We start from the raw sequence: 55,815 nt of genomic DNA, 5'->3' as shown, positions 1-55,815 counted from the left end.
TGGGACCGCACCCGCCGCCCGCTCCTGGAGGAGCCCCTGTGGCCCGACTGGCAGGTGCTGGCCGAGCGCGAGCCCTATCCGGCGGTGCCGCACAAGCGCCTGCTGCGCACCCGCCGGGCGGGCACGCTGGCCGAGGTCGGGGCCTGGGAGCTGCGCGACCCGCGGCTCACGGCCCTGCTGGAGGGGTACGCCCTCGCACAGGGCCTGGACCCCCGGACCACCCCGGCGAGCGCGGCCGTCCTGCCGTACATGGAGCACGCCTTCGGCACGTGGTACGTGGGCGGCGGGCTGCGCGAGCTGGCCCGGGCCGTGTACGAGCGGTGTGTGGCGCGGCGGGTCGAGTTCCACTTCGGCGCCGACGTCACCGCCGTGCGCGAGAAGGACGGCCGGGTCCGCGGGATCGAGCTGGCCGACGGGACGGCGGCCGAGGCCGACTTCGTGGTGGCCGGGGTCGCGCCCGGCGTCCTGGAGCGCCTGACGGCGGGTCACGGGGTACGGGCCGAGGGCGAAGTGCCGCCGCAGCCGGCCGCGTCCGGCCGGCTGACCGTCCTGCTCGCCCTGCGCGGCGCCCGACCCGAGGGCACGGCCCACCGCACGGTGGTGCACGCCCCGGACCGCGAGGCCGAGTTGGAGGCCCTGTTCGGCGCGGCGGCGCCGGACGCGGAGCCGACCGTGACGGTCCTGCGGCCCGGCGACCCGCGCTCCGCCCCGGAGGGCCACGAGGCGGTCGCGCTCACGACGGTGGTGCCCGCTCGGCTCGACGGGCCCTACGACGCTCTGGCCGAGCGCGTGATCGCCGCCGCCGAGCGCGCCGTGCCCGGGCTGCGCGAGCGGCTGCTGTGGCAGGAGGTGATCACGCCGGCGGGCATCGCGGAGGCGACCGGCGCGGAGGGCGGGGCGGTGCCCGTCCCGGCGCTGGCGGCTGCCGGAGGGCGGCTGCTGCACCCGTCCAACACCACGCGCGTGTCCGGTCTGTACGCCGTGGGCGGCTGGGCGCACCCGGGCGGCGGCCTGCCGCACGCAGGCATGTCGGGCGCCCTGGTCGCGGGACTGATCGTGGAGGGACCGGACTTCCGGGGCTCTCAGTGACCGGCCCGGCCCCCGGGACAGTGACCGGCACGGGCCCTCGGCCAGTGACCGGCAGGGCCCCCGGGACCGGGGGCTTCAGAAACGGTACTGCTCGTCGAAGCCGTTGCCGTGCGGCTGCTGCCCGCCGCCCTGGTAGGGGTAGGCCTGCTCGGGCGGCAGCTCCTGCCCGTACTCGTCGGTGTTGCGCTGCTGCGGCACCCACACCCCGCCGGGCGGGGTCTCGCCGCCGTAGGTCCCGGCGTACTGGTCCTGGCCGTACGCCTGCTGCTGGCCGTAGTACTGCTGGTCGCCGTAGCCGCTGTCGTACGGGGCCCCGCCGTAGGTCGACGAGCCGATGTACGGGTCCGAGTAGGCGGCGTACTGCTGCTGGCCGCCCGCCTCGTAGCCCTGCTGGGCATAGCCCGAGTAGTCGTAGGCGTAGGACTGGTCGCTGTTCTGGGCGGCGTACTGCTCGTGCGGCCCGCCGTCGGGCTGGGGGTAGCCGTTGTCGCCGTAGACGCCGTAGGAGCCGGTGTCCTCGGGCATGGGCTGCGGCTCGTAGACGGCGGTGGTCTCGGCGGCGGTCTGGCCGGGGCGCGCCGGTGTGAAGACGTCGTCGCGGTCGTAGTCGTCGTCGTGGCCGTAGGCGGACTCGCGGCGGCGGTCGCCGGTCTCGTCGCCGTAGCCGCCGTCGGCCGCCTCCAGGCCGGAGACCTCCAGGGTCGGCTCCTGGCGGCCGCGCTCGGCGCGGCCCCGGCGCTTGCTGCCGCCGAGCACCGGGGCGTTGACCGCCCAGCCGGCCGCGAAGCCGCTGCGGAAGGAGAGGGTGACGTAGGTCTGCCCGACCGCGAAGGCGGCCGCGCCCAGTCCGATCACGACGACCGACGGAATCAGGACACCGACCACGACGCCGAGGAAGCCGGCGAAGGCCAGCAGCCGCCAGCGCAGCCGCGCCTTGTACTGCAGCAGCACCTCGCCCAGCAGCCACAGCGCGACGATGCCGAACGCGATGTAGAGGACCGCCCAGCCCATGTACGCCCCTCTCCCAGTGGCCGCTACGCAGTGTGTCGTATACCGGTGCGAACGGTCTAGGCCTGCGATGGGTGGTGCAGGCCCAGGTTCTCGTAGATTTCCAGTGTCGCGGTGGAGTTGTTGAGCGTGATGAAGTGCAAGCCGGGCACGCCCTCGGCGAGCAGCCGCGCACAGAACTCCGTGGCGAATTCGATCCCAATGGAGCGTACAGCGGCCGGATCGTCTTGTGCTGTGAGGATCCGCTCTTTCAGGGCGGCCGGGAACGCGGCGTTGGTGAGCGACCCGATCCGCTCCAGCGACCGCACGCTGGCGATCGGCATGACCTCGGGGATGATCGGGGTGTCGCAGCCGGCCGCCGAGACGCGGTCGCGCAGCCGGAGGTAGTCCTCCGGGTGGAAGAACATCTGCGTGATGGCGTAGTCGGCGCCCGCGCGGCACTTGTCGACGAAGTGGCGGACGTCGGTGTCCCAGTCGGTGGAGCGCGGGTGCATCGCCGGGAAGGCGGCGACGCCCACGCAGAAGTCGCCGGACGCCTTGATCAGTTCGACGAGTTCGGCGGCGTAGGCCAGGCCGCGGGGGTGCGGCACCCACTCGCCCATCGGGTCGCCGGGCGGGTCGCCGCGCAGGGCGAGCATGTTGCGGATCCCGGCGTCGGCGTACTGCCCGATGATGTTGCGCAGGTCGGCCACCGAGTGGTCGACGGCGGTGAGGTGCGCGATCGGCGTGAGGGTGGTGTCGGAGGCGATCGCCTCGGTCGCCTTGACCGTGCCCGCGCGGGTGGAGCCGCCGGCGCCGTAGGTCACGGAGACGAAGTCGGGCGCCACGGCCTCGACCCGCCGCAGCGCGTTCCACAGCATCCGCTCGCCCTTCGGGGTCTTCGGGGCGTAGAACTCGAACGAGTACGTCGTCTTGCCGGTCGCGAGCATGTCGCGGACGGTGCGCGCGTGGTCCGACCTGATGGATGCGGTGCCGAGGGCCATACGGGCAGGTTAGTCAGGGGCGGTCGGTCCCCCAACCAGACGCAGACATTTGCCCCATTTGTCCACTTGTTGTCCACCCCTTGGACATTCCGTCCCGCGGGCGTCACCCGCGGGCCGCCGGCCGGGCTACCGCTCCCGCAGCCGCTTGGCGAACTCGGACGCCGCCGCGCCCGGGTCGTCGGCCTCGGTGATCGCCCGTACGACGACGACGCGCCGGGCGCCCGCCTCCAGGACCTGGTCGAGGGTGGTCAGGTCGATGCCGCCGATGGCGAACCAGGGGCGGTCGGTGCCGAGGGCGGCGGTGTACCGGACGAGGTCCAGGCCGGGGGCGTGGCGGCCGGGCTTGGTGGGGGTGGGCCAGCACGGGCCGGTGCAGAAGTAGTCCACGCCGTCCTGCGCGGCGGCCGCCGCGGCCTCGGACTCGGCGTGGGTGGAGCGGCCGATCAGCACGTCGTCGCCGAGGATCGCGCGGGCCGCGGGGACCGGGAGGTCGCCCTGGCCGAGGTGGAGCACGTCCGAGCCGGCGGCGTGGGCGACGTCCGCCCGGTCGTTGACCGCGAGCAGCTTGCCGTGCCGGGCGCAGGCGTCGGCGAAGACGGCCAGGTGCTCCAGCTCCTCGGCGGCCTCCATGCCCTTGTCGCGCAGCTGCACGATGTCGACGCCGCCCGCCAGCACGGCGTCCAGGAACTCCGGCAGGTCCCCCTGCCGCCTGCGCGCGTCGGTGCACAGGTAGACCCGGGCGTCGGCGAGCTGGGCGCGGGCGGTGGTGGCGGCGGTGCCGGGCATGGATGTCCCCCTGGAGGTCGGTGCCGCGGGTGCGCCCGCGGTACGTCGGTGCCGTACGGGTGCGTCTGCGGTGCGGGGAGGCCCTCGCCCGCCACGACGCCCCGGGCACCCTACGCCTGCCCCTCGGCCGGCGGGAGCGCCCCGGGGGCCACCCGGGCGTTCGGCCCGGGCCAGTGGTCAGGCCGGCCGGAACGGGCGCGGCCGGTCCCCGGGCCGTGACCCCACGGGCCACGGCCCCATACGGGCGGTTGTTCAGGCCCGGCCCCGCTCGCACGGTGCCGGGCGGTTGTCCGATCGCGGCCGGGTCAGACCGCGAGCGCCTGGGCGCGGCGCTTCACCTCCGTGCCGCGGTTCTCACGGAGTGCCTGCGCCGGGGTGCCGGGCAGGGACGGGTCGGGGGTGAAGAGCCACTCCAGCATCTCTTCGACCGTGAAGCCGTCGTCCCGCAGGAGCGTCAGGGTCCCGGACAGGCCCTTGACGACCTTGTCCCCGTCGATGAAGTCCGCGGGGACGTGCAGCGCGCGGTTCTCACCGCGGCGTACGGCGATGAGCTGGCCCTCCTTGACCAGCTGCCGCACGCGCGTCACCTCGACGCCGAACTGCTCGGCGATGTCGGGGAGGGTGAGCCAGGCAGGGACGAGAGCATCGATCTTTGCGTCAATCTCGGTCACGGAAACCAGCCTGCCATCCGCCACTGACAGTCGGAAGCCGGCCCGGTCCACCCGGGCGCACGCACCGGGCCCGGGCACCCGCCCGCACGACGCCTCGCGGCCCCCGCACCGGGCCGCCGCGGGCCCTACGCCACCGCCGCCTTCATCGGACGCGCCGGGTCCGCCAGCAGCACCGGGTTCATCACCGTGCCCGACTCGATCAGCCGGCGGCCCTGCGCCAGGTCCCGGGGCCGGCCCACCGCCAGCAGCGCGACCAGCCGCTCGCCGCGCAGCCAGCACACCGTCCAGGCCGGACCGGACGGGTCGCCGCGCCACAGGGTCGTGTCGGCGGCCGCGTGGTGCCCGGCGTACTGCACGAACCGGCCGAACTGCTCGGACCAGAAGTACGGGACCGGGTCGTAGACCGCCGGTGTCTCGCCCGTGGCCCGGCCGACGATGTTCGCGGCGACCGTGCGCGGCCCCTGCAGGGCGTTGTCCCAGTGGTGCACCAGCAGGCGCTCGCCGTAGCGCCCCGAGGGGAAGGAGGCGCAGTCGCCGACCGCGTACACGTCCGGCACGGACGTGCGCAGGTGCTCGTCGGCCACGACCTCGCCGTGGGCGCCGAGCTCGATCCCGGAGCCGGCGAGCCAGTCCGTCGCCGGGCGGGCGCCGATGCCGACCACGACCGCGCCCGCGGGCAGCCGCGAACCGTCGTCGAGCAGGACCGCGCCGGGCTCGACGCGCTCCACGCGCGCGTGGGTGCGCAGCACCGCCCCCGCGTCGCCGTACCAGCCGGCCATCGGGGCGGCGACCTCGGCGGGCAGTGCCCCGGCGAGCGGCCGCTCGGCGGCCTCCACGACGGTGACCGCGCAGCCGGCCTCGCGCGCGGCGGTGGCGAACTCCGCGCCGATCCAGCCCGCGCCGACGACCACGATGTCGTGCTGCCGGGCGAGGACCGGGCGCAGCCGCTCGGCGTCGTCCAGGGTGCGCAGCAGATGCACGCCGGGCACGCCCTCGGCGCCGGGCAGCCGGACGGGTTCGGCGCCGGTGGCCACGACCAGGACGTCGTAGGGCACGGGCCCGTCCTCGGTGTCCAGGGCGTGATCGCCGGGGCGCACGCCCAGTACCTCGCAGCCGAGCCGCAGTTCGATGCCGAGGGCCTCGAAGTCGACGTCGAAGGCGGAGCCCTCGGACTTGCCGAGCAGGACGGCCTTGGACAACGGCGGCCGGTCGTAGGGCTGGTGGGGCTCGGCGCCGATCAGCAGCACCGTGCCGGCGAAGCCCCGCTCGCGCAGCGCGACCGCGGTCTGCACCCCGGCCATGCCCGCGCCCGCCACGACCACGCGCCGCGGCGCGGACGACCCTGAGTCCTGCGTCTGCTCGCTCACCTGATCACCATAGTCAACTGACGTTTCGTCAGTCAGTGCCCATGCGCCGTGACCTGCTCCACAGCGCCCGTCCCCGCCGCCCGGGTCCGTCCCTGCGGGTACCCGCAAACGGCCCGTGTACGACGTCACCGTGGCCGGTTCCGTACGGAGGCTCTCTTACTGCGCCCGGCGGCGTCCCGCTAGGGTGGCCCACGCAGAGACTCGCGGGAGCCCGGACGCACCGGGCTGAGAGGGAGGCTGGCGGCCTCCGACCGTACGAACCTGATCCGGGTCATGCCGGCGAAGGGAGGGGCTGGACGCCCATGTCGCGTACGCGAACCTCAGACGTCCTCGTCATCGGGGGCGGGATTATCGGGCTGGTCACGGCCTGGCGGGCCGCGCAGCGCGGACTCGCCACGGCGGTGGCGGACCCCGAGCCCGGCGGCGGAGCCGCGCAGGTGGCGGCGGGGATGCTGGCCGCCGTCACGGAACTGCACTACGGCGAGCAGACCCTGCTCGGCCTGAACCTCGCCTCCGCCCGGCGCTACCCGGACTTCGCGGCCGAGCTCACCGAGGCCACCGGCCACGACCTCGGCTACCGCCGCTGCGGCACCCTCGCCGTGGCCCTGGACGCCGACGACCGGGCCCACCTGCGCGAGCTGCACGCCCTGCAGCAGCAGTCGGGGCTGGACTCCCAGTGGCTGTCGGGGCGCGAGTGCCGGCGCCTGGAGCCGATGCTCGCGCCCGGCGTGCGCGGGGGCCTGCGGGTGGACGGGGATCACCAGATCGACCCCCGGCGGCTGGCCGGGGCCCTGGTCGCCGCGTGCGAGCGGGCCGGCGTGGTCTTCCACCGGGTGTGGGCCGAGCGGCTCGCCGTCGCCGGGGACCGGGCCACCGGTGCCGTCACGGCCGACGGCACCGCGCTGGCCGCCGGGCAGGTCGTCCTGGCCGCGGGCAGCCTGAGCGGCCGTCTGGCGGGGGTGCCGCGGGACGTGCTGCCTCCCGTGCGGCCCGTGAAGGGGCAGGTCCTGCGGCTGACCATGCCGGGGCGGCACGGGCCGTTCCTGAGCCGGACCGTGCGCGCGGTGGTGCGCGGCAGCCACGTCTACCTGGTGCCGCGCGAGAACGGGGAGCTGGTCGTCGGGGCGACCAGCGAGGAGCTCGGCTGGGACACCACCGTGACCGCGGGCGGCGTGTACGAGCTGCTGCGCGATGCGCACGAGCTGGTCCCCGGCATCACCGAGCTGCCGCTCACCGAGACCCGCGCCGGACTGCGCCCCGGCTCCCCCGACAACGCGCCCCTGCTCGGCCCGACCGGCCTGGAGGGCCTGCTGCTGGCCACCGGGCACCACCGCAACGGCGTCCTGCTCACGCCGGTGACCGGCGACGCCCTGGCGCACGCCCTGACCACGGGTGAACTCCCCGAGGAGGCCCGTCCCTTCACCCCCAGGCGCTTCAGCACCGCCACCGCACTCACGGAGCAGCCCGCATGAACATCTCCGTCAACGGCGAGCCCCGGGACGTCCGGCCCGGCACGGCTCTCGACACCGTCGTGAAGTCCCTCACCGCGTCGCCCTCGGGAGTGGCCGCCGCCCTCAACGAAACCGTCGTCCCGCGCGCGCAGTGGCCCTCCACGCCCCTCTCCGAGGGAGACCGCGTGGAAGTCCTCACCGCCGTCCAAGGAGGCTGACCATGGCCGACGATCCGTTCGTCCTCGGGGACCTGTCCCTCACCTCCCGCCTGATCATGGGCACGGGCGGGGCGCCCAGTCTCGACGTGCTGGAGCGTTCGCTGGTGGCGTCCGGTACGGAGCTGACGACGGTCGCGATGCGCCGCGTGAACCCCTCGGTGCACGGCTCGGTGCTGTCCGTCCTCGACCGGCTCGGCATCCGGGTGCTGCCCAACACCGCGGGCTGCTTCACCGCCGGTGAGGCCGTCCTCACCGCCCGGCTCGCACGCGAGGCCCTCGGCACCGACCTGATCAAGCTGGAGGTCATCGCCGACGAGCGCACGCTGCTGCCCGACCCGATCGAGCTGCTGGAGGCGGCCGAGACGCTGGTCGACGACGGGTTCACGGTGCTGCCGTACACCAACGACGACCCCGTGCTGGCGCGCCGGCTGGAGGACGTGGGCTGCGCGGCGGTCATGCCGCTGGGCTCGCCCATCGGCTCCGGGCTCGGCATCCGCAACCCGCACAACTTCCAGCTGATCGTCGAGCACGCGCGCGTGCCGGTGATCCTGGACGCGGGGGCCGGGACGGCCTCGGACGCGGCGCTGGCGATGGAGCTGGGCTGCGCGGGTGTGATGCTCGCCTCGGCGGTGACCCGGGCGCAGGAGCCGGTGCTGATGGCCGACGCCATGCGGCATGCCGTGGAGGCGGGGCGGCTGGCGCACCGGGCGGGCCGGATCCCGCGGCGGCATTTCGCGCGGGCGTCGTCGCCCGGCGAGGGTCTGGCCGCGCTGGATCCGGAGCGTCCGGCCTTCCAGTAGGAGGGACGTCACAGGACGGCTGCAGTCCCGCCCCGAATCCGCCGGGGGGACGGGGCTGTCGGTCCCGGCTCGTAGACTCCCCTGCGTGGACACGACCCTTCAGGACCCCTTGGTCGGGCAGGTGCTCGACGGCCGGTACCGCGTCGACGCGCGGATCGCGGTCGGCGGGATGGCCACGGTCTACCGGGCCGTGGACACCCGCCTCGACCGGGTCCTCGCGCTCAAGGTGATGCACCCCTCCCTCGCCGTGGACGCCTCGTTCGTCGAGCGGTTCATCCGCGAGGCGAAGTCGGTCGCCCGGCTGGCCCACCCGAACGTGGTGCAGGTCTTCGACCAGGGCACCGACGGCTCGTACGTCTACCTGGCCATGGAGTACGTCGCGGGCTGCACGCTGCGTGACGTGCTGCGCGAGCGCGGGGCGCTGCAGCCGCGGGCCGCCCTGGACATCCTGGAGCCGGTGCTGGCCGCCCTGGGCGCCGCCCACCGCGCCGGGTTCGTGCACCGCGACATGAAGCCCGAGAACGTCCTGATCGGGGACGACGGCCGGGTCAAGGTCGCCGACTTCGGCCTGGTCCGCGCGGTGGACACGGTCACCAACACCACCGGCACGGTCCTGGGCACGGTCTCGTACCTGGCCCCCGAGCAGATAGAGAACGGCACGGCGGACCCCCGCGTCGACGTCTACGCGTGCGGCGTGATGCTCTACGAGATGCTGACCGGCGACAAGCCGCACGACGGGGACTCCCCCGCCGTGATCCTCTACAAGCACCTGCACGAGGACGTCCCGCCGCCCTCGGCCGCCGTCCCCGGCCTGGCCTACGAGCTGGACGAGATGGTGGCCGCGGCGACCGCCCGCACGCCGGAGATCCGCCCCTACGACGCCGTGGCCCTGCTCGCACAGGTCCGCGACGGGCGCGGCCGGCTGAGCGAGGAGCAGCTGGACGCGGTGCCGCCGCAGGCGCTCGCGGCCGGACACGACAACGCCGACGACCGCACGAGCGTGATCCCGCGCGCCCTGACCACACCACGCCCGCTGCCGGTGAACGAGGACGAGGCGCCCGAGGCGGAGCTTCACCGCACGAGCCGTCTCGCCTCCCCGCCGCCTGGGCCCCGGCGCCGCCCGGGACCCCGGCGCGGCCCGATGACGATCGTGGTCGCCGTCCTGCTGGCGCTCGGCCTCGGCACGGGCATCTGGTACATCAACTCGGGCCAGTTCACCGAGGTCCCCCCGCTGCTGGACAAGACCCAGGCGCAGGCCGAGGACCGGCTGGCCGACGCCGGCCTGGAGCTCGGCAAGGTCGAGCACGCCTACAGCGACACCGTCGAGCGCGGCCGGATCATCAGCAGCGACCCGGAGGCCGGGACGCGCATCCGGGGCAACGACGCGGTGGGCGTCACCGTCTCGGACGGCCCCGAGACCGTGCGGGTGCCCGCCCTGGCCGGCCGGAAGCTGGCCGAGGCGCGGTCCCTGCTGAAGCAGGACGGGCTGGAGCCGGGCATGGTCACGCGGGAGTTCAGCGAGGACGTGCCGCGCGGCTCGGTGGTCGCGGCGCGGCCGGCGGACGGCACGAAGGTGCGGGCGGGCACGGCCGTCGCGCTCGTCGTCAGCAAGGGCAGCCCGATCGACGTCCCCGACGTCACCGGTGAGGACGAGGCCGACGCCCGGGCCGAGCTGGAGGAAGCCGGCCTGAAGGTGCGGATCGCCGCCGAGCGGGTCAACTCCTCGGAGTTCGACAAGGGCCAGGTCGTCAAGCAGAGCCCCGACCCCGGAGGCCGGGCCGCCGAGGGCGACACGGTCACGCTGACGCTGTCCAAGGGCCCCGAGATGATCGAGGTGCCGGACGTGGTCGGCGACAGCGTCGACGAGGCCCGGCAGGCGCTGGAGGGCGCCGGGTTCGAGGTCGACGAGGACCGCGGTCTGCTCGGTCTGTTCGGCGACACCGTCAAGGGCCAGTCGGTCGAGGGCGGCGAGACGGCGCCCAAGGGCTCGACGATCACGATCGAGATCAGGTGACGGCCGGGCGCGCGGCCCGTGGACGGGGCACGGCCGGGGGCATGACACCCTGAACGGGTGAACCATCAGCTGTCCGGCCGCACCCGCAACCCCGTGGGCGGCCACGTCCCCGTGGCCGGCGGCCTCCACCGCATCGGCCTGTCCTACGCCCGTGACCTGCGGGCGGAGACCGTCCAGGTCTTCGTCGCCAACCCGCGCGGCTGGGCCACACCGGCCGGCAATCCGCAGCAGGACGAGGCGTTCCGCGCGGCGTGCGAGGCCGAGTCGGTCCCCGCGTACGTGCACGCCCCCTATCTGATCAATTTCGGCTCGCACACCGAGGCGACCGTGGAGCGGTCGGTGGAGTCGCTGCGGCACTCGCTGCGGCGGGGGCGGGAGATCGGGGCGCGGGGTGTGGTGGTGCACACGGGCAGCGCGACCGGGGGCCGGGACCGGTCCGTGGCGCTGAAGCAGGTGCGGGAGCATCTGCTGCCGCTGCTCGACGAGCTGACCCACGACGACGACCCGTATCTGCTGCTGGAGTCGACGGCCGGCCAGGGTGCCTCCCTGTGCTCACGGACGTGGGACTTCGGCCCGTACTTCGAGGCGCTGGACGCCCATCCGATGCTGGGCGTGTGCCTGGACACCTGCCACATCTTCGCGGCGGGGCACGACCTGACCGGCCCGAGCGGTATGCACCGGACGCTGGATCTGCTGGTGGACACGGTCGGTGAGGGCCGGCTGAAGCTGATCCACGCCAACGACTCCAAGGACGTGGTGGGCGCCCACAAGGACCGGCACGAGAACATCGGCGCCGGCCACATCGGCGAGGACCCGTTCCGGGCCCTGATGACGCACCCCGCGACCGAGGGCGTGCCGCTGATCATCGAGACGCCGGGCGGCAAGGAGGGGCACGCCGCGGACGTCGAGCGGCTGAAGAAGCTGCGCGACGCCTGACGCCCTCAGAGGTCGGGGCCGTCGCCCGGTTCCTCCTGGTAGGAGTAGCGCTGCTCGCGCCACGGGTCGCCGATGTTGTGGTAGCCGCGCTCCTCCCAGAAACCGCGCCGGTCGGCGGTCATGTACTCCACCCCGCGCACCCACTTGGGGCCCTTCCAGGCGTACAGGTGGGGCACGACCAGGCGGAGCGGGAAGCCGTGCTCGGCGGTGAGGAGTTCACCGTCCTTGTGCGTGGCGAACAGCACCCGCTCGTCGGCGAAGTCGGACAGCCGCAGGTTGGAGCTGAAGCCGTACTCGGCCCACACCATCACATGGGTGACGTCGTCCGCCGGCGGGGCGAGGTCGAGGATCGTGCGGGCGGGGATGCCGCCCCACTCGGCGCCCAGCATGCTGAACTTCGTGACGCAGTGCAGATCGGCCACGACGCTGGTGTGGGGCAGGGCCGTGAACTCCTCGTGGGTCCAGCAGTGCTTGGCGCCGTCGGCGGTGGCGCCGAAGACCCGGAACTCCCAGCGCTCGGGCCGGAACTTGGGGACGGGCCCGTAGTGCGTGACCGGCCAGCCGCGCTGCAGCCGCTGCCCCGGGGGCAGGCCCGGCTGCGTCTCTCCTGCCGCATCGCGCCCTTCTCCCGATGCGTGTCCCAGCGGCTGACCCATGACTCCATCCTGACAGACCTCGGCCGATGCCCCTGACCGGGGCCACCGCAAACCGGGCCATTTCCACTAAGCATGCCCTTACTTACTAAGTGAAGACTTACTGGACGATCTTCGCCGCCGGTGGAATCATGCGGCGCAACCTGCCAGTTCCCCCGCGTTGGAAGGAGCCTCTGCGATGCAGGGCGACCCCGAGGTCCTCGAATTCCTGAACGAGCAGTTGACCGGCGAGCTGACGGCGATCAACCAGTACTGGCTGCACTACCGGATCCAGGACAACAAAGGCTGGACCAAGCTCGCCAAGTACACGCGTGAAGAATCCATCGACGAGATGAAGCACGCGGACAAGATCACCGAGCGCATCCTCATGCTGGACGGGCTGCCCAACTACCAGCGGCTCTTCCATGTCCGGGTCGGCCAGACGGTCACCGAGATGTTCCAGGCCGACCGGCAGATCGAGGTCGAGGCCATCGACCGCCTCAAGCGTGGCGTCGAGGTGATGCGCAGCAAGGGCGACATCACGTCCGCGAACCTCTTCGAGGAGATCCTCGCCGACGAGGAGCACCACATCGACTACCTGGACACACAGCTGGAGCTGATCGACAAGCTCGGCGAGGCGCTGTACATCGCGCAGCAGATCGAGCAGCCGAGCTAGGCGGGGCCCGGCGTCAGGCGGCGTCTTCCAGATCGGCGAGCACCGGCTCGCCCCGGTCGGCCAGCTCCCGGCGAGGGCAGTTACCCCTGCCGAGGATCGCCTGGATCCGGCGCACACACGACCCGCAGTCCGTGCCCGCCTTGCAGGCGGAGGCTATCTGGCGGGGGGTGCAGGCGCCGCTGTCCGCGTGCTGCTTGACCTGCTGCTCGGTGATCCCGAAGCAACTGCAGACGTACACGCGGTTCACCTCCCGACGGGGTCGTTCTCTGATGCCGTCCCGTTGATCGGTGAGGCTAACCTAACCTTACCCGTCGGCTCGGAGGCGCAAAAGTCGAGAGGGGCGCGGATCCGGTGTGATCCGCGCCCCAGTCGATGCCCGGTAAGAGGCGGACCCGTTACTGGTCCCTGTACATCTCGGCGACGAGGAAGGCCAGGTCGAGCGACTGGCTGCGGTTGAGCCGCGGGTCGCAGGCGGTCTCGTAGCGCTGGTGCAGATCGTCGACGAAGATCTCGTCGCCGCCGCCCACGCACTCGGTGACGTCGTCGCCGGTGAGCTCCACGTGGATGCCGCCCGGGTGGGTGCCGAGCGCCTTGTGGACCTCGAAGAAGCCCTTGACCTCGTCGAGCACGTCGTCGAAGCGGCGGGTCTTGTGCCCGGAGGCCGCCTCGAAGGTGTTGCCGTGCATCGGGTCGGTCACCCAGGCCACGGTCGCGCCGGAGGCGGTGACCTTCTCGACCAGCTCGGGGAGCTTGTCGCGGACCTTGTCGGCGCCCATGCGGACGATGAACGTCAGCCGGCCGGGCTCGCGCTCCGGGTCGAGGCGCTCGATGTACTGCATCGCGTCCTCGGCCGTGGTCGTCGGACCCAGCTTGATGCCGATCGGGTTGCGGATCTGCGAGGCGAACTCGACGTGCGCGTGGTCCAGCTGCCGGGTGCGCTCGCCGATCCACACCATGTGCGCGGAGACGTCGTAGAGCCGGCCGGTGCGCGAGTCGACACGGGTGAGCGCCGTCTCGTAGTCGAGCAGCAGCGCCTCGTGCGAGGAGAAGAACTCGACGGTCTTGAACTCCTCCGGGTCGGCCCCGCAGGCGTGCATGAAGTTCAGCGCGTTGTCGATCTCGCGGGCCAGCTGCTCGTAGCGCTGCCCCGAGGGGGACGACTTCACGAAGTCCTGGTTCCAGGCGTGGACCTGGCGCAGGTCGGCGTAGCCGCCGGTGGTGAAGGCGCGCACCAGGTTCAGCGTGGAGGCGGAGGCGTGGTACATCCGCTTCAGCCGCTCGGGGTCCGGGACGCGGGCCTCTTCGGTGAAGTCGAAGCCGTTGACGGAGTCGCCGCGGTAGGTCGGCAGGGTCACGCCGTCGCGGGTCTCGGTCGGCTTGGAGCGCGGCTTGGAGTACTGGCCGGCGATCCGGCCGACCTTCACGACCGGCACGGACGCGGCGTACGTGAGCACGGCGCCCATCTGGAGCAGGGTCTTCAGCTTGTTGCGGATGTGGTCCGCGGACACCGCGTCGAAGGCCTCGGCGCAGTCGCCGCCCTGGAGGAGGAACGCCTCTCCCTTGGCGACGGCCGCCATCCGGGCGCGCAGCTGGTCGCACTCGCCCGCGAAGACGAGCGGCGGATACGACTCGAGGTCCGCGATCACTGCGCGCAGAGCCTCGGTGTCGGGGTACTCGGGCTGCTGCGCCGCGGGCAGGTCTCGCCAGGTGTTGCCAGCACTCGCGCTGGTCTTAGCGTTCACGGTCACGGCCTCAACACTACGGGGTCGGGTCGGGGGTCCAGACCCATGCCCATCCATTGAGACACCGTGTACACCCCTCGGACATGGGGTAGGGTGCCCGGCATGTTCGCGCATTCGACCCAGACCTGGTGGTGGACCGCTCATCCGGCGGCCCGCTGACTGCGCGTACTCACGACTTCGCGAAGGCCGCCCGAGGGGCGGCCTTCGGCGTTTCCGGGGTCCGTTCCTCTCCCTCTGAATCCCCGAGAAGGAGCACGGACCCATGAACCTGCTCGGCTTGCCGGACGACCCCCGTCCGTTCGCCCTGCTGCGCCGCCGTACCCCGGGCCACGACCACGAGCTGGTCGAGGTCCTGATCGGCCCGGTCGCCGCCCACGAGCGGCTGGCCGACCTGCCCGACGAGAGCCTCGCGCTGGTGCCCTTCCGGCAGATCCGCGAGCGCGGCTTCGACGTCCGCGACGACGGCACGCCCCTGCTGGCGCTCACGCCCGAGGAGTCGTACACCGTCCCGCTGGCCGAGGCCCTGGAACAGCTCCCGGCGCACGAGGTGCGCGTCGACGACGGGGGCTTCGACGTCCCCGACGAGGAGTACGCGCGGATCGTCGGGCGCGTGCTGGAGGAGGAGATCGGCGGGGGCGAGGGCGCGAACTTCGTGATCCGCCGGACGTACGAGGGCGAGATCCCCGGGTTCGGGCGGGCCGACGCCCTCGCGCTGTTCCGGCGGCTGCTGGAGGGCGAGCGGGGCGCGTACTGGACGTTCGTCGTGCACACCGGGGAGCGCACCCTGGTCGGGGCCAGTCCCGAGGTCCATGTGCGGATGTCCGGCGGCACGGTCGTGATGAACCCGATCAGCGGCACCTACCGCTACCCCGCCGGGGGGCCGACGCCGGAGCACCTGCTGGACTTCCTCGCCGACGGCAAGGAGATCGAGGAGCTGTCGATGGTCGTCGACGAGGAGCTCAAGATGATGTGCACCGTCGGCGACATGGGCGGGGTGGTCGTCGGGCCCCGGCTGAAGGAGATGGCCCACCTCGCGCACACCGAGTACGAGCTGCGCGGCAGGTCCTCGCTGGACGTGCGGGAGGTGCTGCGGGAGACCCTGTTCGCCGCGACGGTCACCGGCTCGCCGGTGCAGAACGCCTGCCGGGTCATCGAGCGGCACGAGACGGGCGGCCGGGGCTACTACGCCGGCGCGCTGGCCCTGGTCGGCCGGGACGCGGGCGGGGCGCAGACCCTCGACTCCCCCATCCTCATCCGCACCGCCGACATCTCCGCCGGCGGGCGGCTGCGGGTTCCGGTCGGCGCGACCCTGGTGCGCGGCTCGGACCCGGCGGGCGAGGTCGCGGAGACCCACGCCAAGGCGGCCGGTGTCCTGGCGGCCCTCGGCGTCCGGCCGCCGCGCCCGCGCGCGGAGCACGCGCGCGTACGGCTCGCCGACGATCCCCGCGTGCGGGCCGCCCTGGACGGGCGCCGGGCCTCGCTCGCCCCGTTCTGGCTGCGCATGCAGGAGCGGTCACCGGAACTCGCGGGGCACGCCCTGGTCGTCGATGGGGAGGACACCTTCACGGCGATGCTCGCGCACGTGCTGCGCTCCGGCGGCCTGGAGGTGAGCGTGCGGCGGTACGACGAGGAGGGGCTGCGGGAGGCGGTGCTCGGGCACGAGGGAACGGTGGTGCTGGGGCCCGGGCCGGGCGATCCGTCCGACCTGGCCGATCCGAAGATGCGGTTCCTGCGCTCCCTGACCGCCGAGGTGATCCGGGCGCGGCGGCAGGGGGTGCTGGGCGTCTGCCTCGGGCACGAGCTGATCGCCGCCGAGCTGGGGCTGGACATCGTGCGCAAGGAGGTGCCGTACCAGGGGGCGCAGACGGAGATCGACCTGTTCGGGCGGCGCGAGACCGTCGGGTTCTACAACAGCTACGTGGCCCGCTGCGACGACGAGGCGGCCGCCGCGCTGACGGCCCACGGGGTCGAGGTCTCCCGCGCCGCGAACGGTGAGGTGCACGCGCTGCGCGGGCCCGGGTTCGCCGGTGTGCAGTTCCACCCCGAGTCGGTGCTCACGCTGAACGGGGCGCGCGTGGTGCGGGACCTGGTGGGGCAGCTGCGGGGCACGGGCGCGCCCTCGGTCTGACCCGGTGCCGGCCGGGGCCGTGCGGTCCCGGCCGGCACAGCGGCCGGGTGGTCAGCCGAAGAAGACGCCGACCTCCTCGTACAGGGTGGGGTCCACCGTCTTCAGGCGGGCCGTGGCGTCCGCGAGGGGGACGCGGACGATGTCGGTGCCGCGCAGGGCGACCATGGTGCCGAAGGCGCCGTCGCGGACGCAGTCGATGGCGTGCAGGCCGAAGCGGGTGGCGAGCCAGCGGTCGAACGCGCTGGGGGTGCCGCCGCGCTGGACGTGTCCCAGGACGGTCGTACGGGCCTCCTTGCCCGTGCGCTTCTCGATCTCCTTGGCGAGCCACTCGCCGACGCCGGACAGCCTGACGTGCCCGAAGGAGTCCAGGGACTGGTCCTTGAGGACCATGTCGCCGTCCCGGGGCATCGCCCCCTCGGCGACGACGACGATCGGCGCGTACGACGCCCGGAACCGGGACGTCACCCAGTCGCACACCTGCTCGACGTCGAAGCGCTGCTCGGGGATGAGGATGACGTTGGCACCGCCGGCCAGGCCCGAGTGCAGCGCGATCCAGCCGGCGTGCCGGCCCATCACCTCGACGACCAGGACCCGCATATGGGACTCGGCGGTGGTGTGCAGCCGGTCGATGGCCTCGGTCGCGATGCCGACCGCGGTGTCGAAGCCGAAGGTGTAGTCGGTGGCGGACAGGTCGTTGTCGATGGTCTTCGGCACGCCCACGCAGGGCACGCCGTGTGCGTCGGACAGGCGGGCGGCCACGCCCAGGGTGTCCTCGCCGCCGATCACGATGAGCGCCCCGACCTCCAGCCGGGCGAGGTTCTCCCTGATCCGGCGGATGCCGTCCTCCTCCTTCAGCGGGTTGGTCCGGGAGGAGCCGAGGATCGTGCCGCCCCGGGGCAGGATGCCGCGCACCGCGGGGATGTCGAGCGGGACGGTGGCGTTCTCCAGGGGTCCTCGCCAGCCGTCCCGGAAGCCGGTGAAGTCGTAGCCGTACTCCTGCACGCCCTTGCGGACGACGGCCCGGATGACGGCGTTGAGGCCGGGGCAGTCGCCGCCTCCGGTCAGTACTCCGACGCGCATGGAACAGTCCCTTCGCCGCAGGTGCCTGACGAAGGGTCAGTGTGACGTGCCTCTCACTCGTCGTCGAGGCCGCGCTCGATCGCGTACCTGACCAGCTCCACGCGGTTGTGCAACTGGAGCTTGCCGAGGGTGTTCTGGACGTGGTTCTGCACCGTGCGGTGGGAGATGACCAGGCGCTCGGCGATCTGCTTGTAGCTCAGGCCCTTGGCGACCAGGCGCAGCACCTCGGTCTCGCGGTCGGTGAGCCGGGGCGCCTTCGGCTCGTCGGTGTCGGGGGCCGGGGCGGGCTCGGAGGCGAGGCGGCGGTACTCGCCGAGGACCAGTCCGGCGAGGCCGGGCGTGAACACGGGGTCGCCGACGGCCGTGCGGCGGACCGCGTCCTGCAGTTCCTCGGTGGAGGCCGACTTCAGCAGGTAGCCCGTGGCGCCGGACTTCACCGCCTCCAGCACGTCGGCGTGCTCGCCGCTCGCGGACAGCACCAGCACGCGCAGCGCCGGGTCCGCCGCCACGACCTCCTTGCAGACCTGGACGCCGGGCTTGCCTGGCAGGTTCAGGTCGAGCACCAGCACGTCCGGGGCGGCGGCCCTGGCGCGGCGCACGGCCTGCTCGCCGTCACCGGCGGTCGCGACCACCTCGAAGCCCGACTCGGCCAGGTCGCGGGCGACCGCGTCGCGCCACATGGGGTGGTCGTCGACCACCATGACCTTGACCGGGTCCCGGTCCCCACCGCTGTGCGTCATCGCCGCTCCGCCTTCCCCCGTGCGTCCGTCACGTCCTTCGGTACCTTCAGTTCGACCTCCGTGCCCTGGCCCGGCACCGAGATCAGTTCCGCGCTGCCGCCGAGGTCGCGCAGCCGGCCGCGGATCGACAGGGCGACGCCGAGCCGGCCCTCGCCCTCGGCCTGCGCCAGCCGCCCCTCCGGGATGCCGGGCCCGTCGTCCCGGACGGTGACGATCACCTCGTCCGGCTCGTCCTCGACCAGGATCCAGGCGCGCGCCCCCTCCCCGGCGTGCCTGCGGACGTTGTCCAGGGCGGCTCCGACCGCGGCGGCCACCTCCCGGGCGGCGGCGGGCGCCAGCGGCACGGGCGCGCCCGGCTCGGCCAGGCTGACGCCGGCTCGCGCGTACGGCGCCAGCAGGGCGCGCAGGTCGACGGGGCCGCCGGCCGGTTCCTCCGCGTCGGGGCCTTCCTCGACGGCGCGCACGAGGGCGCCCTCGGCGGCGTCCTCCGAGACCCGGGAGACGGGCACGAGACCGCCGGAGACCAGGGTGCGCAGGGCGACCTCCTGCTCGCCGGCCATCCGGCCCAGTTCGGCCGCCTCGCCGCCGATCACCGCCCCGCGCCGCTGCACCATGGCCAGCACCTGGAGGACGCTGTCGTGGATGTCCCGCGCCAGGCGCTCCCGCTCCCGCGTCGCGGCCTCGATCTCCAGGGCGCGGGCGAGGGTGCGCTCGGAGGCGCGGGCGACCTCGACGACGTAGCCGATGGCGATGGAGGCGATGCAGACCAGGATGACGTTGTGGACGGTGTCGCGGGCCGGGCTGCCGCGCTCGATCAGGTTGGCGACGGCCACGAGGCCGGAGGCGAGGGCCGCCCAGCGCCAGCCGCCCTTGATGGCGAAGGCCAGGACGGCCCCGGCCGTCCATATCGACGGCAGGGTCGGGCCGCCCGACTGGACCCGCTCGTGCGCGTCGGCGACGGGCGTGAGCAGGATGCCGGTGAGGGCGATGGTCAGGTCGGCGGCGAGGAACCCCTTGGTGCAGCGGGCGGCGTTCGCGACCCGGGGCAGCGTCGCCAGGGTCCACACGGCCAGTACGGCGAAGTAGGCGACGGCGAGCCAGGGGCGGGTGAACTCCTCGTAGGCGGTGGCGAAGAGGCCGACCGCGTACAGCATCGTCAGCACCCGGTAGCCGGTGAGCGCACGCCACAGCGGCTGCTCGACCGACATCCTCATCACGCGCTCGCGTCTGGCCATGTCCCCCACCCCCCGGCCTGCCCCCACTAGGGCTCGGTCCGCGGCTCCCCGGTCTGCCCGTCCTCGTCGGCCCCCGCCTGCCCGGCCCGTTCCTTCTCGGCCTTCTCCTTCTCGGCCTGTTCCTTCTCCGCCCGCGCGAGGGCGGCCCTGGCCGCCTTGTCGGCCTCCTTCTCCGCCTTCGCCGCCTCGGCGAGCTGCCGCTTCATGGCCGTCGCGTACATGTCGACGTACTCCTGGCCGGAGAGCTTCATGATCTCGTACATGACCTCGTCGGTCACCGCGCGCAGCACGAAGCGGTCGTGCTCCATGCCCTGGTAGCGGCTGAAGTCCAGCGGCTTGCCGATGCGGATGCCGGGCCGCATCAGCTTGGGCACGACCTTGCCGGGCGGCTGGATCTTCTCCGTGTCGATCATGGCGACCGGGATGACGGGCGCGCCGGTGGCGAGCGCCACGCGCGCGAGGCCGCCCGGCTTGCCCCGGTAGAGCCGGCCGTCGGGCGAGCGCGTGCCCTCCGGGTAGATCCCGAACAGCTCGCCGCGCTCCAGCACCTCTATGCCGCTCCTGATGGCCGCCTCACCCGCGCCGCGCGCACCGGAGCGGTCCACGGGCAGCTGCCCGACGCCCTTGAAGAAGGCGGCCGTCAGCCGGCCCTTCACGCCGGGCGTGGTGAAGTACTCGGCCTTCGCGATGAACGTGACCTTGCGGTCCAGGACCGCGGGCAGGAAGAACGAGTCGGAGAACGACAGGTGGTTGCTCGCCAGGATCGCGGCCCCCTCGGCGGGGACGTTCTCCAGGCCTTCCACCCAGGGCCTGAAGGCGACCTTGAGCGGTCCCCCAACAGCGACCTTCATCGCGCCGTACAACAACCGAGTGCCTCCTGTATGTGTAGGTCAGACCTTAACCCGGAGCGCCGTCAAAGGCGCCGACGGCCCTGGTCGGTGTCAGTGCGGTCGCGTACGGTGAAGGTCCCGCGAACGACGTGCGACCCCTTCCATGACGTTCCGTGACGATCCTTGATCGTGTCCGTCCCTTCTCACGACCTGGAGGCCGAAGGTGCCGGTCCTTGCCGGAGCCGAGCCGTTTCGCCACGAGGGCGGGGAGGTCGCCGTCCTCCTCTGCCACGGTTTCACCGGTTCACCGCAGTCGCTGCGCCCCTGGGCGGAGCACCTCGCCGAGCACGGCCTGACCGTCTCGCTGCCGCTGCTGCCCGGGCACGGCACCCGCTGGGAGGACCTGCGGATCACGGGCTGGCAGGACTGGTACGCGGAGGTGGACCGCGAGCTGCGCGCCCTGCGCGAGCGCCGCGCGAAGGTCTTCGTGGCCGGTCTGTCCATGGGCGGTGCCCTGGCCCTGCGCCTGGCCGCCCGGCACGGCGACGCCGTCAGCGGCGTGGTCGTCGTCAACCCGGCGAACAAGGTGCACGGCCTGGCCGCGCACGCCCTGCCGGTGGTCCGCCACCTCATCCCGGCGACGAAGGGCATCGCCAGCGACATCGCCAAGCCGGACAGCCGGGAGCTGGGCTACGACCGGGTGCCGCTGCACGCGGCGCACTCCCTGCGGCAGTTCTTCCGGATCGTCGACGGGGAGCTGCCCCAGGTCACCCAGCCGGTGCTGCTGTTGCGCAGCCCGCAGGACCACGTCGTGCCGCCCGCCGACTCGGCCCGGGTGCTCAGCCGCATCTCGTCCACGGACGTGACGGAGGTCATCCTGGAACAGAGCTACCACGTGGCCACGTTGGACCATGACGCGGACCGGATCCACGAGGAGAGCCTCGCGTTCATCGGCCGGCTCGCGCCCGGCCTCGTCAAGGAGCCCGGTCTCGGCAAGGAAGGGACGACCACAGGTGGCTGAGCACGACTCCGACCGCGAGGGCCGCGAGCCGGACGAGAAGGGCGTCCCGTTCGACGAGGAGGCCGCCTGGGCGGCGATCGTCGCCGGGTACGGCGAGGAGCCGCCGGACCCGCCGGGTGCCAAGCCGTTCAAGTCGGTCGAGGACCTCGCGCTGCTGGAGTCCCCGACCAACGACGACCGGGTCGCCCCGGGCGCCGAGGCCGGGACGGCCCCCGCCGAGGCCGGCAAGCCCGGGGAGCCGGACGGGCCGGAGCCCAAGCCGTCGGGCGACGGGGCGGACAAGCCGGCCGCGCCGCTGGGCGGTTCCGTCTCCTTCGCGCCCGGCGTCGGCCCGCGCGACTACACCGCGCCCGAGCCCGCCGAGGACGACTTCGACGCCGACGACGAGGGTCATTTCGTGCCGCCGGAGCCGCCGCCGCTGCCGAGCGCCGACCCGACGGCGAAGTTCGCCTGGCTCGGCGTGCTCGGCGGGCCGGTGCTGCTCCTGCTGGCCGTTCTGCTCGGCTGGGAGATGACCTGGTGGCTGACCACCCTGGGCATCGGCGGGTTCCTCGGCGGTTTCGCGACGCTGGTGCTGCGGATGCGGACGGACGACGAGGAGGACGACGACCCCGGGCGGGGAGCGGTCGTCTAGGACGCGGGCACGTGGAGGGCGGCCAGGACCGGGAGATGGTCCGTGGCCGCCCTCAGGTCTGTCCCGGTCACCCCGGGCAGGCCGGCCGGCACGCCGCAGCCCAGCACCCGGATGCCCTCGGTCGCGAAGATCGCGTCGATGCGCTGGTAGGGGTCGGCGGGGGTCCAGGTGTGCTCGCCGCCCCAGGGGGCCGCGGCCCGGCAGTCGGTCAGGGCGCCGGACAGGCGGCGGAAGGCGGGGCCCTCGGGGCGTTCGTTCAGGTCTCCGCCGGCGATCGCGTGCTCCACGCCCAGCCCGGCGAGCCGGTCCAGGAGCAGGCCGGCCTGGTCGTAGCGCTCGTCCTTCTGCAGGGACAGGTGACAGCTCAGGACGCCGAAGCGGGCGCCGGCGACGCGGACGACCGCGGTGGCGAAGCCGCGGCGGTGCAGGCCGGGGGTGTGGGGCAGGAGGACGTCCTCCGTGCGTTCGACGCTCACCCGGAGGGAGCTGAGGATCGCCGGGCCCGTGGTGGTGGCGCCGCCGGTGACGATCACCAGGCCGGAGTCGAGGGCCAGGCGGGCGAGTTTCTTGCGCCAGCGGAAGAAGCGGGGGGCTTCCTGGATGAGGACCAGGTCGGGCTCGCACGCCCTGATGACGCGGGCCAGGGCGGCGGTGTCGTCGCGCAGGGAGCGGATGTTGTAGCCGAGGACCCTGATGACTGCGGAACCGTCGGGTTCTGTACGCGAGTTGGGGAGCAGCGACATGTGATCAATTTACGCCCGAAAGGACGGGGCGCGGGGAGGGTGCGCGGGTGCCGGGTCGCATGTGGCTGATCGCGCAGTTCCCCGCGCCCCTCCGGGCGCTCGCCCTGACGCCGTCTACATGATCGGGTCGGGTTCCCTCGCCAGGTCGGCCGCGCCCACCAGGCCGGCCTTGTTGCCCAGTTCGGCGGCGCGGACCTCGGCCACCGGGCGCCAGTTGCCGCCCACCAGCCAGCGCTTGTAGGACTTGCGGATCGGGCCCAGGACCAGTTCGCCCTCGTCGGAGAGACCGCCGCCGACGATGAACGCGGAGGGGTCGAAGAGGGAGGCGAGGTCGGCGAGGCCCGCGCCGACCCAGCGGGCCAGCTCGCGGTAGGAGTCGACGGCCACGCGGTCGCCCTGCCGGGCGGCCATGGAGATGTGCTTGCCCTCGATGCCGTCGGGCGTGCCGTTGCCGAGGCCGAGCAGGATCTCGGCGTTCTCGGGGGTGGCGTTGGCGCGCTGCTTGGCGTACCTCACCAGCGCCCGGCCCGAGGCGTACTGCTCCCAGCAGCCCTGCGAGCCGCAGCCGCACAGCAGGCCGTCCGGCACCATCCGGATGTGGCCGAACTCGGCGGCCACGCCGAAGTGGCCGCGGCGCAGCTTGTTGCCGATGATGATGCCGCCGCCGAGGCCCGTGCCCAGCGTGATGCAGATGACGTTGCGGTGGCCCTTGCCCGCGCCGAACTTGTACTCGCCCCATGCGGCGGCGTTCGCGTCGTTCTCGACGACCACCGGGAGGCCCACGCGGGCCTCGACCTTCTCCTTGAGCGGCTCGTTGCGCCAGTGGATGTTGGGCGCGAAGTAGACCTCCGAGCGCTGCCGGTTGACGTAACCGGCGGCACCGATGCCCACGCCGACGATGTCGTGTCCGACACGTGCGCCGTCCACCGCCGAGGCGATGGCGTCCACGATGCCCTCGGGCGTACCCGGGGTCGGCACCTTGTGGGTCGAGAGGATGTTGCCTTCCTCATCGACCACGCCGGCCGCGATCTTCGTGCCGCCGATGTCGACGCCGATGGTGAGTCCCATGAATCCCTCAGTTTCGGTCGAGCCCCGCTACGGCCAACGGTACCCGAGGCCCTGCCGTCGGGTTCCGGTCGTCCGCTCGGTGGGCACCCGCCGGCGGCGGTGCGCCGGGGGCCGCTCGGCCGGGGACCGCGGGCTCAGTCCAGGTCGATGCGCTCGCCCGGGCCGGTGTCGTCGCCCGGGTCGCGGCGTTCGTCCAGGTCACGCGGGTCGCGCTGGTCGTCGCGGCCGGTCCAGCGGCGCTCCTGGGCCTGGACGGCGGAGCGGTAGGCGGCGAGCAGTTCGTTCCCGGCGGCCGCCAGGTGGTCGAAGACGTCCGGATTGCGCTCGATGACCGGTTCCACGGCTGCCTTGGCCTGGTCGACGACCTGCCGGACGACCTGCTGGGCGGCGGGTCCCGCGACCGCGCCGAACAGCGGGGACTGCATCCCGGCCAGCCGGTCCGCGACGGCGTCGACGAACTTCTTCAGTTCCTCGGCCGCGGAACCGGGGGGCGTGCCGTACTCGGTGCGGCGGCGGGCCTTCTCCGCTTCGAGGTCCTCGGCGCACGCGGTCGCCCAGGCGTCGGCGTCGGTCGCCCGCGTCTCGTCCACGGCTTCGTCGGGGGCGTCGCCGGACGGGGGGAGCTGTTCGCTCATGACGGACTCCTGCCTACGGTTCGTCCCTACGACGTTACCCGAACGGGCGTACCGGCCCGAGTCACCGGGCCCGCGGCCACAGCTTCGGGTCGGGTGCGAAGCGGATGCGCAGCTCGCCGTCGCGCAGGGCGGCCCCGTCGACGGTGCAGCGGCGCAGCGCCGAGGGCAGCGGGACGACCCGGCGGAACCGGCCCGCGGTGACGACGAGTTCGTCGCCGCGCCGCACGAGGTCGAGTTCGTCGCGTATGGCGCCGGGCAGCGGGAGGTGCCAGACGAGCACGCCGTCCTCGCCGAGCCGGTCGGTCACGGGCCAGTCGACGGCGGGGGCGTCCGTGTCGGGGCCGGGCACGGCCAGGGCGGTGAGGTCGTCGCCGCCGCGCGGGTCGCGGCCGAGGTGGGCGACGGTGCGGACGTCGTGGGTCTCGCGCCACTCGTCCAGGGTCTTGCGCTGCTGGGCGACCGGGCCGGCCAGCCAGGTGTCCGCCGAGGCCTCGGGCAGGACGCGGTTGGCGACCACGAGGTCGGTGCGCAGGCCGCGCAGGGCGAGGCCGAGGCCGGCGGTGCGCAGCGCGTCGGACCCGGCCGGGCCGGGCTCGGCGACCAGCCGTACGACCGTGTCGCGGTCGGCGACGACGGCCTCCACGGCGGCCAGCTCCACGTCCCAGCGGGCCGCCGTCTCGTACAGCCACTCCGCGGGCATGGGGACGCCGGCGAGCCGGCCGAGGACGGGGCGCAGGGCGCGGGCGGCCTGCCGCTCGGGCGGGAGCAGGCGGCGCAGGTAGCGGCGGAGTTCCTCGGGCAGGGCGAGCAGGGCGAGGGCCTGCGGGACCGGGGGCAGATCGACGACGAGCAGCTCGTGCCTCTCCGACAGCGCGGCGTCCCGCAGGGCGCGCAGCAGGGCGAGTTCCTCCGCGCCGGGCAGGGGGGTGAGTTCCTCCGGGTCGAGGCGGGAGGCGCCGAGGAGGTCCAGGGCGGAGGCGGCGCGGTCCTGGAGGGCGGTGAGGTCCCGGCGGAACTCCCGCGCGGGGTCCGGGCGCCAGGCCGTCAGGTGCGGGGCGGCCTCGACCGGGGTGGGGCCGGTCGGGAAACCGAGGGCGGCACCGAGGGTGTCCGTGCGGTCGGTGCCGAGCACGAGGGTGTCCGTGCCCCGCGCCGCGGCGGCCAGGGCGGTCGCGGCGGCGAGGGTGGTACGGCCGCTGCCGCCGGGGCCGGTGATCAGGAGGGTGCGCATGGGGGTGAACGGTACCGGCGTCGACCAGGTGCCCGGTGAGATGCCGCTGGACGGGGCCGTCGCGCAACCCGGCGGTACGGGGTGCCGCTGCGGCCCCAGCGGCACGACGACTGCCCGCGGTTCAGCCCACCCGGGGGCGGGGGGAACCGCACGGCCGGCCACGACGCGGCCGCACCCGGTGAAGCACAGGCACCGCGCGGACGCGGCCCCTACTTGCCCGACTCCACGCGCTTCTTCAGCCCCGCCAGCGCCCGGTCGATGATGACCTTCTCCGCCTTGCGCTTGATCATGCCGAGCATCGGGATCTTGACGTCGACGGTCAGCGCGTACGTGACCTCCGTACCGCCCGTCCCCGCCGGCTTGAGCAGGTACGTGCCGTCCAGGGAGCGCAGCATCTGGGACTTCACCAGCGTCCAGGAGACCTCGTTCGCACCGGTCCAGGTGTACGCGAGCACCTGGTCGTCCTTGATCGCACCGGCGTCCATGACCAGACGGACCTGCTCGGCCCGGCCCTGGGCGTCGGTCTTGAGGACCTCCGCCTCCTTCACCTCGCCGGTCCAGTCCGGGTAGCGCGCGAAGTCGGCGATGACCGCCATGACATCGGCCGGGGCCGCCTCGATGGTGATGCTCGAGCTGGTGTGTTCCGCCATCGCCGTGGCTCCTCCAGATGCGGGCCGGTAAGAGGGTCGTGCGCACGTGTGTGCAGCGTGAAGGCTACCGCGCACGGGACCCGCCGATCTCACCCGACCTGGGGCGTCCTCACCACTCCAGCGCCCACGGCGTCCCGGTCCCCGCGAAGTGCCCCACGTTCACGCACTCGGTTGCCCCGATCCGCATCCTGCGCACCAGCGGCTGGTGCACGTGCCCGAAGAGGGAGTAGCGGGGCCGGGTGCGGCGGATGGCGTCCAGCAGGGCCCGGCTGCCCCGCTCGAAGCGGCGCGCGACGGTGTCGTAGACGAGTTCGGGGACCTCGGGCGGGATGTGCGTGCACAGCACGTCGACCTCGCCGACCGCTTCGATCTTCGCGGCGTACTCCTCGTCGCTGATCTCGTACGGCGTCCGCATGGGAGTGCGCAGGCCGCCGCCCACGAAGCCGAAGACCCGGCCGCCGATCTCGACGCGCTGGCCGTCGAGGACGGTGGTGCCCGGGGCGGCGTACTCCTGCCACAGGGGCGGCATGTCGACGTTGCCGTAGGTGGCGTACGTCGGAGTGGGGAACGCGGCGAACAGCTCCGCGTACTGCTTGCGCACCGCGTTCTCGATCACCGCGGCCCGGTCCGCGCCGATGCCGGCCCACAGCCGGGCGCCGAACTCCCGGGCCTCCTCGAAGCGGCGCGCGGTGCGCAGCGCGACGATCCGGTCGGCGTTCTCGACCCCGAACAGGTCGGGGAAGATGCCGCGCGAGTGATCGGCGTAGTCGAGGAAGAGGACGAGATCGCCCAGGCAGATCAGGGCGTCGGCGCCCTCTCCGGCTCGGGCCAGGTCACGGGCGTTGCCGTGCACGTCGCTGACCACGTGCACGCGCGTCCTTCGGTCTCCGGCGGGTGTGGGTGCCATGACGATCAAGCGTAAGCGTGTGCGGCATACGTGAACAATGGCGGTCCTACCTGCGGTTACTGGCCACTGATTCAGCCGGTGGACTACTGTGCGCGAAGGAATACCCAACTGTGTGACGCAGCGAACATCTCGACGGGACCCCCTGTCGGAGAGCCATACCGGCGGGTAACGTCCGGGCAGTCCAGTCGTGCTCTGCATTTCAACAAGTGAATGCCCGAGCACCTGCCCGAGCCTTGGACCGCACCGTCGCAGCACACACCGTCGTGGCGCCGGCGCCCTATGAGGAGCAGCAGTCTTGCGCGAGTTCAGCCTTCCGGCTTTGTACGAGGTCCCCGCGGACGGGAACCTGACCGACATCGTCCGCAGAAACGCCGCGCAGCACCCGGACGTCGCCGTGATCGCCCGCAAGGTCGGGGGCTCCTGGCAGGACGTCTCGGCCACCGCCTTCCTCACCGAGGTGCACACGGCGGCGAAGGGCCTGATCGCCGCCGGCGTCCAACCCGGCGACCGGGTGGGTCTGATGTCCCGCACCCGCTACGAGTGGACGCTGCTCGACTTCGCGATCTGGAGCGCCGGCGCGGTGACGGTGCCGGTGTACGAGACCAGTTCGCCGGAGCAGGTGCGGTGGATCCTGGGCGACTCGGGGGCGACCGCCTGTGTCGTGGAGACCGGCGCCCACGCGGCCGCCGTCGAGTCGGTGCGCGACGGGCTGCCCGCGCTCAAGCACGTCTGGCAGATCGAGGGCGGCGGCCTGGACGAGCTGGCCCGCCTCGGCCAGGACGTCACGGACGAGACGGTCGAGGAGCGCGGCTCCGTCGCGAAGGCCGACGACCCGGCGACCATCGTCTACACCTCCGGCACCACCGGCCGTCCCAAAGGCTGTGTGCTGACCCACCGCAGCTTCTTCGCGGAGTGCGGCAACATCGTGGAGCGGCTGCGTCCGCTGTTCCGCACGGGCGAGTGCTCGGTGCTGCTCTTCCTGCCGCTCGCGCACGTCTTCGGACGGCTGGTGCAGATCGCGCCGATGATGGCGCCGATCAAGCTCGGCTGCGTCCCGGACATCAAGAACCTCACCGACGAGCTGGCCTCGTTCCGCCCCACGCTGATCCTCGGCGTGCCGCGCGTCTTCGAGAAGGTCTACAACTCGGCGCGCGCCAAGGCGCAGGCCGACGGCAAGGGCAAGATCTTCGACAAGGCCGCCGACACCGCGATCGCCTACAGCAAGGCGCTGGACACCCCCTCGGGCCCTTCCCTGGGCCTGCGGATCAAACACAAGGCGTTCGACAAGCTCGTGTACGGCAAGCTCCGCGCGGTCCTGGGCGGCCGGGGCGAGTACGCCATCTCCGGTGGCGCTCCGCTCGGCGAGCGGCTGGGGCACTTCTTCCGCGGCATCGGCTTCACGGTCCTGGAGGGCTACGGCCTGACCGAGTCCTGTGCCGCCACCGCGTTCAACCCCTGGGACCGGCAGAAGATCGGCACGGTCGGCCAGCCGCTGCCCGGCTCGGTGGTGCGGATCGCCGACGACGGCGAGGTGCTGCTGCACGGCGAGCACCTGTTCAAGGAGTACTGGAACAACCCGGGCGCGACCGCGGAGGCGCTGGCCGACGGCTGGTTCCACACCGGCGACATCGGCACCCTCGACGAGGACGGCTACCTCAGGATCACGGGCCGCAAGAAGGAGATCATCGTCACCGCGGGCGGCAAGAACGTCGCCCCGGCCGTGATCGAGGACCGCATCCGGGCGCACGCGCTGGTCGCCGAGTGCATGGTGGTCGGCGACGGACGGCCGTTCGTGGGCGCGCTGGTCACCATCGACGAGGAGTTCCTGGTCCGTTGGTGCGCGGACCACGGCAAGCCGGCGGGTTCCACCGCGGCGTCGCTGTGCGAGGACCCGGATCTGCTGGCCGCGGTCCAGGCGGCGGTCGACGACGGCAACGCCGCGGTGTCGAAGGCGGAATCGGTGCGGAAGTTCCGCATTCTGTCCTCCCAGTTCACGGAGGAGTCGGGCCACCTGACGCCCTCGCTGAAGCTGAAGCGGAACGTGGTGGCGAAGGACTACGCGCACGAGATCGAGGCGATCTACGCGAAGTGACCTCCCGGTCGCCCTAGGGCGCGGTGTCCTCGGTGAGGACCCGCGCCATCGTGCGTTCGGCGAGGGCCGTGATGGTCACGAAGGGGTTGACCCCGAGCGACCCGGGCACGAGCGAGCCGTCCGTGACGTACAGCCTGTCGTATCCCTTCACCCGGCCGTAGTCGTCGGTCGCCTTCCCCAGCACGCAGCCGCCCAGCGGGTGGTAGGTGAAGTCGTCGGCGAAGACCCTGCTGCCGGAGCCGAACAGGTCGTACCGGTAGATCGTCGCGTTGGCCGCGTTGATGCGGTCGAACAGCTTCTTGGCCATGGCGGCGGAGACCGCGCTGTGCGCAGCGGTCCAGCCGAGGCGCAGCGCGCCCGAGGCGGTGTCGTAGGAGAACGACGCCCGCTCGCGGTTGCGGGTGATCGCCAGGTAGAGGCTCACCCAGTGCTCCAGGCCGGTCGGCAGCGGGGCGATCTCCGCGAACACCGGGTTGGCCGCGTTGTCCCAGTCGTCGATGCCCATGACCGGCATGGTCGACTGGTCGGCACCGACCGTGTCCCACAGGTGGTTGGCCCGGCCGAGCATCACGTTGCCGTTGGGGCCCCAGCCGGCGCCGACATTCGCGGGCAGGTCGGGCAGGGCGCCCGTCTCCCGGGCGCGCAGCAGCAGTTCGGTGGTGCCGAGGCTGCCGCCGCCGAGGAAGAGGTACGTGCAGCCGTACTGCCTGGTCTCGACGACCCGGCCGGTGTCGTCGATCCGGTCGGCGGTCAGGATCCAGGTGCCGTCCGGTGCTCTGCCGACCGCGCGGACCTTCTCCAGGGTGTGCAGGGTGACGTGGCCGGTGCCCAGGGCGGCGGCGAGGTAGGTCTTGTCGAGGCTGCGCTTGCCGTGGTTGTTGCCGTAGATGACCTCGCCCGCGAGCGCCGACCTGGGGGCGGTGCCGGCCGCCTCGCGCTGCATGTGGCCGAAGTCGTAGACGCTCGGCACGAAGGTGGTGCGCAGGCCCGCCCGCTCGGCGTGCTTGCGGGAGACGCGGGTGAAGCGGTACCAGTCCGTGGACTCGAACCAGGCGGGGTCGACGGTGTTGACGCCGAGGGCGGCGCGGGCGCGCGGGAAGTACGTGCCGTACATCTCGCCGGCGTCGACGGTGGGGAACTGCTCGGTGAAGTACGCGCGGGGCGGGGTGACCGCCATGCTCCCGTTGACCAGGGAGCCGCCGCCGACGCCGCGGCCGACGTAGACCGCCATGTGGTCGAAGCGGACACGGTCCAGGACGCCCGGGTAGCGGCCGATGTCGCGGTTGACGACGTCCAGCCAGAGGAAGGTGCCGAGCGGGGCCTCGGTGCGGGTGCGGAACCACATGGAGCGCTGGTCCGGGGTGCGGGTGGAGCAGAAGACCTTGCCGTCGGGGCCCGGGGTGTTCCACAGGCGGCCCATCTCCAGCACGAGCGTGCGGATGCCGGCCCGGGCGAGGCGGAGGGCGGCGACCGCGCCGCCGTAGCCGGAGCCGACGACGATGGCGGGGGCGGTGTCGACGGCGTCGGGCTGGGCGGCTCGGGCGCTGTCGAGGCCGATGCGGGTGAAGCCGAGGGCGGCGGCCGTCTGGAGGGCTGCCATGCCGAGGATGTGACGTCTTGTCAGGTGACGGTTCGTCAGGTTTGCTGTCATGGGCGCAGCATCGGCGGTATTCGGGGTTCCGCCTAGTGGGGTGGTGCCGCGTGTTCGTGGTGGGCGGGTGCGGGTGCGTCGGTGGTTGATCGCGCAGTTCCCCGCGCCCCTGAGGCCGGATCCCCTACAGCAAGTCCTTGAGGCGCTGAGCGAGGAGGTCCCAGCGCCACTTCTCCTCCACCCACGCGCGACCCCACTCCCCCATCCTGCGGCGCAGTCCGGCGTCGCCGAGGAGGGTGGTGATGCGGTCGGCCGCCTCCTCCGGGGAGCCGCCGCGCACCACCCAGCCGGTCTCGCCGTCCAGGACCGCGTCCGGGGCGCCGCCCGAGTCGCCGGCGACGACCGGCAGGCCGGTCGCGGAGGCCTCCAGGTAGACGATGCCGAGGCCCTCGACGTCCAGGCCGCCGCGGCGCGTGCGGCACGGCATGGCGAAGACGTCGCCGGCGCCGTAGTGGGCGGGGAGCTCGGACCAGGGGACCGAGCCGGTGAAGCGGACCGAGGGGGCGACGCCGGTCTCGTGCGCGAGGCGCCGCAGGTCCTTCTCGTACGGGCCGCCGCCGACGATGAGCAGCACCGTGTCCGGCTCGGCCGCGAGGATCCTCGGCATGGCCCTGATCAGGGTGTCCTGGCCCTTGCGCCGGACGAGGCGGGAGACGCAGACCACGACCGGACGGTCCGTGAGCCCGAGGCGGGCCCGGATCTCCTCGCCGCCCGAGCCGGGGTGGAAGGTCTTCTCGTCGACGCCCGGCGGCAACTGCACCATGCGCGCGGCCGCCTCGGGCGTGAGGGCGCCGGCGATCCGCGAGCGCGTGTACTCGCCGAGGTAGGTGATCGTGTCCGTGGTGTCGCCGATGCGGCGCAGCAGCTGCCGGGCGGCCGGCAACTGCGCCCAGCCCGCCTCGTGGCCGTGCGTGGTGGCCACCAGCCGCTCGGCGCCCGCGGCCCGCAGGGCCGGTGCCATCAGGCCGAGCGGCGCCGCCGCCCCGAACCACACCGAGGTGCAGCCGTGCTCGCGGAGCAGCCCGACGGCCCGCCGGGTGGCGCCCGGCGTGGGCAGCAGCATGGTCGTACGGTCGCGCACGACGGTGAAGGGCTGCTCGGCGTCGAAGGCTCGGGTCGCCTCGATCCCCTCCCGGCTGCGCTTCCAGGTCGACGCGTAGACGACCAGGTCCCGCGGGTCCAGCCGCAGCGCCATGTTGTGCAGGAACGCCTGGATGCCGCCCGGCCGGGGCGGGAAGTCGTTCGTCACGATCAAGGTCTTGCGCACGCCGCCGACCCTATCGAACGGCCCCTCGCGGCCCTGCCCGGCGGCCCGTATGGCACGCTCACAGCTGACGGGCCCATCATGGCCCTCTCGACACGGCGCGCGAACGGGCAGGGATCACGTGATGACGACGGGCACGAGGCGGTCCCTGGCATGGCTGCCGGTGGTCTGGTGTCTCACGAGGCTGACGCTGCTGCTGTTCGTGCTGAAGGTGTACGTCTTCCCCGGCCCGGACGTCACCAGCGACGTGCAGGTGATCTACCAGGGCTGGTACGGCGTGCTGCGCAGCGGAACGTTCCCTCTGGAGGACGTCACCTGGCAGTACCCGCCGGCCGCGGCGCTGGCGATCCTCTCCCCCGGCCTGCTGCCCTTCCTGGACTACGCGACGGCGTTCTTCGTGCTGGTGTGCGTCACCGACCTGGTGGTGCTGGCCCTCCTGGCGTACGCGGGACGCCGCCCGGGCCGGTCGCTGCGCGGCGCCTGGGTGTGGGTGATCGGCGTACCGCTGCTGGGGCCGACGGTGTACGCCCGCTACGACGTGATGGTCACGGCGGTGGCGGTGGCGGCGCTGCTCGCGGGCGCCCGGCACCCCAGGGCGATGGGGGCCCTGGCGGCGTTCGGCGCGCTGCTGAAGGTGTGGCCCGCGATGCTGCTGCTGGCCGCCCGGTGCCGCAGCGCCTGGCTGTCGGCCCTGGTGACCGGCGTGGCGGTGACGGGTTTCTTCGCCCTGGCCATGCCGGGCGCGTTCGCCTTCCTGACCTTCCAGCGCGACCGGGGCACCGAGGTGGAGTCGCTGGGCGCGCTGGTCTTCCACGTGGCCCGGCAGTTCGGCTGGGAGGGCGAGGTCAGGCTGAACTACGGCTCGATCGAGTTCCTCGGGCCGTACGTGAAGGAGGTCAGCACGGGCGCGCTGTTCCTGACGGGGGCGGCGTTCGGCTGGCTGGTGCTGTGGCGGCTGCTGGCCCGGCGCTTCGAGGAGCACACGCTCGCCGACGCGGCGTTCGTGGCGGTGCTCATGTTCACCACGACCAGCCGTGTGATCAGCCCCCAGTACATGGTCTGGCTCGTCGGGCTCGCGGCGGTGTGCCTGTACTTCCCGGGCAGCCGGATGCGGGTGCCGGTCGCCCTGGTGCTGGTGGCGTGCTTCGTGACGGTGCTGGAGTTCCCGCTGTACTTCGCCAGTGTGGTGGCCAGCGACGGCCTCGGCGTGACCCTGCTGTTCCTGCGCAACGGCCTGCTGGTGGCCGCCGCGCTGATCGCGGCCCGGGCGCTGTGGCGGGCGACGGTCCCGCACACGCTCCCCGCTCCCCGACCCGCCCGCCCCACCGTCCCCGGCGAGACGCCCGTCTCCTCCTGAGCCGGGGCCGGCCGGGGAACCTCACGCCCTGGCCGGCCCGCCCCCGGAGACGGCGCCCTCAGCCCAGCTGCGTGCGCAGATAGCCCCGCCACTGCTCGGTGAAGGCCTCCGGTGTGGTCCCGAGGACCTCGCGCATCGCGGCCTCCACCGCCCCGGCGCGCTTGTCGTGCTCCCCCACGGCCCGGTAGAACGCGCGCAGCCGTGACTCGCCCCAGCGGTCGGCGATCAGCCGGCACGCCGTCCAGCCGCTCTCGTAGGCCCGGGCCAGCCGGCCCGCGTCGCCGGTGAAGCCGAAGTCCTCGTCGTCCGGGAGCGCCGCCGGGAGCCGGCCCTGGTCCACGGCGCGGGCCAGTTCGGGAGCGGCCTCGGCGGGCGTGCGGCCGACGGAGCGGTAGCCGACCCAGTCGGCGAAGCCCTCGGACAGCCACAGCGGCGTGGCGGCGGTGGTCCGGGCCCGGGTGGCGACATGGGTGGTCTCATGAGTGACCACGACCTGCTCCCCGAGGCTGCCGAGGAGGGCGAACGCGTCCGGGTTGACGATGATCCGGTCCGCCGGCGCCCGGGCCGGGGCCCCGGTCTCGCCGGTCGTGACGGCCGCGATGCCGCGGTACGAGGAGGCGGGCGAACCGAGCAGTCCCGCCATTCCCTCCAGCGACTTCGGGACGAACACGACGACGCGCCCGCTCCACCGCGCGCCCCACGCGTCCGACACGGCCGGCACCGCCCGGTCCGCGAGTTCGGCGAAGCCGCGCAGGGACCGGTCGGACTGCCCGACGCCGAGGACGAGGCTGTGCGTGCCCCGCATGATCCGCACCGTGCCCTGGTCCCACAGCTGCTGTGCGGACTTCTTCGCGGGCCGGTCCTCGACGACGGACCACCGGCCGCCGGCGTCCCGGCTCAGCCGCAGGGTGCGCCCGGCGGTGACCGGCGCCCGGTCGTACCCCGCCACGCTGTAGCGCAGTTCGGCGTCGGCGGTGGCCGTGTCGCCGCTGCGGCGCAGCGCGGTCACGCGGTAGGACCAGCCGGCCACCGGCACGGCCCGCAGCCGGCCGAAGTCGGCCCCGGCGCCGGTCCGTTCGAAGGCCCGCGCGTCCCGGTCGACGACCGCGGCGGCCCGCCGGTCCAGCAGCCGCTGGACGTCCGCCGTGGCGTGGTCGGTCGCGGACGGCCCGCCGCACCCCACGAGGGCGACGAGCAGCAGCACCAGCGCCACCACCCCGGAGCCACACCGTCGACCAGCCACGTTCCCGAGAATACGGGCGTCGGGCCGCGTCGGTCAGACCCTGGTGACCGACGACACGGGCATCATCCCGACCGGGTCGTAGCGCACGGGCGCGCCGGGGTAGGGGGCGTGGATGACCTGCCCGTTGCCCATGTACATCCCGACATGGCTGGCGTCGGACCGGTAGACGACCAGGTCGCCCGGGCGGGCCTCGGACAGCGGGACCTGCCGGCCGGCGAACCGCTGGGCCTGCGAGGTGCGCGGCAGGGCCACCCCGGCCTGGGCGTACGACCACTGCATGAGGCCGGAACAGTCGAAGCCGGTGGGCCCGTTGGCGCCCCACACGTAGGGCTTGCCGAGGGCGCTGCGGGCGGCGGCGACGGCGGCGGCCCCGCGTCCCGAGGCGGCGGTGGCGCCGCCGAGGTCGGGCAGGTCGCCGCGGCCGGAGCGGGAGGCCCGGTCGTAGGCGGCGCGTTCGCCGTCGGGCAGGGAGTCGAGCAGCCGCCGCGCCGAGGCGAGCTTGCGCTCGACGGTCTTCTTGTGGGCGGCGACGGCCTTGCGGCTCCGCTCCAGTTCGCGGAGCTTGTCCCCGGTCTCCTCGCGGTCCTGGGCGAGTTCGCGCATGGCGTCCTGGAGATCCTTGAGTTCGCCGGCCTGGTGGGCGGTGATGCGGTCGAGCCGGGACGCCTTGTCGAGGTAGTCGTCCGGGTCGTCGGAGAAGAGCAGGGCCGCGGCCGGGTCGATGCCGCCCGAGCGGTACTGGGCGCCGGCGAGTGAACCGAGCGACTCACGCAGGGAGTTGATGCGCTGCTGCTGCCGGGCGATCCGGTCCCGGGCGGTGCCGACCTCCTCGCGCAGGGCGTCGGCGCGCTCGTCGGCCGCGTTGTAGGCCTCGGTCGCCTTCTCGGCCTGCTCGTAGAGCCGGTCCACCTCGGCCCGGGTGTCGTCGTACGGTGCGGCCGCGGCCGGTACCGCGCCCAGGGCGGCGGCCGCGACGGACAGCAGGCCGGCCGCGACGGTGGCGCCCCGGTCGGACCCGGACGGTGCAAGGCGGCGATGGGACCCCACGGGAAGCCGCTCTCCTTCCGCTGACGGACTTGGAACGCGGCAGACAGTAGCCCCGTGACCGGGGGCCGCCAACGACCATCCGTGGGTACGCAGCCGGACGCCCCGCCGCTGACGCAGGTCAACGGCGGGGCGCGGGCTCACTCGGGGCCGTGGTGATTCGCCCGGATGGCGGACACGGCGTCCCGGCCGGAAAGACGCCGGGGGGTCTGGATCAGACCCGGACGCCGAACATGAAGGGGCCGCCGATGGTGTTCATCGACTCGTAGCGGACCACCGTGCCGGTGCGCGGGGCGTGGATGATCTGCCCGTTGCCGGCGTAGAGGCCGACGTGGTGCAGGTCGTTGAAGAAGAAGACCAGGTCGCCGACCTTGAGCTGGCTGACCGAGTAGATCTTGGTGCCGGCGCCGGTCTGGGCCTCGGAGGTGCGCGGGATCTGCACGCCGGCCGCGGCGTAGGCGCGGGAGGTGAGGCCGGAGCAGTCGTAGGAGCTCATGCCGGTGGCGCCGTAGACGTAGGGCTTGCCGAGCTGGCTCTGGGCGAAGGCGAAGGCGGCGGCGGCACGGCCGGAGCCGGGCGGGACGTTGCCGGTGAGGGCGTCGCGCTCGGCGGTCCGGCTGGCGCGGTTCTGCTCCTCGGCGAGCTTGGCCTTCTCGGCGGCGGAGAGGCTGTTGAGCAGCTTCTGCGCGGCGGCGAGCTTGCCCTGGACCTCCTTCTTCTTCTTGCCCAGTTCGGCGCGGGTGGAGGCGAGGTCCTTGAGCTTCTCGGAGGCCTCGGCGCGCTCCTGGGCGAGTTCGCGCTGCTTCTCCTGGACCTTCTTCAGCGCCTCGACCTGCTGGCCGCTCAACTGGTCGAGCGTGGAGGCCTTGTCGAGGTAGTCGTCCGGGTCCGAGGAGAGGAAGAGCTGGACCGAGGGGTCGATGCTGCCGGTGCGGTACTGCGAGGCGGCGGCGAGGCCGAGGCTGTCGCGCAGCTCGTTGAGCTCCTCCTGGCCGCGGGCGACGTTGTCCTGGATCGTGGAGATCTCCTTCTGGAGCTTCTCCTGCTTCTCCTTGGCACCGTTGTACTTCTCGGTGGCCTGCTCGGCCTCCTCGTAGAGCTTGTCGACCTTGGTCTTGACCTCGTCCTTGCTCGGCTTCTCGCTGGGGGCGGCGTTGGCGGCCTGCGAGCTGAAGGCGACGGCAGCGGCGGCGGCGGTGGTCAGCACGGTCACACGTGCGCGGCTCGGCTGCTTGGGACGACGGTGGGACGCCACGGGTGAAAAAGCTCCTTCTCGGCCCCTCCGCCGTCTCTCCCGATGAGTGATCACCCGAGCGGAGGTCTGGGGCCTGACCCTAGTGACCCTCCTGTGATCAGTTCAAATCCTCAGATGAAAAATCGCGTCACGGAAGGCCAACTTTTCCCCTGGACTCACAGGCGGTGAGACCCACTTGACTCACCGTGGCCCACAGGTCACGCCAATTCGGGCATCAGGCCCGGAGGTTACGCATGGGGGCGTACGGCCCCTAGGCCCGCGAAAGGCGCTTGAGGAGCATCGCCGAGGCGACGGGCCGGGCGCCGGCGCGGGCCACGCCGTCGGCGACCTCGCGGTCCGTGGAGGCCACGATGACCGGGCGGCCGGGCGGTTCCGCCCGCACCAGCTGGCGGATGAGCTCGTCGGCGGTGACGCCGGGCTTCGAGAACAGCACGCGGACGCCGCGCGGCGGTGCGAGCAGCACCGGCGCGGCCAGTTCGGCGCCGTCGAAGACGCAGGTCACCTCGGCCCCGCTCTGCGCGGCGAGTTGGGAGAGCTGCCCGAGCAGCCTGAGGCGCTGCTTCTCCAGCGGCATCTGCGGATAGCCGGTCTTGGTGACGTTGTAGCCGTCGACGACCAGATGGGCCTGCGGCAGCGCGAGCAGCTGGTCGAGGACCTGCGGGTCGTGCTCCGACAGGGCGCGCGCGGCGATGTCCTTCGGGGTCATCCGGCCCGGCTCGACGGCGTCGACGGTCTCGGCGGGCCGCACCGACACCGGCGGCAGGGCCAGTTCGCGGCGCAGCCCCTGGGTGGCGTCCAGCAGGGTGTCCAGCAGCAGCCGGACGCGCATGTCCTCGACGCTGCGGCCCTCGCGGGCGGCGCGCCGGGCGGCTTCCAGGGCGGCCTCGGTCTCGCCCAGCCGGGCCTTGAGCCGCCGGGTCTCGCTCTCGGCGGCGGAGACCTGGGCGTGCGCGTCGGCGCGGACGGCCTCGATCTCGCCGTGGACCTTGCGCAGGGCGGCCTCGCCGCGCTTGACGTCGCTGAGGGCGGCGCGCAGCTTGCGGTGCAGCGACTCGGTCTCCTTCTTGGCCGCGTCCAGTTCCGTGCGCAGCCGCTCGGTCTCGGTGCGGGTGTGCTCACGGGCCCGGTCGAGCTCGGCGCGCAGCCGCTCCAGCTCCGCGCGGCTCTCCTCGCCGGCGCGCTCGGCGTCGGCCCGCTGGGCCTCCTCGCCGGCGGCGGCCACCAGCTTCACCCAGCCGGGCGGGCGGAGTACGTAGGCCGCGGCCGCCACGTCGAGCGGGTCCGCGGCCGGGGGCGGGGATCCTGAGTCGAGGGCGCCGGTCAGTTCCGGCTGGGTCTCTCTGAGCTTCTCCCCGATGCGCTGCCGGAACAGCGGATCGGTCTCCAGCGCCGCGGCCATGGCGTTGCCGGCGAACTTGGCGCGGCGGTTCGGGGCGAAGCGGGCGTACTGCCGCAGCTGCGCGGGCAGCTCGCCGACCGTCAGGGACCCGAAGCCGTCCGAGACGATCTGCACGACCCTGCGGCGCACGCCGTCGGGCAGCGGACGGTCGAGCACCTCGGCGGCGCCGTCGCCCGGCCCCCCGCCCGTGGTCTCCACCATCCGTCACACCCCAATGCTGTGCGGGGCCTGCTCCTGTCAGGAGCCGGCGCCCGGCCTGTCCACGAGTTCCACCTGGTCCACCGCGTTGCACCAGCGGCAGCGCACCGACTCGATGGTCTCACTGAGCACCTCGCGCTCCTCGACCTTGGGCTCTCCGGCCAGGTCCAGGTGGACGTACTCGACGACCTTGGACGAGCGGGTCACGTCGAACCTCGTGAGGTTGCCGCAGAGGGTGCAGCGCCACCGCGTCGAGGCGGTCGGCAGGGGAACCGTCATCGTGACCTGTTCTCTTTCCTTCTAGTGTCCGTGACGCGACCGGCATCCCCGGTGCGTGTGGTCCGTAACCCTACGGCCTGGCGGGTGCTCGCCGCCCGCGTGTCCACGGCGGCGAGGCGGTCTGTGCGGTTGCGTCCGGTTACGTCATGATCTGTATTCATGATCAGCAAGTGGAGTGCGTCGATCGTCCGGGGCGGCAGAGCGGTCAGGGGGTCGTCGGCGCCGGTGACGTACGCGCTGATCGCCCTGTGCTGCGCGGTCTTCCTGGCCGGACCCGCCTCGGGCCTGAACCCGGCGTACGGCCAGGGGGACGAACTGCTCGCCGCGCAGCGGGCCTACTTCCGGCGCTGGGGTGTGATCCCCGCAGAACTGTTCGACGGGTCCGGGGGCTCGCCCCTCACCCCCGCGACGGCCCTGTTCGTCCACGGCAGCTGGGTGCATCTGCTCGGCAACATGCTCTTCCTCTACGTCTTCGGCGCGATGGCCGAGGAACGGATGGGCCGCGTGCAGTTCACCCTGTTCTACGTCGGCTGCGGCTACCTGGCCCTGCTGGGCTATGCCGTCGCCAACGCGGACTCCGAGCAGTCCCTGGTCGGTGCCTCGGGAGCGATCTCGGCGGTCCTCGGCGCGTTCCTGTACCTGTTCCCCCGGGCCCGGGTGACCAGTCTCCTGCCGTTCCTGTTCTTCCTGCCGGTGCGCTTCCCTGCGTGGATCGTGCTGCCGTTCTGGGCGGCCCTGCAGTGGCTGGCGGCGGGCCGGGCCACGGCTGGGCCGGGCGTGGCCTACCTGGCCCACCTCATCGGCTTCGGCCTGGGCTTCGGCTACGCCTCGGTCCGCTACGGCCGCCCGACCGCCCCGACTAGAGTGAAGACCGCCCCTGCTCCGGCCCCCGAGGGAGAGAACCAGCCGTGATCACCGCGATCGTCCTCATCAAGACCAGCGTGGACCGGATCCCCGAGATCGCCGAGTCGATCGCGGCGCTGGACAGCGTCAGCGAGGTCTTCTCCGTCACCGGCACCTACGACCTGATCGCGATGGTCCGGGTCAAGGAGCACGAGGACCTGGCCGAGGTCATCCCCGGCCGGATCAGCAAGATCCCCGGGGTGGAGGGCACGGACACGCACGTGGCGTTCCGTACGTACTCGCAGCACGACCTGGAGGCCGCCTTCGCCCTGGGGCTGGACAGCTGAGACCCGTTCCCGGGCGGGGTCGATGAAGAGTTCTTCATCCGGGCTTCATCCCGCGCCCCGGCTCGCCCGCGCAGGATCGGGCGCATGGCTTTCTCCCGTCGTATGGCGGCCCTGTCCGCCGTCGTGCTGATCCCGCTGGGCGTCGCCGCGACCAGCTACGCCCTCGCGGACCGCCCCGAGGCGCCCCGGGTGCCGTCCCAGCAGGTGGAGCTGGACCGCGGCACACCCACGCCCACCTCCACGCTCCGGCCCTCCGCCCGGCCCGGGCCCGGCGAGTCCGCCCCCGGCGACGAGGTGGTCTCGCGGCCCCCGGTGACCGACAGCTCAGCGAGTGACGATGACGACGACGACCGCCAGGGCACCTCGGACGACGGACCGGGCGACGACGACGGCTCCGACGGCTGACGGCGGCCGCCGGCGGATCTCCGCCCGGGTCCGGATCCTGCTGTGGCTGCTGCTGGTGATGGCGGTCGCGCTCGCCTCGGTGGCCATGACCACCCGCTCCTACCTGCTGCGGGACGTGGACAACCGGGTCAACCGGCTGCTCACCCAGGAGACCGGCGAGTTCGCCAACTTCGAGGAGCGCGGCGGCGACCCGCAGACGGGCCGGCCGTTCACGGACGCCGACCGGCTGCTGACGGTCTTCCTGGAACGGCAGTACCCGGACGCGGACGAGGAGCTGATCGGCCTGGTCGGCCGGGCCGGCGGCGGCCCGAGGCAGATCCGCCAGCCGCACGACCTGCCGGTCGCCCTGCCCCTGCACCGGGACCCCGAGGCCCGGCGCCGCATCTTCGGCTCCCCCGAGTCCTCCGGTGTGCTGCGGCGGCCGGCGGGCGAGATCCGCTGGGCCAAGGTCACCGTGGCCCAGCCGGGCCGGGAGCCGGACGCCGCGTTCGTCGTCGCCTTCCACCCGGAGCGGGAGCGGGCGCGGGTGAACACCGTCTTCCGGACGCTGCTGGTCATCTCCGGGGTCGCCCTGCTGCTGACCACCGGCATCGCCTGGGCGGTCGCCGGGCGGATCCTCCGGCCGGTGCGGGTGGTGCGCACGGCCGCCGCGCAGCTCACCGAGCAGGACCTCACGCGGCGCATCCCGGTGCACGGCCACGACGACATAGCGGCCCTGGCCGAGACGTTCAACGGCATGCTCGACCGGCTGGAGCGGGCCTTCGCCGCGCAGCGCGAGTTCGTCGACGACGCCGGGCACGAGCTGCGCACGCCCATCACCATCGTGCGGGGCCACCTGGAGGTCATGGGCGACGACCCGGCCGAGCGCGAGGAGACGGTCCGGCTGGTCACGGACGAGCTGGACCGGATGAGCCGCATCGTCGAGGACCTGCTGCTGCTCGCCAAGGCCGAACGGCCCGACTTCGTCACGCCCGAGCCGGTCCAGGTCGCCGAACTGACCGCCGACGTCTACGTCAAGGCCCGCACGCTGGGCGAGCGCGACTGGCGGCTCGACGAGGTCGCCGACCTGGAGGCCGAGCTGGACCCTCAGCGGATCACCCAGGCCATGGTGCAGCTCGCGCAGAACGCCGTGCAGCACACCACCGCCGGCCAGACCATCCGCATCGGCTCCCGCGCCGACGGCCCGCACCTGGAGCTGTACGTCGCCGACTCCGGGCCCGGGGTGCAGCCCCAGGACACCGAGGTGATCTTCGAGCGCTTCCGGCGCGGCACGGCCCGCCGCGGTGCCCGGGGCTCCGGGGCCGGGCTCGGGCTGTCCATCGTCAAGGCGATCGCCGAGGGCCACCGGGGGCGGGTGCGGCTGCGCCGGACGCCCGGCGGCGGCGCCACCTTCGCCCTCGTGCTGCACGCACCCCGCACCGTGGAAGGGGACCCCACGTGAACCGCATCCTCATCGTCGAGGACGAGGAGCGCATCGCCTCCTTCGTGGAGAAGGGACTGCGCTCCAACGGCTTCACCACGACCGTCGTCAGCGACGGCGACGCGGGCTACGAGTACGCCGTGACCGGCGGATTCGACCTCGTCGTCCTGGACATCGGACTGCCGGGCCGGGACGGCTTCACGGTGCTGCGCGAGCTGCGCGAGGCCCGGGTGTCGGTGCCGGTGATCGTGCTGACCGCGCGGGACTCCGTGCGGGACACGGTGGCCGGTCTGGAGGGCGGCGCGGACGACTGGATGACCAAGCCGTTCCGGTTCGAGGAGCTGCTGGCACGGGTGCGGCTGCGGCTGCGGACGGCGGCGCGGGCACCGGAGGTGACCGTGCTCAGGTCGGGCTCCCTGAGCCTGGACCTGCGCACGCGGCGGGCCCGGTCCGGGGAGCGGACGGTCGATCTGACGGCGCGTGAGTTCGTGCTGCTGGAACTGTTCCTGCGGCATCCCGGGCAGGTGCTGTCGCGCGAGCAGATCCTGTCGCACGTGTGGGGGTACGACTTCGATCCGGGGTCCAACATCGTGGACGTCTACGTGCGGACGCTGCGGAAGAAGCTGGGGGCGGAGCGGGTGGAGACGGTGCGGGGGATGGGGTACCGGCTGCCGTAGTACCGGCCGGGGCACCCCGCCTGAAAGTTCCTTCATGTGGAACTCATCGACGGCTCACCGCCCCGGAACATCCTCGATGACGTGCCGCTGAACCTCCGCACCACCACCGCCCTGTGCGTCGCCCTGTCCCTGTGCGCGCTGCTCGCCATGCCCACGAACTTCCCGGGGCTCGGCGCCGACGCGCGGCTCACGTTCGTCGTGTTCGTCCTCGCGACCTGCGCCTGGATCGGGACGCCGATCGACGACACCTACATCGCCCTGGGCGCCGGACTCGCGCTCACCGTGACCGGCGTGATCAGCAGCGACACCCTGTTCGGGACGCTCGGTGACGCCACGGTCTGGCTGCTGATCTGCGCATTCGTGCTGGCGGCCGCGGTGAGCCGGACCGGGCTCGCCGGGCGGGCCGCGGTGTTCCTGGTCGGCGGGGCGCGCGGCGTGCGGCAGCTGGTGCATCTGACCACCGCCGCCCTGGTCGTCACGGCGTTCGCGGTGCCCGCCACCTCGGGCCGGGCCGCGCTCGCGCTGCCGGTGTTCCTGGCCCTGGCGAAGGTCCTCGCCGACCGGAAACGACTGGTCGTGATGCTGGCGCTGCTGTTCCCGACCGTGATCCTTCTGTCGGCGGTGGCGACCCTGATCGGCGCGGGTGCGCATCTGATCACCGTGTCGGTGCTGTGGGAGACGACCGGGCAGCACATCGGCTTCACCCAGTGGCTGCTGCTTGGCCTGCCACTGGCCGTGGTCTCCTCGCATCTGGCCGCCGAGGTGGTCCTGCTGACGACGACCCGGCGCGCGGACCGCCGGGGCCCGGTCCGTATCACCCCCGAGCAGATCCAGGAGCACAGCGAGCAGCCGGTCACCGGCCCGTGGAGCCAGGCCGAGAAGCGCTGCGCCCTGCTGCTGGCCACCGTGGTCCTGCTGTGGTGCAGTGAGCCGCTGCACCGGGTGCCCCCGGCCCTGGTCGCGCTGACCGGTGCCGTCATCGCCTCCTCGCCGGCCCTGGGCACCGTGCGCCTGAAGGACGCGCTGAAGACCGTGCCCTGGTCGCTGCTGCTGTTCATGGCGGCGACGATGGCGATGGGCGTCGCGCTCGCCGACTCCGGCGCGGCCGGGTGGCTGGTCTCGGGGCTGCCGACGGGCGCGACCCCGGTGGTGTTCCTGGCGGTGGTGATCGCCGTGAGCACGGCGGCCCACCTGGTCCTGCAGTCCCGCTCGGCCCGCTCCTCGGTCCTGGTGCCGCTGGTCGTGGCCGCCGCCGTCGCCGTCGGTGTGAACCCGGTCGCCGCCGCCCTCGCCTCCACCGCCGCCGCGGGCTTCTGCCACACGCTGCCCGCCTCGGCCAAGCCGGTCACGGTCTTCGCACAGCTCCCCGGCACCCCCACCTACACCCCGCGCGACCTGCTGCGCCTGTCCGCCGTCCTGGCCCCGCTGACCGCGGTGCTCGTCCTGTCGTTCGCCGTCGCGGTGTGGCCGCTGCTCGGCGTGTCCGTCACCCGTTGAGGAGCCTTACGTGCTGAACCGTGTCGTCGTAGCCCCCAGTGGCTTCAAGGAGTCCCTGTCGGCCGAGGCCGCCGCGAACGCCATCGCGGCCGGGGTGCGCCGCGTGCTGCCCGGCGCCGAACTCGACCTGGTCCCGCTGGTGGACGGCGGCGAGGGCACGGCCCTGGCCCTGGCCGCCGCGACCGGGGGCAGGATCGTCACCGTGCCGGCGACCGGCCCGGTCGGACAGACCGTGGCCGCGCACTTCGCCCTGCTGGGCTCCGGGGACACGGCCGTGGTGGAGATGGCGGCGGTCGCGGGCCTCTCCCTGGTTCCCCGGGACCTGCGCGACCCGGGCGCCACGACCACGTACGGCGTCGGCGAACTGGTCCGCGCCGCCCTGGACTCGGGCGTCCGGCGGATCCTCGTCGGCTGCGGGGACTCGGGCACCTGTGACGGCGGCGCGGGCGCGCTGCAGGCCCTCGGGGCCCGGCTGCTGGACGAGCGGGGCCGCGAACTCCCCCGTGGCGGCCGGGAGCTGACCCGGCTGCACCGCATCGACCCGACCGGCCTGGATCCCCGGCTGGCGGACGTGGAACTCCTCGTCGCCTGCAACCCGTTCAACGTGCTGTGCGGCGAGCGCGGCGTGGCCCGGGTCTTCGGGCCGCAGAAGGGGGCCACGCCCGCGCAGGTGGAGGAGCTGTCGGCGGCCCTGGAGAACTGGGCGTCCGTCCTCACCCGGGACGCCGCCGTGCCGGACACCGAGCTGCGCGGCGGCCCGGGGACGGGCGCCTCCGGCGGGCTGGGAGCCGGGCTGGCCGCCCTGGGCGCCCGGCTCCTGCCCCGCTTCGACGTGCTGCTGGACCATCTCGACCTGGACGCCCGGCTGGCCCGCGCCGATCTGGTCGTCACCGCGGAGGGCGCCCTGGACCACCAGACGCCGCGCGGCAAGGTCCCGGCCGAGGTGGCCCGCCGGGCGAAGCTGTACGGCCGCCCGGTGCTGGCCCTGGCCGGCACGCTCGGCGAGGGCGCGCACCGGGTGCCGGGCGTGGACGCCTGCCACGGCATCCTGCCCGCCCCGATGGAGCTGGCGGAGGCGCTGCTGCGGGCGAGCGAGCTGCTCACCGACGCCACCGAACGGGCCCTGCGGATGATCGTCCTGGGCGCCCGGCTGCCGTCGGCCGCCGGCCGGGCCGTTCAGGCGGAGGTGTCGGGCACGCAGCGCCCGTCCTCCGTGCGGTAGTTCCACTTCGCCCCGTCCGTGACCAGCTCGCGCACGGCCCGCACGAACCGCTCCACGTGCTCGTCGGGCGTGCCGGCGCCGAAGCTGACCCGGATGGCGTTGAGCGACTTCTCCCCCGGCGCGGCCTCGGGCGCCCCGCACTCGCCCTGCGTCTGCGGGTCGCTGCCGAGCAGCGTGCGCACCAGCGGGTGGGCGCAGAACAGCCCGTCGCGTACGCCGATGCCGTACTCGGCGGAGAGGGCGGCGGCGAAGTGGGAGCTGTTCCAGCCGTCGACGACGAAGGAGAGCACACCGACGCGCGGGGCGTCGTCGCCGAACAGGGACAGGACCCGGACCTGGGGCACCTCGGCGAGCCCCGCGCGGACCTTCTCGATCAGGTACCGCTCGCGGGCGACCAGGGTGTCGAAACCGGCCTCGGTGAGGGCCTTGCAGGCGGAGGCGATGGAGTAGGCGCCGATGACGTTCGGGGAGCCGGCCTCGTGGCGGGCGGCGCTCTCGTGCCACTCCACGTCCACGCCCCCGTCGGTGCGCCGCGTGACCTTCCGGGAGGCGCCGCCGCCGGCGAGGTACGGCTGGGCCTCGCACAGCCAGTCGGCCCGCCCCGCCAGGACGCCGGAGCCGAAGGGCGCGTACAGCTTGTGCCCGGAGAAGGCGACCCAGTCGACGCCGAGCTCCGCGACGGACACCGGGTGGTGGGGCGCCAGCTGGGCGGCGTCCAGCACGATCCGGGCGCCGTGGGCGTGCGCGGCGGCCGCCAGCTCCCGTACGGGCCACAACTCGCCGGTGACGTTGGAGGCTCCGGTGACGCAGACCAGGGCCGGCCCGTGGGGGTCCCGGTCGGCGAGCGCGCGCTCCAGGGTCTCGACGGCCTCGCGGTGACTCCTCGGGGCGTCGAGGTACGTGACACGGGCGTCGCGCCAGGGCAGCAGGGAGGCGTGGTGCTCGGTCTCGAACACGAACACCCGGCAGTCCTCCGGCAGGGCGGCGGCGAGCAGGTTGAGGGAGTCGGTGGTGGAGCGGGTGAAGACCACCTGGTCGTCGGCGCGGCAGCCGAGGAACTCCGCGACGGTCCGGCGGGCGTTCTCGAACAGGTCGGTCGACAGCTGGGACAGGTACCCGGCGCCGCGGTGCACGCTGCCGTAGTAGGGCGCGTAGGCGGCGACGTCGTCCCAGACCCGCTGCAGGGCCGGGGCGCTGGCGGCGTAGTCGAGCGCGGCGTAGGTGACCTCGCCGCCGGTCACCAGCGGCACGGTGACGTCCCGGCCCAGAACGGGCAGCGGGGCACAAACGGACTGGTCTGCGGCAACGGTGGAGACGGACATGGGGGAACTCCCGTGAGATCAGGTGTGTCCGCCCGCGAGCCGGTGGACGGCCGGCGGGGGTGAAGGAAGAAGGGATGCGGAGGCGGGGCTCTGCGGCCCTATCGCATTCGCTGACTCACGGAGAACTCCTCGACGACCAGGACCCCTGGTATCGCGAGGGGTCCGCGCTTGCCGCAGACCTCGCTGCCTGCGGCCTGGTCTTCACCCGGGGCACCCCGCCACGGACGGAGGGTTGCCGGACAGTCGGCCGGGGCCTCATGACTGTCACTCATGACCTGGTTCAGGAACGTACGCGAAAAGATCGGCGTCCCGCAACCCGGGTCCGGATCGCGGGACGCCGCACGTCGTGCCCGGCCTACGCGTTGCTGGCGGCCACCCACCGCTCCAGGGTCCGCTTGGCGGCCCCGGAGTCGATCGCCTCCGCCGCCTTGGCCATGCCGGCGGCGATCTGCTCGGCCAGCGTGCCCGTGCCCGGCTCCAGCGCCACCAGCGCCGCGGCCGCGTTCAGCAGCACCGCGTCGCGCACCGGGCCCCGCTCGCCGTCCAGCAGGCGGCGGGCGACCTCGGCGTTGTAGGACGCGTCCGCACCGCGCAGGGCCTCCACGGGGACCAGTTCGATCCCCACCTCGCGCGGGTCGAAGGTCTCCTCGGTCACCTTGCCGTCGCGCACGATCCAGACTCGGGAGGTGGCCGTGGTGGTCAGCTCGTCGAGGCCGTCGTCGCCGCGGAAGACCAGGGAGGAGTGGCCGCGTTCGGCGAAGACGCCGGCGACGATCGGCGCCATGCGCGGGTCCGCCACGCCGACCGCCTGGGCCCGGACCTTCGCGGGGTTGGTCAGCGGGCCGAGGACGTTGAAGATGGTCCGGATGCCCAACTGCCCGCGGGCCGCGCCCGCGTACCGCATCGACGGGTGGAACTTCGCCGCGAAGCAGAAGGTGATCCCGGCCTCCTCGGCCACCCCGGCCACCCGGTGCGTCGGCAGCTCCAGATTGACGCCGAGCTTCTCCAGGACGTCCGAGGCGCCGGACGCCGAGGAGGCGGCGCGGTTGCCGTGCTTGACGACCTTCGCGCCCGTGCCGGCGATGACGATCGCCGACATCGTGGAGATGTTGACGGTCTTGGCGCCGTCGCCGCCCGTCCCGACGATGTCGACCGCGGGGCCCGGCACCTCGATGACGTTGGCGTGCGCGTACATCGCCCGGACGAACCCGGCGATCTCCTCGACGGTCTCGCCCTTGGCGCGCAGTGCCACGACGAACCCGGCGATCTGCGCGTCCGTCGCCTCGCCGCGCATGATCAGGTCCATCGCCCACGCGGTGTCGTCGGCGGTCAGGTCCCGGCCCTGAAGCAGGCCGTTCAACAGCAGGGGCCAGGAGCGGCCCGCCGCGGTGTCGCCTCCAGCGGGGGTCACAGCGCTCATAAGCCGCTCCAGGGTCAGGCGTCCCGCACTACGGGACGAGAGTCTCAACGAGGTCCACCCTATCCAGCCCCACGGCACCACGAAGGGCCCCGTCCGAACACCGGACGGGGCCCTTTGCGTGGCGTGGCGAAGCAGTGATCAGTGGTGGCCGTGGCCGCTCGTGATCTCCCGGTACTCCTCGACGGTGGGCTTCGGGATCTGGGCGCCCTCGCCGTAGTAGGCGTCGCTGAGCTTGGCGCGCAGCTTCTCGGAGCCCTTCACCTTGCGCTCGACACCGTTCTCGTCGACCGTCGGGCCGAGCTCGACCGGCTGGTACTGCTCGTGCGCCGTGAGCGTGTACATCTGCTCCTGGCTGAGCGGCTCGTGCACCTCGATGAACTCACCGTGCGGCAGGCGCTTGATGATGCCCGACTCGCGGCCGTGCAGCACCTTGTCCTTGTCCCGGCGCTGCAGGCCGAGGCAGATGCGCTTGGTGATGATGAACGCGATGACCGGTCCGGCGAAGAACCCGATCCGGACGAACCAGGTGACCGCGTTGATCGACAGGTGGAAGTGCGTGGCGACGATGTCGTTGCCACCGCCGATCAGCATGATGATGTAGCCGGTCACCCAGGCGACACCGAAGGCGGTGCGCGTCGGGGCGTTGCGCGGGCGGTCCAGGATGTGGTGCTCGCGCTTGTCCCCGGTCACCCAGGACTCGATGAACGGGTACAGGGCGATGATCGCGAGGAACAGGCCGAAGAGGACCAGCGGGATGAACACGCCCAGGACGAGCGTGTGACCCCAGAAGTTGATCTCCCAGCCCGGCATGGCGCGGACCAGACCCTCGGCGAAGCCCATGTACCAGTCGGGCTGGGCGCCGGTCGACACCTGGTCGGGCCGGTAGGGGCCCAGGACCCAGATCGGGTTGACGGTCGCGATGCCGGCGATGGCCGCGATGACACCGAAGACCAGGAAGAAGAAGCCTCCGGCCTTGGCCATGTAGACCGGCAGCAGCGGCATGCCGACGACGTTCTTGTTGGTCCGGCCGGGACCCGCGAACTGCGTGTGCTTGTGGTAGAAGACCAGGATCAGGTGGCCGACCACGAGCCCGAGCATGATGCCGGGCAGCAGCAGGATGTGGATCGAGTAGAACCGGGCGACGAAGTCGGTGCCCGGGAACTCCCCGCCGAACAGGAACATCGAGATGTACGTGCCGACGATCGGCACGGACAGGATCGCGCCCTGCGTGAAGCGGACACCGGTGCCGGAGAGCAGGTCGTCCGGGAGCGAGTAGCCGGTGAAACCGGTGAACATGCCCAGGACGAACAGCAGGAAGCCGAACAGCCAGTTGATCTCGCGCGGCTTGCGGAACGCGCCGGTGAAGAAGACGCGCATCATGTGCACGAACATGCCGGCGAGGAAGATGATCGCCGCCCAGTGGTGGATCTGCCGGATGAGCAGACCGCCGCGGACGTCGAAGCTGATGTCCAGCGTGGAGGCGAACGCCTCCGACATCAGCTGCCCCTGGAGCGGGACGTAACTGCCGTGGTACTCCACCTCGTTCATCGACGGGTGGAAGAACAGCGTCAGGTACACACCCGTCAGGATGATGATGATGAAGCTGTAGAGGCAGATCTCACCCAGCATGAAGGACCAGTGGTCCGGGAAGATCTTGCGCATGTTGGCCTTGGCCAGGGAGTAGATCCCCAGGCGGCCGTCGGCCCAGTCGGCGACCCGCTCGCCGGCGGGCGCCTTGCGGCGGTCGTCCTTGTTACTCATCCGCGCTCCCAGAAGGCAGGACCGACGGGCTCTTCGAAGTCGCCGAGCGCCTCGAGGTAGCCCTCGTCGTTCACGCCGATGCGCAGCTGCGGCAGGGCGTGACCGGCGGGACCGAAGATCACTCGGGCACCGTCGGACAGGTCGAAGGTGGACTGGTGGCAGGGGCAGAGCACGTGGTGCGTCTGCTGCTCGTACAGGGAGATCGGGCAACCGACGTGGGTGCAGATCTTCGAGTACGCGACGATGCCCTCGTGCGACCACTCGAGCTCGCGCTTGTCCTTGATGTCCTCCGGCTGGATCCGGACGATCATCAGGGCGGCCTTGGCGATCTCGTTCTGGAAGTCGTGGTCGTGCTCCTCCAGGCCCTCGGGCTTGGCGAAGGTCAGCGAACCGACGGCGACGTCCGAGGGGCGCAGCGGCTGGTTCGTGTTCATGTTCACGAGCAGCTTGCCCTTGGACCACAGCGTGTGGCGGAGCTTGGTGCCGGGCAGCGGGCCGAGGTCGCGCAGCAGCACGACGCCGGAGAGCGGCACCAGCGTGAGCGCGCCGAGCATGGTGTTGCGGATCAGCTTGCGGCGGCCGAGCGCGGACTCCTTGGCGCCCTGCTTGAAGTCCGCGAAGACCTTCTCGCGTACCTCGGGCTCCGCCTCGATCGGGTGCCGCTCGTCGGCGATCTCCACGTCCGACATCAGGGTGCGCGCCCAGTGGACGGCGCCGGCGCCGATGCAGAACAGCGCGATGCCGAGCGTGATGCCCAGCGCGAAGTTCAGGGCGCTGATGTGGCCGAGCGGGAAGATGAAGACCGACTTGTCGACCGGGATCGCCACGAACGCGGCGATGAAGGCGATGGTGGCCAGCATCGACACCGTGAACATCAGGGCGACCGAGCGCTCGGACCGCTTGGCGGCCCGCTCGTCGACGTCCTGGATCCGGTGCTCGTGGGGCGGCAGGCCCGGGTCGGCGAACGGGTGCTTCTCGTCCGCGACGCTGACCACACCGTGCTCGTCATGTCCTGCGGACTGCACGGCAGGCAGGTTCTCTTCTGGAATGTCTTGGCTACTCATGACTTCTTGGCCTTTGCGGTCCGGGCGGCGACCCACACGGCGACGGCGATCAGTCCGCCGAGACCGAAGATCCAGCCGAAGAGGCCCTCGCTGACCGGTCCGAGACCGCCCAGTTCGAGGCCGCCGGGGCTCTCGGTCTGCTCGCTGTTGACCGCGTCGAGGTACGCGATGATGTCCTTCTTGTTCTTCTCCGACAGCGTGGTGTCGGGGAAGGACGGCATGTTCTGCGGGCCGGTCTGCATGGCCTCGTAGATGTGCTTCGGCTCGACGCCCTCGAGAGTGGGTGCGTACTTGCCGTGCGTCAGGGCGCCACCCTTGCCCGTGAAGTTGTGGCACTGCGCGCAGTTGGTCCGGAAGAGCTCACCGCCCTTGGCGATGTCGGCACCCTCGGGGCTGTACTGGTCCTCCGTCGGGACGGCCGGGCCGGCACCGAGGGAGGCGATGTACGCCGCGAGCTGGTCGATCTCGGCCTGGGTGTAGATGTTCTTCTTCTTCGGGACCTGCGGGCCCTGGGAGGTGGCGGCCGGCATACGGCCCGTGCCCACCTGGAAGTCGACGGACGCGGCGCCCACACCCACCAGGCTCGGGCCGTCGGAGGTGCCCTGACCGCCGGTGCCGTGGCAACTGGCGCAGCCGACCGAGTAGAGCTTCTTGCCCTCCTCGATGGTGAGGGACTGGGCGGATTCGTCGGCCTGCGCCTTGCTCGCGGGTGCGAACGCGGCGTACAGCCCCCCGGTGCATGCCAGCGCGAGGAGTAGGACGACGAGCGCCGCCATCGGGTGGCGTCGTCGTGCGGAGAGCTTTTTCACGGATTACCCCGGTGTCAGGATCTTCTGCGTCGATGCTTCTGGGATGCGCGCCTCGTCGGGCGCGGCGGATGCGGGCCCTGCTACTTGATCATGTAGATCGTGGCGAAGAGGCCGATCCAGACGACATCGACGAAGTGCCAGTAGTAGGACACGACGATCGCGGCGGTCGCCTGCTCGTGGGTGAACCTCCGGGCCGCGTAGGTCCGGCCCAGGACCAGCAGGAAGGCGATGAGACCGCCCGTCACGTGCAGGCCGTGGAAGCCGGTGGTCAGGTAGAAGACCGAGCCGTACGGGTCGGACGAGAGAGACAGGCCCTCGTGCTTGACCAGCTCGGTGTACTCGAAGACCTGACCGCCGATGAAGATCGCACCCATGATGAAGGTGACGATGAACCACGCCCGGAGCTTCTTCACGTCACCGCGCTCGGCGGCGAAGACGCCGAGCTGGCAGGTGAGCGAGGAGAGCACCAGGATCGTGGTGTTCGTCGCCGAGAACGGGAAGTTCAGGGCATCGGCCTTCTCCTGCCAGAAGTCAGGACCGGTCACCGATCGCAGGGTGAAGTACATCGCGAAGAGGGCCGCGAAGAACATCAGCTCGGAACTCAACCAGATGATGGTTCCGACGCTGGTGAGGTTCGGCCGGTTGACCGACGGGTGCGCGTGCCCGGTTTCTACTGTCGTTGCTGTCGCCACGACCGACATTATGTCGGTCGCTTATCCCGCCCTCACTCCGGGGGGTGCCGTTCGGAGTGTCTAAGCCGGTCGTACCGGTGTTGACGTGGTGTTCAAGGGAGTAGCATCCGGCCCAACGGGCCTGTCCTTACGACGCTGACGTCACGGAGGAACAATGCAGCCGACCGCCACGGTGCTGGTCTACAGCGACGACTCCAACACCCGCGAGCAGGTGCGGCTCGCGACCGGCCGACGGCCGGCTCCGGACGTCCCTGTGGTGGAGTTCGTCGAGTGCGCGACCCCGGCGGCGGTGATCAAGGAGCTGGACCGGGGCGGGATCGACGTCTGCGTGCTGGACGGGGAGGCCGTGCCCATGGGGGGCATGGGGGTCTGCCGGCAGATCAAGGACGAGATCTTCGACTGTCCTCCCGTGCTGTTGCTGATCGGGCGGCCGCAGGACGCCTGGCTGGCCACGTGGAGCCGTGCGGAGGCGGCGGTGACGCTGCCGGTGGAACCGGTGGAGTTCGCCTCCGCCCTGGCCTCGCTGCTGCGGGAGAAGGCGGCTCTGAACGCCTAGGGGCCCGTCTCCGGGACGCGTCCCCGGGGCGGCTAGACGCTCTGCGGGCGCAGCCGGGCCCTGTCCGCCGGGGTGGGGCCCTCCGGGGTGCCGCCGAAGAGGGCGCTGCCGGTGCGCCATCTCGACCAGTCGAGGTTCCAGTCGCCGTAGCCGTTGCCGAAGGGGGCCATCGAGTCGCCGGCGGAGTTGACGACCTTGACGATGTCGCCCTCGCGGATGTTCTCGTAGAACCAGGCCGCGTTCTCGGTGCTCATGCCGGTGCAGCCGTGGCTGACGTTGGCTGAGCCCTGGGAGCCCACGGACCAGGGGGCGGCGTGGACGTACTCGCCGCTGTTGGTGACGCGGACCGAGTGGTGGACGATCAGGTCGTAGAAGTCCGAGGCGCCGATGCTGGCGCTGGTCATGCGGACGGTGCCCTCCTTGGCCAGGACGACCTTGACGCCGTTGCGGGTGTCGTAGCCGGGCATGCCCGTGGTGACCGGTATCTGGCGGACGACCTCGTCGTTCTTGTAGACGGTCATCTGATGGGCCGCGGCGTCCGTGACGGCGACGACCTTGTCGGCCGTGGTGATGGTCAGCGGCTTGGCCTTGCCGCCCCACATGCGGTCGCCGATCTTGATGCCCTCCAGGTTGCTGCGGACCTGGACGGTGGCCTGGGCGGGCCAGTAGTCCTTCGGGCGGTAGTGCAGCTTCTTGTCGTCCACCCAGTGCCAGGCGCCGTCCGTGGCGGGGGTGGAGGAGACCTTGAGCGCGCGTTCGACGGTGGCGCGCTGCGTCTTGTCCTTGACAGGCTGGCTGAGCTCGGCCGTGATGGGCTGGCCGACGCCGTAGGTGCCCTGCTTGGGGCCGAAGGTGACGTCCAGGCGCTTCTTGGCGGCCGGCTTGCCGGTGTCGAAGGTGAGGACCTTGCGGCCGGGCGCGCCGTCCTCGTCCTCGGTGCTCACCCGGACCGTGTAGCTGGCGTTGGCGGCGAGCGGCGAGGTGCTGTGCCAGCGGCCCCCGTCGGCGGCGAGTTCGCCCGCCACGTGGCGTCCTGAGGCGTCGTAGGCGGTGACGTCGGTGATGCGTCCGTCGGAGTCCTCGGCGACGACTTCCAGGGGCTTGTCCGGGTCGGCCTTCTTGCGGCCGTCGGGGGTGTTGAAGGAGATCTGGTCCGCCGCGTCGTAGGGCCGGGCGGAGAGCGGGTTGCCGTCGGAGCCGCAGGCGGTGACGCCCGCGCAGAGGGATATGACCAGCAGTGCGCAGCTGACGGCGGGGCGGGAGGTCGCTGTGTGGCTCATGGCCTCACGCTAGGAAGCCACGTCAACTGCGGCACGCCGACTGACTCGTACGAGTGACATGTATTGCGTCGAAAGCAGGAGCCCGCGCACAGGGGTCCGGACACGGACAGGGGCCCGGACGCTCCTCATGGAGTGTCCGGGCCCCTGCGGCGCTCGGCGTGGGCTACTGGGTGCGGTTCTCACCGCGGTAGTACTCGAAGACCCAGCCCCAGATGCCGATCAGGATGATCGGCAGCGAGAAGTACATCAGCCACCAGCCGATGGCGACGGCCAGGAAGGCCAGGGCGCCACCGATGGCCAGGGAGAGCGGCTGCCAGCTGTGCGGGCTGAAGAACCCGACCTCGCCGGCGTCGTCGGCGACGTCCGCCTCCTTGTTGTCCTGCGCGCCGACGTCCACCCGCTTGGCCGTGAAGCCGAGGTAGAAGCCGATCATGATGCACAGGCCGAAGGCCAGGAACAGGGCCGTGGTGCCGGCCGGCTCCTTCGACCACATGCCGTAGACGATGGCCATGACGAGCACGAACGCGCTCAGCCACATGAACATCTTGCCCTGGATCTTCACTTGCCGGCCTCCTTGCCGCCAGCCAGAGCCTTGTCGCCGTGACCCACGTTCTCGAGCTGGTCGAGGGCGGCGATCTCCGGGTGGTGCAGGTCGAACGCCGGGGATTCACTGCGGATCCGCGGCATGGTGATGAAGTTGTGCCGCGGCGGCGGGCAGGAGGTGGCCCACTCCAGGGAGCGGCCGTAGCCCCACGGGTCGTCGACGCCGACCGGCTTGCCGTACTTGGCCGTCTTCCACACGTTGTAGAAGAACGGCAGGATCGACATGCCGAGCAGGAACGAGCTGATCGTCGAGATCGTGTTCAGCGCGGTGAAGCCGTCGGCCGCCAGGTAGTCGGCGTAACGGCGCGGCATGCCCTCGGCGCCCAGCCAGTGCTGGACCAGGAACGTGCCGTGGAAGCCGATGAACAGCGTCCAGAAGGTGATCTTGCCCAGGCGCTCGTCCAGCATCTTGCCGGTCCACTTCGGCCACCAGAAGTGGAAGCCGGAGAACATCGCGAACACCACGGTGCCGAAGACGACGTAGTGGAAGTGGGCCACCACGAAGTACGAGTCGGAGACGTGGAAGTCCATCGGCGGCGAGGCCAGGATGACACCGGTCAGACCACCGAAGGTGAAGGTGATCAGGAAGCCGGTGGCCCAGAGCATCGGGGTCTCGAAGGACAGCGAGCCCTTCCACATCGTGCCGATCCAGTTGAAGAACTTCACACCGGTCGGGACGGCGATGAGGAACGTCATGAAGGAGAAGAACGGCAGCAGCACACCGCCGGTGACGTACATGTGGTGCGCCCACACCGTCACGGACAGGCCCGCGATCGCGATGGTCGCGCCGATCAGACCCGTGTAGCCGAACATCGGCTTGCGGGAGAAGACCGGGATGAC

At 72.4% G+C, this 55,815-nt stretch carries 55 protein-coding genes and 2 riboswitches (1 of these 57 only partly in view); of the genes, 21 read left to right on the top strand and 34 right to left on the bottom strand.

All coding sequences use genetic code 11. From position 1 onward, the window contains the following. On the top strand, nt 1-1,089 hold the 3' portion of the coding sequence (locus CHR28_RS06390; protein ID WP_094052492.1) for a phytoene desaturase family protein. 402 nt of this gene lie to the left of the window's left edge; 1,089 of the gene's 1,491 nt are visible here — the last part of the coding sequence; the start codon falls outside the window, past its left edge; the stop codon is at nt 1,087-1,089. Between the two features lie 75 nt (nt 1,090-1,164). Here the strand turns inward: CHR28_RS06390 and CHR28_RS06385 are convergent, their stop codons facing one another. The 5 genes from CHR28_RS06385 to CHR28_RS06365 all read right to left on the bottom strand — a co-directional run bounded on the left by CHR28_RS06385 (nt 1,165) and on the right by CHR28_RS06365 (nt 5,904). Next, entirely contained in the window at nt 1,165-2,100 is a 936-nt protein-coding gene (locus tag CHR28_RS06385) for an SCO2102 family sporulation regulator (protein WP_094052491.1), read from the bottom strand. 56 nt (nt 2,101-2,156) lie between these two features. Continuing rightward, nucleotides 2,157-3,080, bottom strand: coding sequence for a methylenetetrahydrofolate reductase [NAD(P)H] (gene metF, locus CHR28_RS06380; RefSeq protein WP_094052490.1), 924 nt, complete (start codon nt 3,078-3,080; stop codon nt 2,157-2,159). 126 nt (nt 3,081-3,206) lie between these two features. Then, nucleotides 3,207-3,866, bottom strand: coding sequence for a thiamine phosphate synthase (thiE, locus tag CHR28_RS06375; protein WP_094052489.1), 660 nt, complete (start codon nt 3,864-3,866; stop codon nt 3,207-3,209). A 305-nt stretch (nt 3,867-4,171) separates the two neighbouring features. Continuing rightward, entirely contained in the window at nt 4,172-4,537 is a 366-nt protein-coding gene (locus CHR28_RS06370) for an Rv2175c family DNA-binding protein (protein ID WP_094052488.1), read from the bottom strand. Between the two features lie 125 nt (nt 4,538-4,662). Then, nucleotides 4,663-5,904 (bottom strand): NAD(P)/FAD-dependent oxidoreductase, encoded by a 1,242-nt coding sequence (locus tag CHR28_RS06365; protein ID WP_179272328.1) that lies wholly within the window; start codon nt 5,902-5,904, stop codon nt 4,663-4,665. A gap of 193 nt (nt 5,905-6,097) precedes the next feature. After that, nucleotides 6,098-6,209, top strand: a riboswitch (TPP riboswitch). Here CHR28_RS06365 and thiO point away from each other — a divergent pair. From thiO to CHR28_RS06340, 5 genes are all read left to right on the top strand, one after another. Further along, nucleotides 6,207-7,376, top strand: coding sequence for a glycine oxidase ThiO (gene thiO / locus CHR28_RS06360; protein ID WP_094052486.1), 1,170 nt, complete (start codon nt 6,207-6,209; stop codon nt 7,374-7,376). Its footprint overlaps the riboswitch before it by 3 nt. Then, nucleotides 7,373-7,573 carry a sulfur carrier protein ThiS gene (gene thiS / locus CHR28_RS06355; RefSeq protein ID WP_094052485.1) on the top strand — a complete coding sequence of 67 codons (201 nt, stop codon included), beginning with the start codon at nt 7,373-7,375 and terminating at the stop codon, nt 7,571-7,573. Before thiO ends, thiS begins: the two co-directional genes overlap by 4 nt. Before the next feature lie 2 nt (nt 7,574-7,575). Further along, on the top strand, nt 7,576-8,373 hold the full coding sequence (locus tag CHR28_RS06350; RefSeq protein WP_094052484.1) for a thiazole synthase: 798 nt from the start codon (nt 7,576-7,578) through the stop codon (nt 8,371-8,373). Nucleotides 8,374-8,458: 85 nt separating this feature from the next. Continuing rightward, a complete protein-coding gene (gene pknB, locus CHR28_RS06345; protein WP_179272327.1) occupies nt 8,459-10,387 on the top strand; it encodes a Stk1 family PASTA domain-containing Ser/Thr kinase in 1,929 nt (642 codons plus the stop codon). 57 nt (nt 10,388-10,444) lie between these two features. Continuing rightward, the gene (locus tag CHR28_RS06340) at nt 10,445-11,323 is read left to right on the top strand and encodes a deoxyribonuclease IV (protein ID WP_094052483.1); all 879 of its coding nucleotides are present in this window, start codon (nt 10,445-10,447) and stop codon (nt 11,321-11,323) included. A 5-nt stretch (nt 11,324-11,328) separates the two neighbouring features. Here CHR28_RS06340 and CHR28_RS06335 read toward each other — a convergent pair whose 3' ends face one another. Next, nucleotides 11,329-11,979, bottom strand: a complete 651-nt coding sequence (locus tag CHR28_RS06335) for a sulfite oxidase-like oxidoreductase (RefSeq protein WP_094052482.1) — start codon at nt 11,977-11,979, stop codon at nt 11,329-11,331. A 175-nt stretch (nt 11,980-12,154) separates the two neighbouring features. Between CHR28_RS06335 and bfr the strand changes: the two genes are divergently transcribed. Continuing rightward, complete coding sequence (gene bfr / locus CHR28_RS06330) at nt 12,155-12,631, top strand: bacterioferritin (protein WP_094052481.1); 477 nt, start codon at nt 12,155-12,157, stop codon at nt 12,629-12,631. A 13-nt stretch (nt 12,632-12,644) separates the two neighbouring features. On the opposite strand, the gene CHR28_RS06325 is transcribed toward bfr, so the two are convergent. Continuing rightward, a complete protein-coding gene (locus CHR28_RS06325; RefSeq protein WP_094052480.1) occupies nt 12,645-12,878 on the bottom strand; it encodes a (2Fe-2S)-binding protein in 234 nt (77 codons plus the stop codon). Nucleotides 12,879-13,026: 148 nt separating this feature from the next. Beyond that, the gene (locus tag CHR28_RS06320) at nt 13,027-14,379 is read right to left on the bottom strand and encodes a class II 3-deoxy-7-phosphoheptulonate synthase (RefSeq protein WP_094052479.1); all 1,353 of its coding nucleotides are present in this window, start codon (nt 14,377-14,379) and stop codon (nt 13,027-13,029) included. A 96-nt stretch (nt 14,380-14,475) separates the two neighbouring features. Here CHR28_RS06320 and CHR28_RS38910 point away from each other — a divergent pair, with 96 nt between their 5' ends. Next, nucleotides 14,476-14,532, top strand: a complete 57-nt coding sequence (locus tag CHR28_RS38910) for a trp operon leader peptide (RefSeq protein WP_078625594.1) — start codon at nt 14,476-14,478, stop codon at nt 14,530-14,532. 103 nt (nt 14,533-14,635) lie between these two features. Further along, nucleotides 14,636-16,501 carry an anthranilate synthase family protein gene (locus CHR28_RS06310; protein WP_094052477.1) on the top strand — a complete coding sequence of 622 codons (1,866 nt, stop codon included), beginning with the start codon at nt 14,636-14,638 and terminating at the stop codon, nt 16,499-16,501. Nucleotides 16,502-16,552: 51 nt separating this feature from the next. Here the strand turns inward: CHR28_RS06310 and CHR28_RS06305 are convergent, their stop codons facing one another. Genes CHR28_RS06305 through CHR28_RS06290 form a run of 4 tightly spaced genes read right to left on the bottom strand, consistent with a single transcriptional unit; the run spans nt 16,553 to nt 20,407 of the window. Beyond that, nucleotides 16,553-17,581: a 6-phosphofructokinase gene (locus CHR28_RS06305; protein WP_094052476.1), complete on the bottom strand. Its 1,029-nt coding sequence runs from the start codon at nt 17,579-17,581 to the stop codon at nt 16,553-16,555. Nucleotides 17,582-17,634: 53 nt separating this feature from the next. Further along, nucleotides 17,635-18,321: a response regulator gene (locus CHR28_RS06300; protein ID WP_094052475.1), complete on the bottom strand. Its 687-nt coding sequence runs from the start codon at nt 18,319-18,321 to the stop codon at nt 17,635-17,637. Next, a complete protein-coding gene (gene macS / locus CHR28_RS06295; protein ID WP_094052474.1) occupies nt 18,318-19,556 on the bottom strand; it encodes a MacS family sensor histidine kinase in 1,239 nt (412 codons plus the stop codon). Before macS ends, CHR28_RS06300 begins: the two co-directional genes overlap by 4 nt. Before the next feature lie 26 nt (nt 19,557-19,582). Continuing rightward, entirely contained in the window at nt 19,583-20,407 is an 825-nt protein-coding gene (locus CHR28_RS06290; protein WP_094052473.1) for a lysophospholipid acyltransferase family protein, read from the bottom strand. A gap of 202 nt (nt 20,408-20,609) precedes the next feature. Between CHR28_RS06290 and CHR28_RS06285 the strand changes: the two genes are divergently transcribed. Continuing rightward, on the top strand, nt 20,610-21,407 hold the full coding sequence (locus CHR28_RS06285; RefSeq protein ID WP_094052472.1) for an alpha/beta hydrolase: 798 nt from the start codon (nt 20,610-20,612) through the stop codon (nt 21,405-21,407). Continuing rightward, entirely contained in the window at nt 21,400-22,041 is a 642-nt protein-coding gene (locus tag CHR28_RS06280) for a hypothetical protein (RefSeq protein WP_094052471.1), read from the top strand. Before CHR28_RS06285 ends, CHR28_RS06280 begins: the two co-directional genes overlap by 8 nt. Here the strand turns inward: CHR28_RS06280 and CHR28_RS06275 are convergent. The 6 genes from CHR28_RS06275 to CHR28_RS06250 form a co-directional block, all read right to left on the bottom strand. Further along, nucleotides 22,038-22,784, bottom strand: a complete 747-nt coding sequence (locus CHR28_RS06275) for an endonuclease/exonuclease/phosphatase family protein (protein ID WP_094052470.1) — start codon at nt 22,782-22,784, stop codon at nt 22,038-22,040. The two genes, CHR28_RS06280 and CHR28_RS06275, sit on opposite strands and share 4 nt — an antisense overlap. A gap of 114 nt (nt 22,785-22,898) precedes the next feature. Beyond that, nucleotides 22,899-23,852, bottom strand: coding sequence for an ROK family glucokinase (locus CHR28_RS06270; protein WP_094052469.1), 954 nt, complete (start codon nt 23,850-23,852; stop codon nt 22,899-22,901). A 134-nt stretch (nt 23,853-23,986) separates the two neighbouring features. Then, nucleotides 23,987-24,487 (bottom strand): DUF5304 domain-containing protein, encoded by a 501-nt coding sequence (locus CHR28_RS06265; RefSeq protein ID WP_094052468.1) that lies wholly within the window; start codon nt 24,485-24,487, stop codon nt 23,987-23,989. 61 nt (nt 24,488-24,548) lie between these two features. After that, nucleotides 24,549-25,718 (bottom strand): ArsA family ATPase, encoded by a 1,170-nt coding sequence (locus CHR28_RS06260; RefSeq protein ID WP_094052467.1) that lies wholly within the window; start codon nt 25,716-25,718, stop codon nt 24,549-24,551. 209 nt (nt 25,719-25,927) lie between these two features. Then, complete coding sequence (locus tag CHR28_RS06255; protein ID WP_094052466.1) at nt 25,928-26,368, bottom strand: SRPBCC family protein; 441 nt, start codon at nt 26,366-26,368, stop codon at nt 25,928-25,930. 109 nt (nt 26,369-26,477) lie between these two features. Further along, entirely contained in the window at nt 26,478-27,275 is a 798-nt protein-coding gene (locus CHR28_RS06250; protein WP_094052715.1) for a metallophosphoesterase family protein, read from the bottom strand. Between the two features lie 295 nt (nt 27,276-27,570). On the opposite strand from CHR28_RS06250, the gene CHR28_RS06245 reads away from it, so the two are divergent. After that, entirely contained in the window at nt 27,571-29,367 is a 1,797-nt protein-coding gene (locus CHR28_RS06245) for an AMP-dependent synthetase/ligase (RefSeq protein ID WP_094052465.1), read from the top strand. Nucleotides 29,368-29,380: 13 nt separating this feature from the next. On the opposite strand, the gene CHR28_RS06240 is transcribed toward CHR28_RS06245, so the two are convergent. Together CHR28_RS06240 and CHR28_RS06235 are read right to left on the bottom strand one after the other, a co-directional pair. Then, entirely contained in the window at nt 29,381-30,967 is a 1,587-nt protein-coding gene (locus CHR28_RS06240) for a GMC oxidoreductase (RefSeq protein WP_094052464.1), read from the bottom strand. A 175-nt stretch (nt 30,968-31,142) separates the two neighbouring features. Beyond that, nucleotides 31,143-32,285, bottom strand: a complete 1,143-nt coding sequence (locus CHR28_RS06235; RefSeq protein ID WP_094052463.1) for a glycosyltransferase family 4 protein — start codon at nt 32,283-32,285, stop codon at nt 31,143-31,145. Between the two features lie 118 nt (nt 32,286-32,403). On the opposite strand from CHR28_RS06235, the gene CHR28_RS06230 reads away from it, so the two are divergent. Further along, nucleotides 32,404-33,639 carry a glycosyltransferase family 87 protein gene (locus tag CHR28_RS06230; RefSeq protein WP_094052462.1) on the top strand — a complete coding sequence of 412 codons (1,236 nt, stop codon included), beginning with the start codon at nt 32,404-32,406 and terminating at the stop codon, nt 33,637-33,639. Nucleotides 33,640-33,697: 58 nt separating this feature from the next. On the opposite strand, the gene CHR28_RS06225 is transcribed toward CHR28_RS06230, so the two are convergent. The 5 genes from CHR28_RS06225 to CHR28_RS06205 all read right to left on the bottom strand — a co-directional run bounded on the left by CHR28_RS06225 (nt 33,698) and on the right by CHR28_RS06205 (nt 39,057). Beyond that, nucleotides 33,698-34,882, bottom strand: a complete 1,185-nt coding sequence (locus CHR28_RS06225) for a hypothetical protein (protein WP_094052461.1) — start codon at nt 34,880-34,882, stop codon at nt 33,698-33,700. 33 nt (nt 34,883-34,915) lie between these two features. Next, on the bottom strand, nt 34,916-35,929 hold the full coding sequence (locus CHR28_RS06220; protein WP_094052460.1) for a C40 family peptidase: 1,014 nt from the start codon (nt 35,927-35,929) through the stop codon (nt 34,916-34,918). Between the two features lie 211 nt (nt 35,930-36,140). After that, complete coding sequence (locus CHR28_RS06215) at nt 36,141-37,181, bottom strand: C40 family peptidase (protein ID WP_094052459.1); 1,041 nt, start codon at nt 37,179-37,181, stop codon at nt 36,141-36,143. A gap of 250 nt (nt 37,182-37,431) precedes the next feature. Beyond that, nucleotides 37,432-38,781 carry an NYN domain-containing protein gene (locus tag CHR28_RS06210; RefSeq protein ID WP_094052458.1) on the bottom strand — a complete coding sequence of 450 codons (1,350 nt, stop codon included), beginning with the start codon at nt 38,779-38,781 and terminating at the stop codon, nt 37,432-37,434. 36 nt (nt 38,782-38,817) lie between these two features. Continuing rightward, on the bottom strand, nt 38,818-39,057 hold the full coding sequence (locus CHR28_RS06205; RefSeq protein WP_010048941.1) for a hypothetical protein: 240 nt from the start codon (nt 39,055-39,057) through the stop codon (nt 38,818-38,820). Between the two features lie 159 nt (nt 39,058-39,216). Here CHR28_RS06205 and CHR28_RS06200 point away from each other — a divergent pair, with 159 nt between their 5' ends. The 7 genes from CHR28_RS06200 (at nt 39,217) to CHR28_RS06170 (ending at nt 45,468) form a co-directional block, all read left to right on the top strand. Further along, entirely contained in the window at nt 39,217-39,969 is a 753-nt protein-coding gene (locus tag CHR28_RS06200) for a rhomboid family intramembrane serine protease (RefSeq protein WP_094052457.1), read from the top strand. Then, complete coding sequence (locus tag CHR28_RS06195; protein WP_094052456.1) at nt 39,966-40,247, top strand: Lrp/AsnC family transcriptional regulator; 282 nt, start codon at nt 39,966-39,968, stop codon at nt 40,245-40,247. Before CHR28_RS06200 ends, CHR28_RS06195 begins: the two co-directional genes overlap by 4 nt. Nucleotides 40,248-40,331: 84 nt before the next feature. Further along, entirely contained in the window at nt 40,332-40,652 is a 321-nt protein-coding gene (locus CHR28_RS06190) for a small secreted hydrophilic protein (RefSeq protein ID WP_094052455.1), read from the top strand. Beyond that, nucleotides 40,585-42,093, top strand: a complete 1,509-nt coding sequence (locus CHR28_RS06185) for a sensor histidine kinase (protein WP_179272326.1) — start codon at nt 40,585-40,587, stop codon at nt 42,091-42,093. The genes CHR28_RS06190 and CHR28_RS06185 overlap by 68 nt, the downstream gene beginning before the upstream one ends. Next, nucleotides 42,090-42,749 (top strand): response regulator transcription factor, encoded by a 660-nt coding sequence (locus CHR28_RS06180; protein WP_094052454.1) that lies wholly within the window; start codon nt 42,090-42,092, stop codon nt 42,747-42,749. Before CHR28_RS06185 ends, CHR28_RS06180 begins: the two co-directional genes overlap by 4 nt. Nucleotides 42,750-42,830: 81 nt before the next feature. Next, entirely contained in the window at nt 42,831-44,246 is a 1,416-nt protein-coding gene (locus CHR28_RS06175; RefSeq protein ID WP_179272343.1) for an SLC13 family permease, read from the top strand. A gap of 10 nt (nt 44,247-44,256) precedes the next feature. Beyond that, a complete protein-coding gene (locus CHR28_RS06170) occupies nt 44,257-45,468 on the top strand; it encodes a glycerate kinase (protein WP_094052453.1) in 1,212 nt (403 codons plus the stop codon). Here the strand turns inward: CHR28_RS06170 and CHR28_RS06165 are convergent. The 6 genes from CHR28_RS06165 to ctaE all read right to left on the bottom strand — a co-directional run bounded on the left by CHR28_RS06165 (nt 45,423) and on the right by ctaE (nt 52,545). Beyond that, nucleotides 45,423-46,790: an aminotransferase class V-fold PLP-dependent enzyme gene (locus CHR28_RS06165; protein ID WP_094052452.1), complete on the bottom strand. Its 1,368-nt coding sequence runs from the start codon at nt 46,788-46,790 to the stop codon at nt 45,423-45,425. The genes CHR28_RS06170 and CHR28_RS06165 overlap by 46 nt on opposite strands. Before the next feature lie 159 nt (nt 46,791-46,949). After that, nucleotides 46,950-47,066: riboswitch (SAM riboswitch) on the bottom strand. A gap of 79 nt (nt 47,067-47,145) precedes the next feature. After that, nucleotides 47,146-48,210 (bottom strand): anthranilate phosphoribosyltransferase, encoded by a 1,065-nt coding sequence (trpD, locus tag CHR28_RS06160; RefSeq protein WP_094052451.1) that lies wholly within the window; start codon nt 48,208-48,210, stop codon nt 47,146-47,148. A 138-nt stretch (nt 48,211-48,348) separates the two neighbouring features. Further along, the gene (gene qcrB / locus CHR28_RS06155) at nt 48,349-49,971 is read right to left on the bottom strand and encodes a cytochrome bc1 complex cytochrome b subunit (protein ID WP_094052450.1); all 1,623 of its coding nucleotides are present in this window, start codon (nt 49,969-49,971) and stop codon (nt 48,349-48,351) included. Next, on the bottom strand, nt 49,968-51,035 hold the full coding sequence (gene qcrA / locus CHR28_RS06150; protein WP_094052449.1) for a cytochrome bc1 complex Rieske iron-sulfur subunit: 1,068 nt from the start codon (nt 51,033-51,035) through the stop codon (nt 49,968-49,970). The genes qcrB and qcrA overlap by 4 nt, the downstream gene beginning before the upstream one ends. Continuing rightward, a complete protein-coding gene (gene qcrC / locus CHR28_RS06145; RefSeq protein WP_094052448.1) occupies nt 51,032-51,844 on the bottom strand; it encodes a cytochrome bc1 complex diheme cytochrome c subunit in 813 nt (270 codons plus the stop codon). Before qcrC ends, qcrA begins: the two co-directional genes overlap by 4 nt. Before the next feature lie 80 nt (nt 51,845-51,924). Continuing rightward, nucleotides 51,925-52,545 (bottom strand): aa3-type cytochrome oxidase subunit III, encoded by a 621-nt coding sequence (gene ctaE, locus CHR28_RS06140; protein ID WP_094052447.1) that lies wholly within the window; start codon nt 52,543-52,545, stop codon nt 51,925-51,927. Nucleotides 52,546-52,690: 145 nt separating this feature from the next. Here ctaE and CHR28_RS06135 point away from each other — a divergent pair, with 145 nt between their 5' ends. Next, a complete protein-coding gene (locus CHR28_RS06135) occupies nt 52,691-53,092 on the top strand; it encodes a hypothetical protein (RefSeq protein WP_094052446.1) in 402 nt (133 codons plus the stop codon). Between the two features lie 32 nt (nt 53,093-53,124). Here CHR28_RS06135 and CHR28_RS06130 read toward each other — a convergent pair whose 3' ends face one another. From CHR28_RS06130 to CHR28_RS06120, 3 genes are all read right to left on the bottom strand, one after another. Then, a complete protein-coding gene (locus tag CHR28_RS06130) occupies nt 53,125-54,372 on the bottom strand; it encodes a L,D-transpeptidase (protein ID WP_094052445.1) in 1,248 nt (415 codons plus the stop codon). A 163-nt stretch (nt 54,373-54,535) separates the two neighbouring features. Further along, a complete protein-coding gene (locus CHR28_RS06125; protein ID WP_094052444.1) occupies nt 54,536-54,934 on the bottom strand; it encodes a cytochrome c oxidase subunit 4 in 399 nt (132 codons plus the stop codon). Next, nucleotides 54,931-55,815: cytochrome c oxidase subunit I (locus tag CHR28_RS06120; RefSeq protein ID WP_179272325.1), on the bottom strand; the 885-nt coding region annotated here is incomplete at its 5' end. The genes CHR28_RS06120 and CHR28_RS06125, both read right to left, overlap by 4 nt.

Origin of the sequence: Streptomyces sp. XY006, assembly GCF_002237655.1 — a bacterium.
In the GTDB taxonomy this organism is placed as follows: Bacteria; Actinomycetota; Actinomycetes; order Streptomycetales; family Streptomycetaceae; genus Streptomyces; species Streptomyces levis.
This window is presented reverse-complemented; position numbering and strand designations above follow the sequence as displayed.

Bases quoted from the DNA above. Each gene is read 5' to 3' on its own strand.
- CHR28_RS06385 (WP_094052491.1), bottom strand. From the start codon at position 2,100: ATGGGCTGGGCGGTCCTCTACATCGCGTTCGGCATCGTCGCGCTGTGG.
- metF (WP_094052490.1), bottom strand. From the start codon at position 3,080: ATGGCCCTCGGCACCGCATCCATCAGGTCGGACCACGCGCGCACCGTC.
- thiE (WP_094052489.1), bottom strand. From the start codon at position 3,866: ATGCCCGGCACCGCCGCCACCACCGCCCGCGCCCAGCTCGCCGACGCC.
- thiO (WP_094052486.1), top strand. From the start codon at position 6,207: ATGTCGCGTACGCGAACCTCAGACGTCCTCGTCATCGGGGGCGGGATT.
- thiS (WP_094052485.1), top strand. From the start codon at position 7,373: ATGAACATCTCCGTCAACGGCGAGCCCCGGGACGTCCGGCCCGGCACG.
- CHR28_RS06350 (WP_094052484.1), top strand. From the start codon at position 7,576: ATGGCCGACGATCCGTTCGTCCTCGGGGACCTGTCCCTCACCTCCCGC.
- CHR28_RS06335 (WP_094052482.1), bottom strand. From the start codon at position 11,979: ATGGGTCAGCCGCTGGGACACGCATCGGGAGAAGGGCGCGATGCGGCA.
- bfr (WP_094052481.1), top strand. From the start codon at position 12,155: ATGCAGGGCGACCCCGAGGTCCTCGAATTCCTGAACGAGCAGTTGACC.
- CHR28_RS06310 (WP_094052477.1), top strand. From the start codon at position 14,636: ATGAACCTGCTCGGCTTGCCGGACGACCCCCGTCCGTTCGCCCTGCTG.
- CHR28_RS06305 (WP_094052476.1), bottom strand. From the start codon at position 17,581: ATGCGCGTCGGAGTACTGACCGGAGGCGGCGACTGCCCCGGCCTCAAC.
- CHR28_RS06300 (WP_094052475.1), bottom strand. From the start codon at position 18,321: ATGACGCACAGCGGTGGGGACCGGGACCCGGTCAAGGTCATGGTGGTC.
- macS (WP_094052474.1), bottom strand. From the start codon at position 19,556: ATGGCCAGACGCGAGCGCGTGATGAGGATGTCGGTCGAGCAGCCGCTG.
- CHR28_RS06290 (WP_094052473.1), bottom strand. From the start codon at position 20,407: ATGAAGGTCGCTGTTGGGGGACCGCTCAAGGTCGCCTTCAGGCCCTGG.
- CHR28_RS06275 (WP_094052470.1), bottom strand. From the start codon at position 22,784: ATGTCGCTGCTCCCCAACTCGCGTACAGAACCCGACGGTTCCGCAGTC.
- CHR28_RS06270 (WP_094052469.1), bottom strand. From the start codon at position 23,852: ATGGGACTCACCATCGGCGTCGACATCGGCGGCACGAAGATCGCGGCC.
- CHR28_RS06265 (WP_094052468.1), bottom strand. From the start codon at position 24,487: ATGAGCGAACAGCTCCCCCCGTCCGGCGACGCCCCCGACGAAGCCGTG.
- CHR28_RS06260 (WP_094052467.1), bottom strand. From the start codon at position 25,718: ATGCGCACCCTCCTGATCACCGGCCCCGGCGGCAGCGGCCGTACCACC.
- CHR28_RS06255 (WP_094052466.1), bottom strand. From the start codon at position 26,368: ATGGCGGAACACACCAGCTCGAGCATCACCATCGAGGCGGCCCCGGCC.
- CHR28_RS06250 (WP_094052715.1), bottom strand. From the start codon at position 27,275: ATGGCACCCACACCCGCCGGAGACCGAAGGACGCGCGTGCACGTGGTC.
- CHR28_RS06240 (WP_094052464.1), bottom strand. From the start codon at position 30,967: ATGGCAGCCCTCCAGACGGCCGCCGCCCTCGGCTTCACCCGCATCGGC.
- CHR28_RS06210 (WP_094052458.1), bottom strand. From the start codon at position 38,781: ATGGTGGAGACCACGGGCGGGGGGCCGGGCGACGGCGCCGCCGAGGTG.
- CHR28_RS06205 (WP_010048941.1), bottom strand. From the start codon at position 39,057: ATGACGGTTCCCCTGCCGACCGCCTCGACGCGGTGGCGCTGCACCCTC.
- CHR28_RS06200 (WP_094052457.1), top strand. From the start codon at position 39,217: ATGATCAGCAAGTGGAGTGCGTCGATCGTCCGGGGCGGCAGAGCGGTC.
- CHR28_RS06190 (WP_094052455.1), top strand. From the start codon at position 40,332: ATGGCTTTCTCCCGTCGTATGGCGGCCCTGTCCGCCGTCGTGCTGATC.
- CHR28_RS06185 (WP_179272326.1), top strand. From the start codon at position 40,585: ATGACGACGACGACCGCCAGGGCACCTCGGACGACGGACCGGGCGACG.
- CHR28_RS06165 (WP_094052452.1), bottom strand. From the start codon at position 46,790: ATGTCCGTCTCCACCGTTGCCGCAGACCAGTCCGTTTGTGCCCCGCTG.
- trpD (WP_094052451.1), bottom strand. From the start codon at position 48,210: ATGAGCGCTGTGACCCCCGCTGGAGGCGACACCGCGGCGGGCCGCTCC.
- qcrB (WP_094052450.1), bottom strand. From the start codon at position 49,971: ATGAGTAACAAGGACGACCGCCGCAAGGCGCCCGCCGGCGAGCGGGTC.
- qcrA (WP_094052449.1), bottom strand. From the start codon at position 51,035: ATGAGTAGCCAAGACATTCCAGAAGAGAACCTGCCTGCCGTGCAGTCC.
- ctaE (WP_094052447.1), bottom strand. From the start codon at position 52,545: ATGTCGGTCGTGGCGACAGCAACGACAGTAGAAACCGGGCACGCGCAC.
- CHR28_RS06135 (WP_094052446.1), top strand. From the start codon at position 52,691: ATGCAGCCGACCGCCACGGTGCTGGTCTACAGCGACGACTCCAACACC.
- CHR28_RS06130 (WP_094052445.1), bottom strand. From the start codon at position 54,372: ATGAGCCACACAGCGACCTCCCGCCCCGCCGTCAGCTGCGCACTGCTG.